Origin of the sequence: Methylobacterium sp. NFXW15 (assembly GCF_049887755.1) — a bacterium.
Taxonomy (GTDB): Bacteria; Pseudomonadota; Alphaproteobacteria; order Rhizobiales; family Beijerinckiaceae; genus Methylobacterium.
This window is the reverse complement of record NZ_JAGEKG010000007.1, coordinates 168,764-223,706: the sequence shown is the minus strand read 5'-3', so window position 1 is coordinate 223,706 and position 54,943 is coordinate 168,764. Positions and strand designations below refer to the sequence as shown.

At 66.8% G+C, this 54,943-nt stretch carries 57 protein-coding genes (2 of these 57 cut by a window edge); 28 read left to right on the top strand and 29 right to left on the bottom strand.

All coding sequences use genetic code 11. The features are described 5' to 3' along the window. The 4 genes from uvrB to J4O73_RS17395 all read left to right on the top strand — a co-directional run. A protein-coding gene (gene uvrB, locus J4O73_RS17410) for an excinuclease ABC subunit UvrB (RefSeq protein WP_426219316.1) crosses the window boundary here: on the top strand, positions 1-2,151 show its 3' portion. 525 nt of this gene lie to the left of the window's left edge; only the last 2,151 of its 2,676 coding nucleotides appear in the window; its start codon lies beyond the left edge, outside the window; its stop codon occupies positions 2,149-2,151. A gap of 67 nt (positions 2,152-2,218) precedes the next feature. Next, complete coding sequence (locus tag J4O73_RS17405; protein WP_426219314.1) at positions 2,219-2,743, top strand: ankyrin repeat domain-containing protein; 525 nt, start codon at positions 2,219-2,221, stop codon at positions 2,741-2,743. Positions 2,744-2,781: 38 nt separating this feature from the next. Beyond that, positions 2,782-4,527 carry a pyrroloquinoline quinone-dependent dehydrogenase gene (locus tag J4O73_RS17400; protein WP_426219312.1) on the top strand — a complete coding sequence of 582 codons (1,746 nt, stop codon included), beginning with the start codon at positions 2,782-2,784 and terminating at the stop codon, positions 4,525-4,527. A gap of 53 nt (positions 4,528-4,580) precedes the next feature. After that, positions 4,581-4,994, top strand: a complete 414-nt coding sequence (locus J4O73_RS17395) for an acyl-CoA thioesterase (RefSeq protein ID WP_426219310.1) — start codon at positions 4,581-4,583, stop codon at positions 4,992-4,994. A 5-nt stretch (positions 4,995-4,999) separates the two neighbouring features. On the opposite strand, the gene J4O73_RS17390 is transcribed toward J4O73_RS17395, so the two are convergent. The 4 genes from J4O73_RS17390 to J4O73_RS17375 form a co-directional block, all read right to left on the bottom strand. Continuing rightward, positions 5,000-6,181 (bottom strand): acyltransferase family protein, encoded by a 1,182-nt coding sequence (locus J4O73_RS17390; RefSeq protein WP_426219308.1) that lies wholly within the window; start codon positions 6,179-6,181, stop codon positions 5,000-5,002. A gap of 158 nt (positions 6,182-6,339) precedes the next feature. Next, positions 6,340-7,665: an O-antigen ligase family protein gene (locus J4O73_RS17385; RefSeq protein ID WP_426219306.1), complete on the bottom strand. Its 1,326-nt coding sequence runs from the start codon at positions 7,663-7,665 to the stop codon at positions 6,340-6,342. Positions 7,666-7,778: 113 nt separating this feature from the next. Then, complete coding sequence (locus tag J4O73_RS17380; RefSeq protein ID WP_426219304.1) at positions 7,779-8,708, bottom strand: alpha/beta hydrolase; 930 nt, start codon at positions 8,706-8,708, stop codon at positions 7,779-7,781. Between the two features lie 85 nt (positions 8,709-8,793). Next, positions 8,794-9,684, bottom strand: coding sequence for a lytic transglycosylase domain-containing protein (locus J4O73_RS17375; protein ID WP_426219302.1), 891 nt, complete (start codon positions 9,682-9,684; stop codon positions 8,794-8,796). A 149-nt stretch (positions 9,685-9,833) separates the two neighbouring features. Here J4O73_RS17375 and J4O73_RS17370 point away from each other — a divergent pair, with 149 nt between their 5' ends. The 5 genes from J4O73_RS17370 to J4O73_RS17350 all read left to right on the top strand — a co-directional run bounded on the left by J4O73_RS17370 (position 9,834) and on the right by J4O73_RS17350 (position 15,065). Then, a complete protein-coding gene (locus tag J4O73_RS17370) occupies positions 9,834-11,468 on the top strand; it encodes an ABC transporter ATP-binding protein (RefSeq protein ID WP_426219300.1) in 1,635 nt (544 codons plus the stop codon). Positions 11,469-11,471: 3 nt separating this feature from the next. Continuing rightward, complete coding sequence (locus J4O73_RS17365) at positions 11,472-12,692, top strand: phosphopentomutase (protein WP_426219298.1); 1,221 nt, start codon at positions 11,472-11,474, stop codon at positions 12,690-12,692. Between the two features lie 10 nt (positions 12,693-12,702). Beyond that, complete coding sequence (locus J4O73_RS17360) at positions 12,703-12,891, top strand: DUF1192 domain-containing protein (protein WP_426219296.1); 189 nt, start codon at positions 12,703-12,705, stop codon at positions 12,889-12,891. Between the two features lies 1 nt (position 12,892). Further along, positions 12,893-14,167 carry a leucine-rich repeat-containing protein kinase family protein gene (locus J4O73_RS17355; protein WP_426219294.1) on the top strand — a complete coding sequence of 425 codons (1,275 nt, stop codon included), beginning with the start codon at positions 12,893-12,895 and terminating at the stop codon, positions 14,165-14,167. A 130-nt stretch (positions 14,168-14,297) separates the two neighbouring features. Then, a complete protein-coding gene (locus J4O73_RS17350; protein WP_426219293.1) occupies positions 14,298-15,065 on the top strand; it encodes an AAA family ATPase in 768 nt (255 codons plus the stop codon). Positions 15,066-15,071: 6 nt separating this feature from the next. Here the strand turns inward: J4O73_RS17350 and J4O73_RS17345 are convergent, their stop codons facing one another. From J4O73_RS17345 to fliL, 4 genes are all read right to left on the bottom strand, one after another. Then, positions 15,072-15,848 (bottom strand): MotE family protein, encoded by a 777-nt coding sequence (locus J4O73_RS17345; protein WP_426219415.1) that lies wholly within the window; start codon positions 15,846-15,848, stop codon positions 15,072-15,074. Positions 15,849-15,970: 122 nt separating this feature from the next. Further along, complete coding sequence (locus J4O73_RS17340) at positions 15,971-16,465, bottom strand: DUF6468 domain-containing protein (protein ID WP_426219291.1); 495 nt, start codon at positions 16,463-16,465, stop codon at positions 15,971-15,973. A 6-nt stretch (positions 16,466-16,471) separates the two neighbouring features. Further along, on the bottom strand, positions 16,472-17,686 hold the full coding sequence (gene fliM, locus J4O73_RS17335) for a flagellar motor switch protein FliM (protein WP_426219289.1): 1,215 nt from the start codon (positions 17,684-17,686) through the stop codon (positions 16,472-16,474). A gap of 7 nt (positions 17,687-17,693) precedes the next feature. Then, positions 17,694-18,251, bottom strand: coding sequence for a flagellar basal body-associated protein FliL (gene fliL, locus J4O73_RS17330; protein ID WP_426219287.1), 558 nt, complete (start codon positions 18,249-18,251; stop codon positions 17,694-17,696). 250 nt (positions 18,252-18,501) lie between these two features. On the opposite strand from fliL, the gene flgF reads away from it, so the two are divergent. The 4 genes from flgF to flgH are packed head-to-tail and all read left to right on the top strand — an operon-like array spanning position 18,502 to position 21,949. Beyond that, on the top strand, positions 18,502-19,248 hold the full coding sequence (gene flgF, locus J4O73_RS17325) for a flagellar basal-body rod protein FlgF (protein ID WP_426219285.1): 747 nt from the start codon (positions 18,502-18,504) through the stop codon (positions 19,246-19,248). A gap of 11 nt (positions 19,249-19,259) precedes the next feature. Beyond that, positions 19,260-20,051, top strand: a complete 792-nt coding sequence (gene flgG / locus J4O73_RS17320) for a flagellar basal-body rod protein FlgG (RefSeq protein ID WP_378974675.1) — start codon at positions 19,260-19,262, stop codon at positions 20,049-20,051. Positions 20,052-20,074: 23 nt separating this feature from the next. Next, positions 20,075-21,178, top strand: a complete 1,104-nt coding sequence (flgA, locus tag J4O73_RS17315) for a flagellar basal body P-ring formation chaperone FlgA (RefSeq protein ID WP_426219283.1) — start codon at positions 20,075-20,077, stop codon at positions 21,176-21,178. A gap of 30 nt (positions 21,179-21,208) precedes the next feature. Beyond that, positions 21,209-21,949: a flagellar basal body L-ring protein FlgH gene (gene flgH / locus J4O73_RS17310; protein ID WP_426219281.1), complete on the top strand. Its 741-nt coding sequence runs from the start codon at positions 21,209-21,211 to the stop codon at positions 21,947-21,949. Between the two features lie 9 nt (positions 21,950-21,958). Here the strand turns inward: flgH and J4O73_RS17305 are convergent, their stop codons facing one another. The 5 genes from J4O73_RS17305 to J4O73_RS17285 form a co-directional block, all read right to left on the bottom strand. Further along, positions 21,959-22,402 (bottom strand): DMT family transporter, encoded by a 444-nt coding sequence (locus J4O73_RS17305; protein ID WP_426219279.1) that lies wholly within the window; start codon positions 22,400-22,402, stop codon positions 21,959-21,961. Positions 22,403-22,688: 286 nt separating this feature from the next. Further along, positions 22,689-23,993, bottom strand: coding sequence for a Gfo/Idh/MocA family protein (locus J4O73_RS17300; protein WP_426219277.1), 1,305 nt, complete (start codon positions 23,991-23,993; stop codon positions 22,689-22,691). 75 nt (positions 23,994-24,068) lie between these two features. Beyond that, complete coding sequence (locus tag J4O73_RS17295; RefSeq protein WP_426219275.1) at positions 24,069-24,407, bottom strand: PilZ domain-containing protein; 339 nt, start codon at positions 24,405-24,407, stop codon at positions 24,069-24,071. Positions 24,408-24,492: 85 nt separating this feature from the next. Next, positions 24,493-25,260: a phosphatase PAP2 family protein gene (locus tag J4O73_RS17290; RefSeq protein ID WP_426219274.1), complete on the bottom strand. Its 768-nt coding sequence runs from the start codon at positions 25,258-25,260 to the stop codon at positions 24,493-24,495. A 22-nt stretch (positions 25,261-25,282) separates the two neighbouring features. Then, positions 25,283-25,801: a 2'-5' RNA ligase family protein gene (locus J4O73_RS17285; protein ID WP_426219272.1), complete on the bottom strand. Its 519-nt coding sequence runs from the start codon at positions 25,799-25,801 to the stop codon at positions 25,283-25,285. A gap of 74 nt (positions 25,802-25,875) precedes the next feature. Here J4O73_RS17285 and J4O73_RS17280 point away from each other — a divergent pair, with 74 nt between their 5' ends. Beyond that, positions 25,876-26,790: an alginate O-acetyltransferase AlgX-related protein gene (locus tag J4O73_RS17280; protein WP_426219270.1), complete on the top strand. Its 915-nt coding sequence runs from the start codon at positions 25,876-25,878 to the stop codon at positions 26,788-26,790. Here the strand turns inward: J4O73_RS17280 and J4O73_RS17275 are convergent. Further along, on the bottom strand, positions 26,784-27,002 hold the full coding sequence (locus J4O73_RS17275; protein WP_426219268.1) for a hypothetical protein: 219 nt from the start codon (positions 27,000-27,002) through the stop codon (positions 26,784-26,786). The two genes, J4O73_RS17280 and J4O73_RS17275, sit on opposite strands and share 7 nt — an antisense overlap. A gap of 214 nt (positions 27,003-27,216) precedes the next feature. Here J4O73_RS17275 and J4O73_RS17270 point away from each other — a divergent pair, with 214 nt between their 5' ends. The 5 genes from J4O73_RS17270 (at position 27,217) to J4O73_RS17250 (ending at position 30,239) form a co-directional block, all read left to right on the top strand. Continuing rightward, positions 27,217-27,690 (top strand): hypothetical protein, encoded by a 474-nt coding sequence (locus J4O73_RS17270; RefSeq protein WP_426219266.1) that lies wholly within the window; start codon positions 27,217-27,219, stop codon positions 27,688-27,690. 114 nt (positions 27,691-27,804) lie between these two features. After that, positions 27,805-28,707 carry a thioredoxin gene (gene trxA / locus J4O73_RS17265; RefSeq protein WP_426219264.1) on the top strand — a complete coding sequence of 301 codons (903 nt, stop codon included), beginning with the start codon at positions 27,805-27,807 and terminating at the stop codon, positions 28,705-28,707. Positions 28,708-28,780: 73 nt separating this feature from the next. Further along, a complete protein-coding gene (locus J4O73_RS17260; protein WP_426219262.1) occupies positions 28,781-29,446 on the top strand; it encodes an LON peptidase substrate-binding domain-containing protein in 666 nt (221 codons plus the stop codon). 13 nt (positions 29,447-29,459) lie between these two features. Then, positions 29,460-29,666 carry a Trm112 family protein gene (locus J4O73_RS17255; protein ID WP_243953994.1) on the top strand — a complete coding sequence of 69 codons (207 nt, stop codon included), beginning with the start codon at positions 29,460-29,462 and terminating at the stop codon, positions 29,664-29,666. A gap of 186 nt (positions 29,667-29,852) precedes the next feature. After that, the gene (locus J4O73_RS17250; RefSeq protein WP_426219260.1) at positions 29,853-30,239 is read left to right on the top strand and encodes a hypothetical protein; all 387 of its coding nucleotides are present in this window, start codon (positions 29,853-29,855) and stop codon (positions 30,237-30,239) included. Positions 30,240-30,245: 6 nt separating this feature from the next. On the opposite strand, the gene J4O73_RS17245 is transcribed toward J4O73_RS17250, so the two are convergent. The 5 genes from J4O73_RS17245 to J4O73_RS17225 all read right to left on the bottom strand — a co-directional run bounded on the left by J4O73_RS17245 (position 30,246) and on the right by J4O73_RS17225 (position 35,005). After that, the gene (locus J4O73_RS17245; RefSeq protein ID WP_378974652.1) at positions 30,246-30,608 is read right to left on the bottom strand and encodes an STAS/SEC14 domain-containing protein; all 363 of its coding nucleotides are present in this window, start codon (positions 30,606-30,608) and stop codon (positions 30,246-30,248) included. A gap of 45 nt (positions 30,609-30,653) precedes the next feature. Further along, positions 30,654-32,831 carry a primosomal protein N' gene (locus tag J4O73_RS17240; protein WP_426219258.1) on the bottom strand — a complete coding sequence of 726 codons (2,178 nt, stop codon included), beginning with the start codon at positions 32,829-32,831 and terminating at the stop codon, positions 30,654-30,656. Positions 32,832-32,895: 64 nt separating this feature from the next. Continuing rightward, positions 32,896-33,153 carry a hypothetical protein gene (locus J4O73_RS17235; protein WP_378974646.1) on the bottom strand — a complete coding sequence of 86 codons (258 nt, stop codon included), beginning with the start codon at positions 33,151-33,153 and terminating at the stop codon, positions 32,896-32,898. Between the two features lie 177 nt (positions 33,154-33,330). Next, entirely contained in the window at positions 33,331-34,215 is an 885-nt protein-coding gene (locus J4O73_RS17230) for an App1 family protein (protein WP_426219414.1), read from the bottom strand. Between the two features lie 391 nt (positions 34,216-34,606). After that, positions 34,607-35,005 (bottom strand): DUF3775 domain-containing protein, encoded by a 399-nt coding sequence (locus J4O73_RS17225; RefSeq protein ID WP_426219256.1) that lies wholly within the window; start codon positions 35,003-35,005, stop codon positions 34,607-34,609. Positions 35,006-35,172: 167 nt separating this feature from the next. Here J4O73_RS17225 and J4O73_RS17220 point away from each other — a divergent pair, with 167 nt between their 5' ends. Next, on the top strand, positions 35,173-36,732 hold the full coding sequence (locus tag J4O73_RS17220; RefSeq protein ID WP_426219255.1) for a hypothetical protein: 1,560 nt from the start codon (positions 35,173-35,175) through the stop codon (positions 36,730-36,732). Between the two features lie 105 nt (positions 36,733-36,837). Further along, positions 36,838-38,157: an HlyC/CorC family transporter gene (locus J4O73_RS17215; RefSeq protein ID WP_426219253.1), complete on the top strand. Its 1,320-nt coding sequence runs from the start codon at positions 36,838-36,840 to the stop codon at positions 38,155-38,157. 38 nt (positions 38,158-38,195) lie between these two features. Here J4O73_RS17215 and J4O73_RS17210 read toward each other — a convergent pair whose 3' ends face one another. The 3 genes from J4O73_RS17210 to groES all read right to left on the bottom strand — a co-directional run bounded on the left by J4O73_RS17210 (position 38,196) and on the right by groES (position 40,631). Continuing rightward, complete coding sequence (locus tag J4O73_RS17210; RefSeq protein WP_426219251.1) at positions 38,196-38,369, bottom strand: hypothetical protein; 174 nt, start codon at positions 38,367-38,369, stop codon at positions 38,196-38,198. A gap of 242 nt (positions 38,370-38,611) precedes the next feature. After that, positions 38,612-40,252, bottom strand: coding sequence for a chaperonin GroEL (gene groL / locus J4O73_RS17205; RefSeq protein ID WP_426219249.1), 1,641 nt, complete (start codon positions 40,250-40,252; stop codon positions 38,612-38,614). A gap of 88 nt (positions 40,253-40,340) precedes the next feature. Further along, the gene (groES, locus tag J4O73_RS17200) at positions 40,341-40,631 is read right to left on the bottom strand and encodes a co-chaperone GroES (protein ID WP_426219247.1); all 291 of its coding nucleotides are present in this window, start codon (positions 40,629-40,631) and stop codon (positions 40,341-40,343) included. Positions 40,632-40,837: 206 nt separating this feature from the next. Between groES and J4O73_RS17195 the strand changes: the two genes are divergently transcribed. Continuing rightward, positions 40,838-41,776: a magnesium transporter CorA family protein gene (locus tag J4O73_RS17195; RefSeq protein ID WP_426219245.1), complete on the top strand. Its 939-nt coding sequence runs from the start codon at positions 40,838-40,840 to the stop codon at positions 41,774-41,776. On the opposite strand, the gene J4O73_RS17190 is transcribed toward J4O73_RS17195, so the two are convergent. The 4 genes from J4O73_RS17190 to J4O73_RS17175 form a co-directional block, all read right to left on the bottom strand. Further along, positions 41,760-42,953: a sensor domain-containing phosphodiesterase gene (locus J4O73_RS17190; protein WP_426219412.1), complete on the bottom strand. Its 1,194-nt coding sequence runs from the start codon at positions 42,951-42,953 to the stop codon at positions 41,760-41,762. The two genes, J4O73_RS17195 and J4O73_RS17190, sit on opposite strands and share 17 nt — an antisense overlap. Before the next feature lie 269 nt (positions 42,954-43,222). After that, complete coding sequence (gene pdeM / locus J4O73_RS17185) at positions 43,223-43,936, bottom strand: ligase-associated DNA damage response endonuclease PdeM (protein WP_426219243.1); 714 nt, start codon at positions 43,934-43,936, stop codon at positions 43,223-43,225. 53 nt (positions 43,937-43,989) lie between these two features. After that, positions 43,990-46,575 (bottom strand): ligase-associated DNA damage response DEXH box helicase, encoded by a 2,586-nt coding sequence (locus J4O73_RS17180; RefSeq protein ID WP_426219241.1) that lies wholly within the window; start codon positions 46,573-46,575, stop codon positions 43,990-43,992. Then, on the bottom strand, positions 46,491-47,447 hold the full coding sequence (locus tag J4O73_RS17175; protein WP_378974621.1) for an alpha/beta hydrolase: 957 nt from the start codon (positions 47,445-47,447) through the stop codon (positions 46,491-46,493). The genes J4O73_RS17180 and J4O73_RS17175 overlap by 85 nt, the downstream gene beginning before the upstream one ends. Positions 47,448-47,645: 198 nt before the next feature. On the opposite strand from J4O73_RS17175, the gene J4O73_RS17170 reads away from it, so the two are divergent. Both J4O73_RS17170 and J4O73_RS17165 read left to right on the top strand, forming a co-directional pair. Further along, entirely contained in the window at positions 47,646-47,990 is a 345-nt protein-coding gene (locus J4O73_RS17170) for a DUF6460 domain-containing protein (protein ID WP_426219239.1), read from the top strand. Positions 47,991-48,138: 148 nt separating this feature from the next. Next, the gene (locus J4O73_RS17165; RefSeq protein WP_426219410.1) at positions 48,139-49,410 is read left to right on the top strand and encodes an MATE family efflux transporter; all 1,272 of its coding nucleotides are present in this window, start codon (positions 48,139-48,141) and stop codon (positions 49,408-49,410) included. A 7-nt stretch (positions 49,411-49,417) separates the two neighbouring features. Here J4O73_RS17165 and J4O73_RS17160 read toward each other — a convergent pair whose 3' ends face one another. Continuing rightward, a complete protein-coding gene (locus J4O73_RS17160) occupies positions 49,418-49,741 on the bottom strand; it encodes a hypothetical protein (RefSeq protein WP_378974616.1) in 324 nt (107 codons plus the stop codon). Between the two features lie 260 nt (positions 49,742-50,001). Here J4O73_RS17160 and J4O73_RS17155 point away from each other — a divergent pair, with 260 nt between their 5' ends. Beyond that, positions 50,002-50,895 carry an HpcH/HpaI aldolase/citrate lyase family protein gene (locus J4O73_RS17155; RefSeq protein ID WP_426219236.1) on the top strand — a complete coding sequence of 298 codons (894 nt, stop codon included), beginning with the start codon at positions 50,002-50,004 and terminating at the stop codon, positions 50,893-50,895. On the opposite strand, the gene J4O73_RS17150 is transcribed toward J4O73_RS17155, so the two are convergent. Continuing rightward, positions 50,892-51,965, bottom strand: a complete 1,074-nt coding sequence (locus tag J4O73_RS17150) for a quinone-dependent dihydroorotate dehydrogenase (protein WP_426219234.1) — start codon at positions 51,963-51,965, stop codon at positions 50,892-50,894. The genes J4O73_RS17155 and J4O73_RS17150 overlap by 4 nt on opposite strands. Continuing rightward, the gene (locus J4O73_RS17145) at positions 51,962-52,312 is read right to left on the bottom strand and encodes a DUF952 domain-containing protein (RefSeq protein ID WP_426219232.1); all 351 of its coding nucleotides are present in this window, start codon (positions 52,310-52,312) and stop codon (positions 51,962-51,964) included. Before J4O73_RS17145 ends, J4O73_RS17150 begins: the two co-directional genes overlap by 4 nt. 238 nt (positions 52,313-52,550) lie before the next feature. On the opposite strand from J4O73_RS17145, the gene J4O73_RS17140 reads away from it, so the two are divergent. From J4O73_RS17140 to J4O73_RS17130, 3 genes are all read left to right on the top strand, one after another. Next, positions 52,551-53,183 carry a S24 family peptidase gene (locus J4O73_RS17140; RefSeq protein ID WP_378974609.1) on the top strand — a complete coding sequence of 211 codons (633 nt, stop codon included), beginning with the start codon at positions 52,551-52,553 and terminating at the stop codon, positions 53,181-53,183. Positions 53,184-53,259: 76 nt separating this feature from the next. Beyond that, complete coding sequence (locus J4O73_RS17135) at positions 53,260-54,333, top strand: two-component system sensor histidine kinase NtrB (protein ID WP_426219229.1); 1,074 nt, start codon at positions 53,260-53,262, stop codon at positions 54,331-54,333. Between the two features lie 107 nt (positions 54,334-54,440). Further along, a protein-coding gene (locus tag J4O73_RS17130; RefSeq protein ID WP_426219227.1) for a TIM44-like domain-containing protein crosses the window boundary here: on the top strand, positions 54,441-54,943 show its 5' portion. It continues 472 nt past the right edge of the window; 503 of the gene's 975 nt are visible here — the first part of the coding sequence; it begins with the start codon at positions 54,441-54,443; the stop codon falls past the right edge of the window.

The window sequence follows — 54,943 nt, the reverse complement described above, 5'->3', positions numbered from 1 at the left end:
GTGAAGGAGCATGAACGTGATCAGGTGCTGCTCGGCGTCACCGGCTCGGGCAAAACCTTCACCATGGCCAAGATCATCGAGGAGACGCAGCGTCCGGCGCTGATCCTCGCGCCTAACAAGACACTCGCGGCGCAGCTCTACGGGGAGTTCAAGGCGTTCTTCCCCGACAACGCGGTCGAGTATTTCGTATCGTACTACGATTACTATCAGCCGGAAGCCTATGTTCCGCGCTCCGACACGTTCATCGAGAAGGAATCCTCGATCAACGAGCAGATCGACCGGATGCGCCACTCGGCGACCCGCGCGCTGCTGGAACGGGACGACGTGATCATCGTCGCATCGGTCTCGTGCATCTACGGTATCGGCTCGGTCGAGACCTACACGGCCATGTCCTTCACCGTCTCGCTCGGCGAGCGGATCGAGCAGCGCCAGCTGGTCGCCGATCTCGTGGCGCTTCAATACAAGCGCATCCAGTCCGATTTCGCCCGCGGCACGTTCCGGGTGCGCGGCGACGTGATTGAACTGTGGCCCGCCCACTTGGAGGATCGTGGGTGGCGGATCGGTCTGTTCGGTGACGAGATCGAATCCATCGTCGAGTTCGACCCGCTGACGGGGAAGAAGATCAGCGACCTCAAGTTCGTGAAGGTCTACGCGAACTCGCACTACGTGACGCCCCGCCCGACACTGCAACAGGCCATCAAGGGCATCAAGAACGAGCTGAATGGCCGGATCGAGGAGCTGACCCGCATGGGGCGGCTGATCGAGGCGCAGCGCATCGACCAGCGTTGTACCTTCGATATCGAGATGATCGAGGCGACCGGCTCCTGCAACGGCATCGAGAACTATTCGCGATACCTCACCGGCCGGAAACCCGGAGAGCCGCCGCCGACCCTGTTCGAGTACCTGCCCGACAATGCCATCGTCTTCACCGACGAGAGCCACGTGACCGTGCCGCAGATCGGCGGCATGTACCGGGGCGACTTCCGGCGAAAGGCGACGCTGGCCGAATACGGATTCCGCCTGCCCTCCTGCCTCGACAACCGCCCGCTACGGTTCGAGGAATGGGATGCGATGCGTCCGCAATCGGTCCACGTGTCGGCGACGCCCGGCAAGTGGGAGATGGAGCAGACCGGCGGCGTCTTCGCCGAGCAGGTCATCCGCCCGACCGGCCTCGTCGATCCGGTGATCGAGATCCGTCCCGCCCGCAGCCAAGTGGACGATCTGCTCGGTGAAGTGAAGGCCGTCGCGCAGGCTGGCTACCGCACCCTGGTCACGACCCTGACCAAGCGCATGGCCGAGGATCTGACCGAGTATCTGCACGAGAACAGCGTGCGGGTCCGCTACATGCATTCGGACATCGACACACTGGAGCGGATCGAGATCATCCGCGACCTGCGCCTTGGCGCCTTCGACGTGCTGATCGGCATCAACCTGCTGCGCGAGGGCCTCGACATCCCGGAATGTGCGCTCGTCGCCATCCTGGATGCGGACAAGGAGGGCTTCCTGCGCTCGGAAACGTCGCTGGTGCAGACCATCGGCCGCGCGGCCCGTAACGCGGATGCCCGCTGTATCCTTTACGCGGACTCGATCACCGGCTCCATGGAACGGGCCATGGCGGAAACCGAGCGCCGCCGCACGAAGCAGCTCGCCTATAACGAAGAGCACGGCATCACGCCGCAGAGCGTGAAGCGCGGCATCGCCGACATCCTCAACAGCGTCTACGAGCGCGACCACGTTCAGGTCGATACCGGTCTCGCCAAGGACGCCGTCACGGTCGGCCACAACCTCAAGGCCGTGCTCGCGGATCTCGAGAAGCGGATGCGCGCGGCGGCGGCGGACCTCGACTTCGAGGAGGCGGCGCGCCTTCGCGACGAACTCAAGCGCCTTCAGGCGACGGAACTGCTCGTGTCCGACGATCCCATGGCCCGCCAGGGCGATGTCGAGCGGGAAGCGGGCCGCTATGGCAGCAAGGGACCACGCGGCGGGAGCCGCATCAGCAAGCCTGACCTCGACAATATGGGACCGGGCACGGACCGGGAATTGCCCGTCGGCGCGCCCGTTTGGCAGGAACGGCCGAAGGCACGCTCCACGCAGGGGCTCGGCGGCCAGCGCCCGAAATACAAGGGCGGTGGCGGACGAAAGCGCGGCTGACGCTTCCCGGCTTCTTTCGCCATCCTATCTCCCGGCCGCAATCCTCTCGCAGGCAATCCTCCAGAGCATGACCGATCCGAAGCCCGAACTCGATTCCGAAACGTTGGCCTTCGCAGGGAGGGTCTTCCAGTTCGCGCGGATGGGGCACGCCGAGGAACTCGCCGAGCTGTTCGCCCAAGGGCTGCCGGCCAACCTGCGCAACGATAAGGGCGATAGCCTTCTGATGCTGGCCGCCTATAACGGACAGGCCGATGCGACGCGGGTGATCCTCAAAGCCGGGGGCGATCCTGAACTCGCCAACGACCGGGGCCAGACGCCGCTGGCCGGAGCGGCGTTCAAGGGCGACACGGAGATCGCGAAGCTGCTCCTGGCCCATGGCGCGCAGGTGAACGGCATCGGCGACGGAACCCGCACCGCGCTGATGACGGCGGCGATGTTCGATCGAACGGAGATGGTCGATCTCCTTCTCGCCCACGGCGCCGACCCGGACTTGCGCGACGCCTCCGGCAAGAGCGCAGCCGACATGGCCCGCGCCATGGGTGCGCAGGCGACGCCGGAGCAATTGGACAAGGCTCCGCGCAAGGGCGTCTGAGCCCGCTTCAACGCAGAAAAGACAGTGAGGGGAACGCCGTGCCTAAGGTGATCAGACTGTCGGGCGTGCTGTTCGCCCTCGCCTTGCCCGCCCAGGCGGGGGAATCGGATTGGCCCGCCTTCGGTCACGATTCGAGCAACCGCAACTATTCGGAACTGACGCAGATTGACCGAGGCAACGTCGCGCGCCTGCGCCCTGCCTGGATGTTCCAAACCGGCGTCACCGGATACTTCCAGGCGCAGCCCGTGGTGGCCGATGGCGTGCTCTATCTCTCGACCACGCAGAACAATGTCGCCGCGCTCGATGCCAAGTCGGGCAAGGTGCTGTGGACCTATCTGCATAAGCCGCGCACCGACAAGATCTTCGGGCCACCCTCGAACCGGGGCGTCGCCGTGTCGGGGGGCCTCGTTTATCAGGCGACCATGGATGGGCGCGTCATCGCTCTCGATGCCAAGACCGGCAAGGTGGTCTGGGACCACGAGGCCGTCCGCCCGGAGGAGGGCGAGACTGAAACAGCCTCGGGCCTCACGGACAAGCTGGGCGGCAAGCCGGTTCAGGGATCGAGCCGCCTCGGCTTCAAGATGCCGCCCTTGGTCGCCGAAGGTCTGGTGATCGTCGGCGTGACAGGGGCGGGCTACGGCTTGCATGTCGAGGATGCGTCCGGCGGGCTCGATGGCGGCGCGGTCGTCGGCATCGAAGGTGGATATGGCCGCCGGGGCTGGCTCGCCGCTTACGATGCCAAGACCGGCGAGGAGCGCTGGCGTTGGTACGTCACGCCGTCGGAGGGTTGGGAAGGCGGTTTCGTCGACAAGACCGCCGATGGCGTTCCCCTCCACCGGGACATCGCCGCTGAAAAAGCGGCTGCCGCGGCGAACCGCGATGCGTGGCGTGTCGGCGGCGGCTCCCTCTGGATGACGCCCGCCTACGATCCGGCCCTCGGCCTGCTGTTCCTCGGCACGGGCAATCCGGCTCCGCAGAATTTCGGCCTGACCCGGCCCGGCGACAATCTCTACACGATGTGCCTCGTCGCCCTCGACGTCCACACGGGCCAGTTGCGCTGGTATTTCCAGCAAGTGCCGCACGACGAATGGGGCTACGACGTCGCGGCGCCGCCCTTCCTGCTCGACGGCCCGAACGGGACCAAGGCCGTGGCGTCCGCGAGCAAGACGGGCTGGATCTACGTTCACGACCGCCAGAGTGGGGCGCTGCTTTCACGGTCTGAACCGCTCATCAAACAGAAGAACCTGTTCGTCCCGCCGAGCCCCGAAGGCACGGTCGTGTCGCCGGGGCCGCTCGGAGCGGTTTCATGGCCGCCCACGGCCTATGATGGGCATCTTGCCTTCGTGCAGGTTCGCCATGCCGCGACCACCTATACGGTGAATGCCGTGCCCGCCGGGCCGGGCCGCCCCGAGATTCGCTACACGGAGACCGGCGTCGCAAAGGGCGAGCCCTCCTTCAGCACGTTGACCGCCGTCGACCTGAACGGCGGCGGCAAGATCGCATGGTCCGCGCGCTCCGAGAGCCGCCTCTCGGGCGGAACGCTCGCCACGGCGGGCGGCCTCGTCTTCTCCGGCGAGGAGGACGGGCATCTCGACGCGCACGACGCTGCGACGGGCAAGATCCTGTGGCGCTTCCAATGCGGCGCGGGCATCAGCGGCCCGGCCATGACCTACGCGATCGACGGACGACAATACGTGGCGGTTGCAGCAGGCGGCTCGTCCTTCACACAATCCTCCGGCTTCGGCACCGGAGATTCCCTCGTCGTCTTCGCCGTCCCGGATTGACGGCCTCTTGCTGCATCGCAAAAGCTCGGCCTTTCAGCCGAGCGGAGCGGGACATGGACGAGGTCGTGAACGAGGAGAGCCCGCATCAACCGACGGATCGCGGGCCGCCGGTCATCCGCACCATCGCCATGCCCGGCGACACCAACCCGGCCGGAGATATCTTCGGCGGCTGGCTGATGGCGCAGATGGATCTCGCGGCGGGCAACGTCGCTGCACGCCGCTCCCGCGGTCGATGCGCCACGATCGCGGTCGATGCGATCACGTTCCATCACCCCGTCTTCGTGGGCGACGAAGTGAGCATCTACGCGTGGCTGCTGAAGGTCGGCCGGTCTTCCCTGCGGATCCAGGTGGAGGTCTGGCGCCGGGAGCGGGCGAGCGAGGCGACCATGAAGGTCACCGAGGCAACCTTCACCTTCGTGGCGATCGGCGACGACCGCCGCCCGCGCCCGGTGCCTCATCCGACCTGAGCCGCTCAGGCCCCAACCCGTGAGACGGGCATCGGCCGACCGGCGACCGGACGCGCCCCACGCATGATCCGGCGGCGCATCGGCTCTTCCACCAACAGATGGACCAGGGTCGCGGCCACAAGGCTCGCGGCGCTGTTCACGGCAATGCCGATCCAGGGATGAGCCGCGAGCGTGCCATGCAGCACGACCTTATCGGCGGTGTTGAGGAAGGCGAAGACCGGGATGTGCAGCAGGTAGAGCGCGAAGGAGATCTTACCGAGGAAGATCAACGGCGCCGAGCAGAGCGGCCCCCGCCGGAAAGCGGCGCAGGCGAGGATGAGTGGCGCCCAGGCGAGCATGGTGAGCCCGTTGTGCATAACCGGCTCGGGCACGAAGCGGGCGAAAGTCACGATCAATGCACCGAAGCCGATGGCGGCGACGATCAGGAGCGGCGTGGAGAGCGGCGCGCTCCGCCATGCCACGAAGAGCAGCAGTCCCGCCAGGAATTCCGGGAGGTGCAGCAGCGGGAAGTACTTGACGAATTCGGCGATCAGGACAGGCCGGATCCCGCCTTCCTCCGGCGAGATCAGCGAGACGCCGCCACTCGATGCTTGCCAGACCAGCGTCGCCAGAGCGACGACCGCCGCCCAGAAGGCGAATGTGACGAGGGCGATCTGCTTCGGGTTTCGTAGCACCAGCGGCAGGAGGATCGGGAACAGCGCGTAGAAGAACAGTTCGACCGAGACCGACCAGCTCGGGCAATCGAGCGAGCAGGCCGCGCCCGGCACCCAGGCATGAATTCCGAGAGGTGCCAGGATCGCGCCTGAGGCCATCAGGGCTTTGAGCGGCATGGGCTGCTTCGTGACCCAGGCGAGGAACCACGGGACGTGGATCATCAGGGCCAGCAGGAAGACCGGGTATACCCGCGCGAAACGGGCGCGATAGAACAGCGACCGCGCCGAGGGCTGCGAGAGGTCCGCATCCCGGTAATTATAGGCGAGGATGAAGCCCGACAGCAGAAAGAAGAAGGTGACGCCCGAATAGCCGAGCGAGACGAAACTCGTCTCACCTACCTGCGGAAAATAATAGGGCGTATAGTGGAACGCCACGACATAAGCCGCCGCGAAGAAACGCAGAGAGGTGAGCGCGGGAAGCGCCTCAACTTTGGGATGAGCGTTGACGGCGGGCGTCGAGCGCGTATCGAGCATGACGAAATCGTCCGAATGGCGTTCGGGAGTGAACCAAATCGCTCACTTCTCCCGGCACTTGGCGGACCCTACCAAGCCATCCCTGCTATTTTATCGAAAAAGAACGAGTCGATGCACTCGGCAACAGTTATCGACAATTAGGGCTACCGGATCGTCGCTCAGGCGATGACCGGGCGGACCGTGAGCATTCGCAGCCCCGCGATGGACATGACGATCATGCCGAAGGCTGGCGTATTGGGATTGAAGAGGATCGTCTCCAGCGAGGCCGACAGAAGCACCAATTGCCACAGGCGCAGGAACAGCTCGGCCGAAGGATCGGGCGCACCCTGTGGCAGGCGGTAGAGGAAGTCCCGCGTCGGCATGACGATGAAGACGAGCAACGTCAGCACGAAGCCTGGAAGGCCCATGGCGACGGCCGCGTCGAGGAAGGAATTATGCGCCTGGGTCGCCATCTGCACCCAATTCGAATCGGGGTTCACGACCGAGGCGTAGACCGTCCGCTCCGTCATCCAGAACGCGCCGAACCCGAAGCCGGTCAATGGCTTCTGGACGATGTTGTCGATGGCGAAGGCCCAGATCTCGTTGCGCGCCGTGAAGGTCGCATCGGGCAGCACCACGTCGAGCACCGCGCGCACGGGCGGCAGCACGATGGAGCCGATGGTGATCGTCATCAGCAGCAGAACCGGCCCGACCAGCAACATCAGGCGCAGGAAGCGCGAGCGGAGAACGCCGCAGAGCCAGGAGATGCCGAGCACCATCACGAGCGTGATCATCGGCGTCTTCGAGCCGCTGCCGATCAGGAAGATTCCCGCGCCGACCACCATGATCCAACCGAGCAGGGCGCTGCGCACCGAGGCGATGAACAGGCCGAGGATGACGAGGATCGTCATCGCCATGCCCGCCTCGTTCTTGTGCGAGAAGATCCCCCGCCAGAGGCCGTCATGGCCGATCTCACCGGTGAGATCAAAATGCGAATGGATGGTCAGGCCCGGCACGAGGAGCAGGCCGAGATAGCTCGACGCCAAGACAGTGAGCCCCGCCATGGCGAAGGCGTCGGCCAGTTGCCGCGCCGAGCGCGCCACCACCAGCAGGCTCACCGAGAGGAAGCCCGCGATGACGTAGAGGGCGAGGCGGCGCAGGGAGAGGGCCGGGTCGCCGGAAATGAGCGACGTCACCAGCAACCACCCGCCAAAGGCCAGGACGGATTTCGTCGCCAGCGGGCGTAGCCGTTCCACGCCCAAATGCCAGACCAGGGGGATGCCGACGAGGATCATCGACAGGAACAGGAGCTGCGTGGCGAGACTGCCGCCTTCCACCTCACCGATCGGAGTGGGTGTCGCGAGGTCCGTGAACCACGTGTGGTTGAGGAGCGCGACGACCACGAAGGTCATGTAAGCGAGGCGGACGACATCCGGCAGATCGCGAGCCGGGCGTTTTACGGCCGACTCGCTGTTCGGAAAGACGGTCTCGGTCACCGTGCGCACAGGTCAGACTCGCCACTGTCGGCCCGAACCCGTTCAGCTGGACCCACGCGATCTTATCGCACGGGCTAATAGGCAAATGCTAACGGCACCGCGAAGATGCCGATAAACTCTCGTTAGGGTTGAAGCTTTGCCGGTGTGACCGGCCCCGTCATCGTATACTGCGTCCGGCCCGCTGCCTGACGCATCAGGAACGATGACATCTCGGCCAATTCCGGAGCCTTCGAACGGAAGGTCACGGACAGGGCGAGCAGCGTGTCCTTGTGATCGAGGCCGCGATAGACTTTCTCCTGCACCGGGACGTTGGCGGCGCGCAGGCGCGCGGCCAGGGCGGCCGTGTGGCGGGGGCGAACGGTCGTGTCTTTATCGCCTGTGGCGAGGAAGGTCGGCGGCGAAAGGGGGCCGGCGAGGTTGACCGGCTGCGTACCCGGCAAGTCCTTTGTCTGACCGAAGACGTTGACGGTCGTATCGGTGTCGAGCGGCAGGAAGTCGTAGGGACCGGACAGACCCGCGACGGCACGGATCACCTTGGGATCGACGCCGACCGCTTCGAGATAGCGCGTATCAAAGCCGAGCATCACCGCGTTGTAGGCGCCCGCCGAGTGCCCGGCGAGGACGATACGGCGTGGATCGCCGCCGAACTCGGCGATGTTGTCGCGCACCCAGGCGATGGCGGCGGCCCCATCCTTCAGGAATTCGGGGAAGCGCACCTGCGGATAGAGCCGATAATCCGGCAGCACCGTCACGAAGCCCTGGGCAGCGAGGGCGTGACCGACAAAGGCGTAATCGTCCTTCGAGCCGCTATCCCAGGACCCGCCATAGAAGAAGACGAGAACCGGCGCGTTTTCCGCAGCGGTCGCCGGAACGTAGACATCGAGCTTGTTGCGGTTGTTCTGGCCGAACACCCGGTCCCGCGCCGCGAGCCGCCCGCCGGAGTCGCGGGGCCCGAGCGCGTCGAACAGAGAAAGGGGCGAGGCATTGGAGATGCCGAGGGCGGCGAGCCCGAGGCAGATGAGACTGGCGAAGGCGGTGAAGAGGCGTGTCATATCCCGTCCGGTCGTGCCGCGCCCCGCCATCAGTCCCCCGCCTCGGGGCGGATTGATGACGCAGACGTGGCGTTAAAAGAAAATTTCAGGTTCTGAGAACGATGCAGGCCCCGCCCGCCTGCCGGATCTTGCCGCACAGGCCATCGGCGGCTTGGCGCGTCTCAGCTGGAATGCGGATGCGATAGAAGGCGCGCGTGCCCCGGTTGCGCAGGCGTGTGCCGATGATCATGGGTCGCACCTCACCGATGACCTTCGCATAAGTCGTGCGAGTCCGGGCGAAACTCTGGAGCGCCAGCGCCTTCGAGAAATTGCCCGCAAGCTGGATGCCCCAGGGCGCGGCCGGGCCCTCCGAGCCGCCGAGCGCGAAGCGATCGCCTCGGTTCGGCAACCGCAGCGCGGCGGTGACCTGGAGGCAGGTCTGTGGCTTCTCCGGCTCGGCCTTCCCCTCCGGCGCGCCACCCTCGGGATACTCGACGCCCTTCGCGGGCGCCTGCCAGTCCTCCGGCGCGCGGCCGGTGATGGCCAGAACGTAAGCGCGAGTCTCGGCGGGCAAGCCGCCGCTGCCGGCAAGCCAGTTCGATACCCGCGTCGGCCCGCCATTATAGGCGGCCGCAGCGAGCCCGAGATTGCCGAACTGTCGCTTCAGGTCGGAAAGCAGATGCGCCGCGTGAGGAATGGCCTGTTCGGGGTCGAACGGATCGAGAAGCCCGCGCTCCTTGGCCGTACCCGGCATGAACTGCGCCACGCCCTGCGCCCCCGCCGGGCTCACGACCCCGACGCGAAAGCTCGACTCCCGCCAAATCAGGCGGGTCAGGAAGGCAACCGGGAGATTCCTGGACTTGGCCGAGTCGTCGATCAGGCGGCACAAAGCCTGTTCGACCGTCTCCGTCGCGCCATCGGAAGGTGCAGCGAGGGCGCGTCCCGCGAGGCCGGTGAGGATGACGAGCGCCAGGATCAGGCGAAGGGACGGCGACACGAGGCGGGGCAGGGGAATCGGGCTCTCCGATGGCGCCCCGTATCGATCCAATCGTGGGCGGGATCGCAAGTAGCGCCTGCCACGCCTGCTTCAATGCAGTTCGGGCCGCTGCCCCTGTGACGCGGGGGCTTCCGCGCTATAAGGCCAGCATGCCGGATCCGCAGTCCACGCTCCTGTCCGTCGAGAACCTGTCCGTCACCTTCCGCTCGCGGGACGGGGATACGGTCGCCGTCGATGACGTCTCCTTCGCCATTGCCCGTGGTGAAACACTGGCGCTCGTGGGGGAGTCCGGCTCCGGCAAATCGGTCTCGGCCTTGGCGATCCTTCGCCTCCTCGACAGCGCCGCGGCGCAAAAGGGGCGCATCCTGTTCAACGGGCGCGACCTCGCGAGCCTGCCCGAGCGGGACATGCGCGAGGTGCGCGGCGCCGACATCACCATGGTCTTCCAAGAGCCCATGACATCGCTGAACCCGCTCCATACGATCGAGCGGCAGATCGGAGAGGTGCTGGCGCTTCACCGGAACCTCTCGCGAAAGGCAGCGCGGGCGCGGATTCTCGAGTTGCTCGAACTCGTCGGCCTGCGCGATGCCGAGCGGCGGATGGGCGCCTATCCGCACGAGCTTTCCGGCGGACAGCGCCAGCGTGTGATGATTGCCATGGCGCTCGCCTGCGAGCCCGAATTGCTCGTCGCGGACGAGCCGACCACCGCCCTCGACGTCACCGTCCAAGCGCAGATCCTCGCGCTGCTGGCTGATCTTCAGAAGCGGCTCGGCATGGCGATGCTATTCATCACCCACGATCTCGGCATCGTGCAGCGGATCGCCGACCGGGTCTGCGTGATGCTGAAAGGCCGCATCGTCGAAGCGGGCGAGACGGCCTCGGTCTTCCGCGACCCGCAACACGACTATACGCGGCGCCTCATCGCCTCGGAGCCGAAGGGTCGGGCGAACCCTGTGCCCCCCGCCGCGCCGACGCTGGTGGAGGCCGGGCCTCTCAAGGTGTGGTTCCCGATCAAGACCGGACTGTTCCGGCAAGCCGGGGGCTACGTGAAGGCCGTCGATGGCGTCTCGGTGAAGGTCAGGGCCGGCGAGACAGTCGGCGTCGTCGGCGAATCCGGGTCGGGCAAGACGACCCTCGGCCTCGCCATCCTACGGCTCACCGCCTCCGACGGGCCGATCGTCTTCATGGGCCAGCGGATCGACGGATACTCGATCAGCCAGATGCGGCCCCTCCGCCGGGACATGCAGGTGGTCTTCCAAGATCCTTACGGGTCGCTCTCGCCGCGCATGTCGGTGGCCGACATCGTGTCGGAAGGGCTCGTGGTGCAGGGCGCCGTACGCAACCGGGCCGAGCGGCGCTCGGTCGTGGCGAAGGCGCTCCACGATGTCGGGCTCGATCCCGCGACGATGGACCGTTACCCGCACGAATTCTCCGGTGGCCAGCGTCAGCGCATCGCCATTGCCCGCGCCATCGTGCTGGGCCCGAAATTCATCGTGCTCGATGAACCGACCTCCGCCCTCGACCGCTCGGTACAGGCGCAAATCGTGACGCTGCTGCGCGATCTGCAACGCGAACGCGGCCTCGCCTACCTCTTCATCAGCCATGATCTGAAGGTGGTGCGCGCCTTGGCGAACCATGTCGTTGTCATGCAGAACGGGCACGTGGTCGAGGAGGGCGCGGCCGAGACGATCTTCGCCAACCCGCGCACCGAATACACGCAGACGCTGTTCAAGGCGGCCTTCGCCCTCGACAGCGACGAGCCGACCGAGCTGGAGCCCGCCTGAGCCGTGGCCCGCGCGCTTCTCATCGTGCTGGATTCGGTCGGAATCGGCGGCGCCCCGGATGCCGCCGCCTATGGCGATTCCGGATCTGACACGCTCGGCCATATCGCCGTCGCCTGCGCCGAGGGGCGAGGCGACCGGGCGGGCCTGCGCGCGGGCCCGCTGCGGCTCCCGAACCTCACGGCCCTCGGGATCGGTCTCGCGGCGCAAGGCGCGACAGGCACGGTACCCCCGGGACTCGTACCGGCAGGCGAACTCAGCGCTCTCTACGGCCATGCCATCGAGACGGCAGCGGGCAAGGATACGCCCTCCGGTCATTGGGAGATCGCGGGGCTGGCCCTGCCGGAGCCCTGGGGGACCTTTCCCGATACGCGCCCTGCATTCCCGCCGGAACTGATCGAAGCGTTGATCGCGCAGGGCGGCCTGCCCGGCATCCTGGGTGATCGCCATGCCAACGGCGTCGGCATCATCGACGACCTCGGACTTGAGCATATGCGGACCGGCAAGCCGATCTGCTACACCTCGGCTGACAGCGTGTTCCAGATCGCCGCGCATGAGGAGAGCTTCGGCCTCGACCGGCTCTACGAGCTCTGCCGCACGGCGCGGACGCTGTGCGATCCGTACCGGATCTGCCGCGTCATTGCGCGACCCTTCACCGGCTCGCCCGAGGGCGGCTTCCGCCGCACCGCGAACCGCAAGGACTACGCCGTGACGCCCCCCGGGCCGACCCTGCTCGACCGGGCCGAGGCGGCAGGCCGCGCCGTGGTGAGTGTGGGCAAGATCGGAGATATCTTCGCCCACCGGGCCACCGGCCACGAGGTCAAACCCGGCGGCAATGCCGCCTGCCTCGATGCCGGGCTGACCGCCCTGCGCGATCTACCCGATGGCGGGCTGGTCTTCGTCAACCTCGTGGATTTCGACACCGAGCACGGTCACCGCCGGGACGTGCCGGGCTACGCCGCCGAACTCGAAGCCTTCGACGCGCGGGTGCCCGCGATCCATGCCGCCCTGCAGCCGGGCGACATGACGATCATCACCGCCGACCACGGCAATGATCCGACGTGGACGGGCACGGACCACACCCGTGAGCAGGTTCCGGTCCTCGCCTTCGGGCCCAGCCTCGCCACCGGCCCGATCGGACGACGTGATAGCTTCTCGGACATTGCCGCGTCCCTCGCGCGGCATCTCGGCCTGCCGGGCATCGGCATGGGCACGCCCTTCCTCTAGGAGCCTTTGCATGTGGGACGACGACAAGCCGCGCAAAACGCCGTCGCACGAGATCGGCCAGCCGCTCGACACCCTGTCGCTGTCCGACCTCGACGAGCGGATTGCCCTGTTGCGCGCGGAAATTGCGCGGATCGAGGCCGCCCGTGCCGCCAAGGAGGCGGCCCAATCCTCCGCCGATGCCTTCTTCAAGCGCGGCTAAGATGGATCGCGACACGACCCTCGCGGCCCTGCGCCGGGGCCAACTCGCGGGGGCGAGGGCCATCCGCCTACCGGATGGCCTGACCGAGTTCCCCCCTGAACTCTTCGGCCTCGCCGATACGCTGGAACTGCTCGACCTCGGGCGCGGCACCTACGCCCTGCCCGACGATATCGGCCGCTTCCACGCGCTGACAGTGCTGTTCTGCTCGGGGACACCCTTCGCCCGGCTACCGCCCGCGTTGGGGGATTGCCCGAGCTTGAGCCAAGTTGGCTTTCGGGGCTGCGGCATCAGCGAGGTGCCTGCGGAATCGCTGCCGCCGAGGCTGCGTTGGCTGACCCTCACGGACAACCGCATCGCGCATCTGCCGGATGCGCTCGGGCATCGGCCGCTCCTTCAGAAGCTGATGCTGTCCGGCAATGAACTGACGCGACTTCCTGAGGCCTTGGGGGAAGCTGGCAAACTCGAGCTCATTCGCTTCGCCAGCAACCGCATCGAGCTCCTGCCGTCCTGGCTCGGCGAGATGCCCTCGCTGGCCTGGATCTCCTATTCCGGCAATCCGGCAGAACCCGAGGGGCCATCCAAAGCTGCGCCGCTTGTACCGTGGTCGGACCTCACCCCCGGGCCGCTCTTGGGAGAGGGCAGTTCCGGCCTTGTCTATCGGGCCGGTTGGCATCGTGGCGGCGATGTCGCCCTCAAGCTGTTCAAGGGCGCCATAGGCAGTGACGGTCTTCCCGAACGTGAGATGGCGGCCTGCCTCGCTGCGGGCGATCACCCCGCCCTGATCGGGGCACTCGGCCGCCTTACGAACCACCCGGACGGCACGCCCGGCCTCGTCCTGCGTCTTGTTCCGGCGGACTGGCCGGTGCTGGCAGGGCCACCGAGCCTGGCGACTTGCAGCCGCGACGTCTACGAGCCCGACCTGCGCCTCTCGTCAGACGCCGCGCGGCGCCTTGCCCGCGACATTGCCTCGGCCCTGGCGCATCTGCACGAGCGGCGGCTGATGCATGGCGACCTTTACGGCCACAACATCCTGTGGGACGGACGAAGCGGCGCGGCCGCTCTCGGAGACTTCGGCGCGGCCTCACTCCTGCCGGAAGGTGCGGTGGGGCGTACCTTGGCTCGAGTCGAGACCCGGGCGTTCGGTATCCTGCTCGGTGAACTTCTGGATCTCGCCTTGGACGCTTCCGAAGATCTGCGTGATCTGGCGCGACACTGTACAGATCCCGATCTGCCTTCTCGCCCGGGCATGAGGGACGTCGCCGCCGCCTTGCGTTGAAGTATCGAAACGATGATACGCAGAGTTGCAAAAGCAATCGACTGCAATCTCTGCCGCCATGGCATCGCGCAGGCGAGAAAATCTGCTAACAGCAGATCGTCTTCGCAATTGTCATGCTGGATTCGATGAGATGGCCAGGGTCAAACCAAGCTCGCGACTTGACCCTCCCTATCTTCGGCGTGTGTGGCTCGACCGGAATCGCGTTTTGGCGACCGAGGAATATCCGTTCTGTCTGCCACTGTTCCGAGATCCCGAGTTCGAATTGACCTTCGAACGACCGTTGGCAATTTTCACCGGTGAGAACGGTGTCGGTAAATCGACTTTGCTCGAAGGGATTGCCGGGCTCGCTGGCTTCGACGAGGCAGGTGGTGGCAAGGGCTACCGCGCCGTCGATCACAGCCGGGCAATCGAAGCCATGGGGTCCCGCTTGAGCGATGGGCTCAGGGCGAGTTGGCTTCCCAAGATCACGGACGGATGGTTCTTTCGATCCGAGAGCTTCTTTTCGGTCGCCCGCTATCTCGACGCGGCCGCAACGGAGGTGGGAGCGGCTCCTCCGGATTTCTTGTCCCATTCACATGGAGAGGGGTTTTTGCGCTTCTTCGAGGAGCGCTGCCAGCGGCGTGGCCTCTTCATATTCGATGAGCCCGAAGCCGCGCTGTCGCCTTCCCGCCAGATCGACTTTCTCAAGATCGTCCTGCGGATGATCGAGCAGGGCAAGGCTCAGGTCATCATGGCGACCCACTCACCGCTCTTGATGGCCTGTCCAGGGGCTCAGCTCATGGCAGTCGGAAAATACAGCGTGTCGCCGACAAGCCTCGGCGAGATCGGGCATTTCCGACTTCTGCGGGAGTTCTACAGCGACCCGGACTGTTTCATGCAGGCGATGCTGTCGGAATAGCGAGCCTTATCGTGCCGCGCCGGGATCGATGGCTGGAAGCTCGCCCGGCGGAAGAGCGGGCGCACCCACCTGTGCTTGGGCAGAACCGCCGTTTCCACGAGCGCGGTTGGCCAGAGCCACCGTCAGACGCTCAGCCGCCTCGGGCGACATCACGGCCAGGATCTCCGCCATCTTACGCGGGTTCATCGCCACCACGAGGGGCACGAGCACGTCGTGGCCGAGGCGATCGAAGACCCGCGCGGCGTCCTTCGGCTTCATCGTCTCGTACATGGTCACGATGCTCTTGAGGCCCTGCTTCTCGGCATCCTCCTTCGCCTTCGCGGCAGCATCGACCTTATCCTCGGCCTTCTTCAAGTCGCCGATGCCGGTCTCGATCTTCTTCTCCGCGTCATCGAGCATCTTCTCTCGCAGGTCGAGTTCATCGCTGCGCTGCTTGAGAACGTTGCTCCGGGCGCCGAGCTTTTCCAGAAGAGCCTTCTCGCTCGGAGACATCGGCTCCTGGGCCGCAGGCTGCGCATTGGGCGGATCCGCCGGAGGGGCGGACTTCTTGTCCTCTTTTTTCGGTTCGACAGAACCCGTCGTCTCGGGGTCCGGGATCTCGTAGCCGGTGCGCGCCTTGGCGATGGCGCGGGCGAAACCCGGCAGGCTCGTCTCGGGGACACTGGCCTGCGACAGCGTCAGCATCTTCAGCACCAGCAGCGCCGCCGCCGACAGGGCCACGGCGTCGATCAGGCGCAGCTTGAACGGGCGCGCGACCTTCTCGCGCGAGCGGTTCAGGGCCATCTGCGCCTGCTGCTTCAAGGTCGCGGCAGGCTTCGCCGCCGCCTTTGTGGCAGGCGTGGCAGCCTTGAGCGGCGCCTTGACGGCGGGCGCCGCGTCCTTGGTCGGCACGCTGCGGCGAGACATCAGGCGGCCCGGGCGCGAACGCGGGCCAGGGCCCGCTCGGTCATGGCGAGCGCAGCGGCGGCGGCGGCGCCCAGGCGCTCGCCATTCGGTCCTTCGGTGACGGCGGGAGCGGGCTTCGACGTCGGCTCGGGCCGCGGCTCGACGGGGCGTGGTGCGGCGGGGGCCGTGCGTGCGCCCGTGACGATCGCCGCGATGCGCGAGAGCACGGCTTCGCCCGCCTCGACACCACCTGCGAGGGTCGTGCTGCAGGTTTGAGCTGACTGGATCCGGTCCGCGAGGGTACGGTCGCACTCATCGAGGGCGCTGCGCAGGCCCGTGATGGCGCGCTCGGCATTATGGGTCGCCACCATGAGGTCGCCGATGGTGGAACGGAGCGCGGCCTCGTCGCCCTTGAGTTGGCCGATGCGCTTCGACAGGCGCAGCGAGGTGATGATCGTCGCCGTCAGCAGGACGGCGACGAGCAGGTCGGCGAAGAGGGTGACGAAGAGACTCATGTCGGCCTACCCGTCCGTGCGGCTGTTCATAGAGGCCTCGTAGGCCTGGAGCGTAGTGCGCGAGCGCCGCAGCGGGCGCGTCACCTGCACCGCGATGTTGCCGTCGACCTTGCCGATCCGCCCCTGCGTCAAGGCCCAGTCGCCGCAGCGCACGGTCACGAGATCGGACGGCTTGGCATCGAACATCAGCGTGTCGCCGACCCGCAGCCGCATCACGCGCTTCAGCGGCAGCATCATCTCGTGCAGCACCGCTTCCATGGTGACGTCCGCCTGCCAGATCTCGGTGGCGAGGTGGCCCTCCCACACCTGATCGCGGCCGAGCTTCTCACCCATGAAGCTCTGCGTGAGCAGTTCACGGATCGGCTCGATCGTGGCGTAAGGAAACAGGATCTGCATCCGGCCGCCGCGCCCGTCGACGTCGAGGCGCAGGCCGATGAGGATCGCCGCGTTGCCGGGCCGGGTGATGGTGGCGAAGCGCGGGTTGGTCTCGATCCGGTCGATCTGGAAGTTCACCGGCGAGAGCGGCTGGAAGGACAGTTGCAGGTCCGCGAGGATGATCTCCACGAGCCGCCGCACCAACGTCATCTCGATGGCCGTGAAGGGCCGTCCGTCGAGTCGGCTCGACGAGCCACCGCGCTTGCCGCCGAGCAGCAGATCGAAGGTTGCGTAAGCAAGGTTCGTATCGACCGTGACGAGGCCGGAATTCTCCCACGGATCGGCCTTGAACACCCCGAGCAGGGTCGGCAGCGGAATGGCATTCACGTAATCGCCGAACCGCACTGAGGTGATGTTGTCGAGGGTGACTTCGACGTTATCCTGGAACAGGTTGCGCAGGGACGTCGACAGCAACCGGATCATCCGGTCGAAGACGATTTCCAGCATCGGCAGACGTTCGTACTGAACGACGCCCGAATCGACGATGGCGCGCACGCCCCCGGCCCCGGAGGCCGAGAGTTCGCGCATGGAGAAGCCCAGGACGCCGTCGATCTCGTCCTGATTGAGGATGCGGTCGTTGCCGGCGAGTTCGGGGAGGTTGTCGCTCTCCCCGTCCTCGATCATCGTCGCCCATTCGGCGGCGACGTCGCTGGCGTTGCGGGTGGTGCCCTGTTCGGCGAGGGCCGCGCCCCATTCCTCGGCGAGCGACGCGTCGCCGCCCTCGGAGCTCTGCTCGAGCAGGGCCGCCGACCAATCGTCCTCCTCGACCTGATCCTCCGGTTCCATCAGCGCCTCACTGGATGATCAGATCCTTGAACAGCACCGCATCGACCTTGGCCGGGTAGACGGCGACGTTCACGCGCTTCAGCAATTCCTCGCGCAGCCGGTACAAACCGGCAGAGCCCGACAGATCGGTGGGGCGGACTTCGCGCATGTAGACCTGCAACGTGTCCTCGATGCGCGGAGCGAGGAGCTTCACGTCCTCTTCCAGCTTCGAATCCTTCACCTCCAAGGACACACGGAACTTGGCGAATTTGCCCTTGTCCTGACCGGCATCGGGACTGAGGTTGATGATCATCTCGCGCAGATCGACGAAGGCGATCGCCTTCTTCGGGGCCGCTGCGTTGCCATGGCCACCGCCGCCATGGGCCGATGCAGCGGCCTCGCTGCCCTCGGCCTTGGCTTCGTCGCCTTGGCCGCGCTTCATCATGAAGAAGGCCCCGCCGCCCCCGCCCAGCAGGAGGACGGCCGCGGCAGCGCCGATGATGATGAGCTTCTTCTTGCTCTTCGGGGCGGCGTCGGCGCCGCCTTCGCCCTGGTCGGCGCCCGCCTTTTTGGGCTTCTTGGCCATGGGGCCGTCACTCGCGGAGCTGGTGAATTGAACTTCCCAAAAGGTATCGGCAGATGCGGTTAACGCTCCGTTAAGGAGGCAAATTCTGCCGGGTCGGGTTTGCCGCCAGCACTGATGATCAGGGGCGGCTGACACAGCACATGCTGAACAAGTGCTTGGCGACAATTATCAAATTGTTCTGGCCCGAACTGGCACGCGGGATGCTGACTGTCCTGGCAACCCCGGCCGTTCGTGGGCCCCAGAGTTCCCCATGCAGAATGCCCTCTTCGTCGGCGTGTCGAGTCAGGTCGCTCTCCAGCGCGAACTCGACGTGATCGCCAACAACATGGCGAACGTCTCGACCAACGGCTTCAAGAGCCGCAACAGCCGTTTCCAGGAATACCTGATGCCGGTGGCGCAGGCGGACAGCTTCACCCCGCCCGACCGGCGCATTTCCTACGTGATCGACCAGGGCACGACATTGAACCTCGACCAGGGCCCGGTCGAGCAGACCGGCAACCCCCTCGACATCGCGGTGAAGGGCAATGCCTTCATCGCCGTGCAGGCGCCCAATGGCGGCGGCGAGCGCTACACCCGTAACGGCGCTCTCACGGTCAATGCCCAGGGCCAGTTGGTGACGAGCGACGGCTACCCCGTTGCGGGCGATGGCGGGCCCATCGCCGTCAATCCGCAGGAGACCGGTCTCTCGATCGGCCCGGACGGCACGGTCTCGACCAATCTCGGCATCCGCGGCCGGATCAAGCTCGTGACCTTCGCTAATCCCGGTGCCCTCGTGAACGAAGGGGCGAACCTCTATTCCTCGCCGAGCCCGGCCCGGCCCGCAGGCATCGAGGGCCGCGTCGAATCCGGTGCGCTCGAACGTTCGAATGTGCGCCCCGTCCTCGAGATGACCCGGCTGATGGACGTGAATCGCTCCTACGCGATGGTCACGAGCATGATCTCGCGCATGGATGAGCTTCGCGGCTCGGCCATCTCCAAACTCGCCAACGTGGCCTGAGGTAGCATCCGATGCGCGCGCTCTACTCTGCCGCCACCGGCATGGCGGCCCAGGAACTGAACGTCCAGGTCATCTCGAACAACATCGCGAACCTTCGCACCACCGGCTACAAGCGCCAGCAGGTTCACTTCCAGGATCTGCTCTACCAAAACCTGCGCCGGGCCGGTTCCTCCACCTCGGAGCAGAACACGCAGCTTCCGGCGGGCCTCGCCCTCGGTTCGGGCGTGAAGACGACCTCGACCGCCCGCGTCATGTCGCAGGGTACGCTGACCTCGACGGAGAAGGATTACGACGTCGCCATTCGTGGCGAGGGCTTCTTCCGCGTCACGCTGCCGGACGGGCGCACCGCCTACAGCCGGGATGGCTCATTCGACCTCTCGGCCTCCGGCCAGCTGGTCACCCGCGACGGCTACCTCGTCGACCCGGCGATCACGGTGCCGAACACGGCGACGTCGGTGACGATCAGCGCCACGGGCGCCGTGCAGGCGACCCTGCCGGGCCAGACTGCGCCACAGGCCCTGGGCCAGTTCCAGCTCTCGCGCTTCGTCAACAAGGTCGGCCTGGAATCCATCGGCGACAACTTGTTCGTCGAGACTGCCGCCTCCGGCCCGGCCATCAGCGGCCTGCCCGGCGCCGAGGGCTTCGGCAACCTTCAACAGAGCTATCTCGAAGAGGCGAACGTCAACGCCGTCACCGAGATCTCGTCCCTGATCGCCGCTCAGCGCGCCTACGAGATGAACTCGAAGGTCGTGACCGCCGCCGATCAGATGCTCTCCACCACGTCCCAGATGTTCCGCGGCTGATGGCCGGCACGGGATCGATCGCCATGACCACAACAACCGACTTCGCCCCTTACGCCAGCGACGAGAGCCTGTCGGAACTCGTCCTCAACCCGATCATGCAGCCGCGCCGCCCGCGCGTCGCGCGGCCCTGCCGGGGCATGATCCTGCGCGCTGCCCTGGCGCTCGTCGTCTTCGTGATCCTCGGCGCGGTCGCAATGCCCGCCATGGCCGAAACCGCGACGCCCCGCCTGCGCGGCGACGTGACGGCCCGGCACGACATCCTGACGCTCGGCGATCTCGTGGAGAACGTGCCGCCGACGCTCGCCGCCCGACCGCTCTTTCGCGCGCCCAACCTCGGCTCGACGGGCACCATCCAGTCCCGCCGCATCGCGGAGGCCGCCGCCGCCCTCGGTCTCGGCCCGGTCGAGACCGGCGGCCGTATCCAGATCGCCGTGCAGCGCGCCGCCCGCCGGATCGGCCCCGCCGAGATCGAGGTGGCGCTCAAGCGCGGCCTGGAGACGACCTACGGCCTCGACACCGACATGACCACGATCCGCCTCGACGGCGAGGCGCCGACGATGCTCGCTCCGGTCGATCTGGCGGGCCAGGTGAGCGCCATCGACCTCGTCTACGACGCTCGCACCCACCGGGTCTCGGCGCTGGTGAGCCTCGGTGACCGTCAAGCGTCGCTGCGTGTGTCGGGCGTCGTGGTCGAGATGCGGGATGTGGCCGTGCTGACCCGCGCGCTCTCGCGCGGCGAGCCGGTCCGCGAAGGCGACCTCGCCCTGGAGAAGCGTCCGCGCGACAGCATCAGCCAGGATACCCAATCGTCCCTCACCGCGGCGATCGGCGAGGTCGCCCAGCGCGGTCTGCCCGCTGGCTACGTCCTGCGGGAAGGCGATACCGCCAAGCCCGACCTCGTGGCGCGGGGAGAGACGGTGACCATCGTCTATTCCACCCCCGGCATCAGCCTTTCGATGCGCGGCGTCGCGAACGACAGCGGCCGGATGGGCGCCGTCGTGAACGTGGTTAACGTTGCGTCAAAGAAGGTGCTGCAAGCTACGGTCATCGGCCCCGGCCGCGTCTCTGTCGGACCCGGCGGCGGCCCGCAGCTTCAGGCCAGTGCCGCCACGACAGCCCTGCGCTGATTGCCCGTTTCGCGTCGAGGAGTTCCGCCGATGCGCCTGATCGTCCGTCTCACCACCGTGGCGCTGCCGCTGGCGCTCGGCGCCTGCAACACGGCCGACCGCCTCTCCAACATCGGCGCCACTCCGGCCCTTTCGGCCATCCAGGATCCGACGGCTCAGCCCGGCTACAAACCGGTGCGGATGCCGATGCCTGACGTGCAGCCCGTCTCCTACGCCCCGAACTCCCTGTGGCGCACGGGCTCCCGGGCCTTTTTCAAGGATCAGCGCGCGGCCAAGGTCGGCGACGTCCTGACCGTCAACGTCATCGTGACGGACAAGGCCAACATCAGCAACGAGACCAAGCGGTCCCGCGCCAACACGGAGAGCTTCGGCCTGCCGAATGCCGTCGGGCTGGAAAACACCACGGCCGGCAAGGCGGCGGGCGTCGGCGGCAGCGCGCTCCTCAGCGCGACCTCCGCCACCGCCAACGACGGCGCGGGCTCAGTCCAGCGTGCGGAGCAGGTCACCACCAACGTGGCGGCGGTCGTCACCCAGGTGCTGCCGAACGGCAACCTGGTGGTCGAGGGCAAGCAGGAGATCCGCATCAACTTCGAGGTGCGCGAGCTGATCGTGGCGGGCGTGGTGCGGCCGGAGGACATTGCGGCCGACAACACCATCGATTCCACCAAGATCGCCGAGGCCCGCATCGCATATGGCGGACGTGGCCAGATCACCGACGTGCAGCAACCGCGCTACGGACAGCAACTCGTCGACATCCTTCTGCCGTTCTAGGACTGAGCCTCAGAACAGGGCGACCAGCGCGACCCCCGCGATCATCAGGACGGCGCCCGCCATCCGCCAAATGCTCGCCGGGTGGACGGGAAACCCGACCCATCCAAAGTGATCGAGGGCAATGGAGCAGACCACGCCCACGGTCACGATGATGCCGAGGAAGGACGCCGCCCCGATGGAGGCGGATGCGTAGAGCTGGGCGAGGATCAGCAGCACGCTGAAGAACCCGCCGAACCACGCCCACCAAGGTACGGCGGACAGCTGTTGGCCAGTCGGCACTTCGAGCTTTCCGAGGGCCAAGCCCCCGACGAGCAACAGGCTGCTACTGATGAGCAGCGTAATGAGACCTGCCGTGATCGGCAGGCCGAGCGACTTCGAGAGAGTCGCGTTCTGTCCGGGCTGGATCGCGTTCGCGATGCCGGCCAGGATCGTCAGGCCATAGAGGAAGATCATGTCCAGCAAGCGCGGCGGCGAGCCGCCAAGCTCCGGACGGATATCGATGCGCGGGGTTCTGCCGCACCCGGTGCCGTAGCTTTGACGTAAGGCCGAAGAGGACTCGGCATTCCGTCCTCCAACGCTCTCTCACCGTCGCCGTCCTCGTGAGGCGCCCGCCTCAGCGGACCTCGAAGGAGACCTCCAGAGGACGCTACGATCCCTGGAACCTTCCTTCGAGGCTGCTCCGCAGCACCTCAGGATGAGGGGGGGGGATGACGGGAGAAATGGTTCTGTGGCCAGCCGCTCAGGCCGGGTCTTCCGGCTCCGGCCCGCGTGTAGCGTCGAGACCGCTGCCGGTGCCGGGGAGGGGACCTGTCTTCACCGGGGCTCCGGTGCGAGCCGATTCATAGATCGCCTCCATCAGAATCTGGTCCTGCAGCCCCTCCTCACCGGGCGTCCGGGGCCGGACGTTCTCCTGGATGCAGCGGGAGAAATGATCGATCTCCAGAGCAAACTGGTTCTTGTGCGAGAGGATTTTCTCGTCGCGCGCCTCGCTCTTTCCTTCGGCGCGGCCGACGAACAGCCTCTGTCCGCGATAGGCGAAGGCGTTCTGCAGATCGAAGGCGCCCGCCGAGGTGTGGATACTCAACGCCCGCGACTCGTGCACGCCGTAGCTCGTCATGCATTGCGCAATGACGCCGGAGGGGAAGCGGAGGGTGAAGCTCACCGTCTCCTCGACCTCCTTGAATTTCGGATCGTCGGGCGGTGAATGCACGGTGGCCTGAACCGAATCCGGCTCCTCACCGAGCAGCGCCCGCGTCCCGTTGAGACAATAAAGCCCGATATCGGGGAGGGCGCCGCCGCCAGCCAGCGCCTTCTTGAGCCGCCATTGTTCGGGCAGACCCGTGGTTTGCCCATTGAACGCCTGGATCAGACGCGCCTTGCCGAGGCTCCCGCCGCGAACGGCCTTCACCAATGCACGGTTGTACGGCTCGTATTGGCAGCGATAGGCGATCATCAGCTTCACGCCCGCCTTGGCGCAGGCGTCGATCATGTCCCGGCATTCCTGCGAGGCGACCGCCATCGGCTTCTCGCACAGCACGTTCTTGCCGACGCCCGCCGCCGCCAGGACGTTCTCCCGGTGAACCGCGTTCGGCGTCACGATGTAGACCGCCTGCACCTCGGAATTCTGCTTGAGCCTGTCCCAATCGCCGTAGCCGTAGACGGCCTCGTCGGCCACTCCGTACTGGCGAGCGACGAGGCGAGCCTTGTCGGGGCTTCCCGACATCAGCGCGACGAGGCGCGAACGTTTGGTCTCGCCGAAGGCCGGAAGGATCTCGTCGAGGCTGAGGCGACCCAGGCCGACGATGCAATAGCCGACACGCTGGGACGGGGGCTGGGGCGCCGGACTGGGTGCGGGGGCCGGATCACCGGCTCCGCGCCAATTCGGAAACAGCACGCGATTGCCCTGCACGGCACCGGTATCGGCTGGCACGGCCGGGCCGGGTGTAGCCGCATCGGCGCTGCGAGCGCCGCCGAAGGCCGCGCCGGCAAGCGCACCTCCCACGGCAAGAAGGCTACGCCGGGAAAAGCGATCGTCGTCTGCCATGGGGCTCCGCTCGTCGAATTCGGGCTTGAGGAACCCCGCCCCCAAAGTGGGGGTTCCGAACCGCCACGGATGCCCTCAGTGCAGCGAGCCCTTCGGCGGCGTCAAAGACGCCTTCTCGGGCTCCCCATCCACCGTCTTTCGCTGGGACAGGGTGGGGACGGCTTCGATCGCTTCGAAATGCAGTCCTACCGCGTCACCGTCGCGCCAGACGATCCGGGCCTCACGGCATTCGCCACGGATCGGCACGCGAAGGATCACTCGCTCGGGCAGGATCGATCCCTCCGCGATCCTGATCCGCGCGCCGGTCAACGACACGTTGCGAATCGTGCAGGCGATTTCCGGCAGGAAGGCTGCCGTCTCGAGGAGGCCACCGAGGAGAACCCGGCGGCGTTCGACATCTCTGCGCTCTTTCAAAGCCGATCCTCACAACTCCGTGAGCATCGGTAACGTATCATTCACTATTTTGCTGCCGTCCCATTTGACCGTTCTCAGGTCATGCTTAATGCGAGGGCGGCCCAGTCGGCGGATCATTAACCTCGACCTCGCCGCGTTGCTGCAATTGCAGGGCAACGAACCAGCAGAGCGACGCCCAGGCCGCGCCGACGCACCATCCGGCGACGACGTCACTCGGCCAGTGAACGCCGAGATAGATCCGGCTGATCCCGACCAGCAGCGTGATCCCGACGCCAAGCACGAGCACCAGGGCTTTCACCCTACGATTGCGATCGACGCGAGCCAGCAGGATCGCGAGTGTCAGATATGCGATGGCCGACATCATCGCGTGGCCGCTGGGGAAGCTCGCGGTGAAGACCTCCATGCCGTGCGGCACCAGATCCGGCCGTGGCCGGTGGTAGAAAAGCTTGAGCACCGTCGAGACCAACTCGCCGCTGCCGACTGCGGCGAGGACGTAGAGGCCGATCCGGCGCCGGTTCGTCAGGACGAGATAGGCGGACACGGCACAGGTGACGAACACCACCGTGAATATGCTGCCGAGGCCGGTGATGTCCCGCATGGTCTCTTCGAGCCAGGGGGGCCCGATCGGGTCCGACAGATCGGCGGGATTGCGCAAGGCGAGCAGAATGCGCCGATCGAGCGCCTCGGTGGAGCCCTCGCCGACCTCATGCGCCAGGGCGAAGAAGCCATAGCCGAGTGTGCTCAGGCAGAGCAGGGCGACGAGCGGTCCCACCTCGTTGAGGCGAAGCCAGAACCAGACGGCCGTCGCCCGTCCGGTGATCGGATTATGCGTCACCGCTCTCGGGACTCTCATGGCACCCATCTCCCACCGAGCATCAGGCATGATCCCCGAACGGGATACGCGCCACCCGGCCCCAAGGGCCGCCGAGATAGCGCCACAGCAATAGCGCCGGGGTAGTGAAGCGGAACGGTTCGAAGCCCGCCTGAAGGCTCTCGTGCAACGCACGGGCGACCTGCGGCGCGACCTTGTTCTGCACGGTCACGTGGGGACGCCAGCCCTGCCGGTCCTGCGCGGTCAGATCGGCGATGAATTCTTTCGCGAGCCTTCCACGAAACATCGCCAACGGCTCCGACTCGAGCACGTAGGCGACGCCGCGGCCAATAAACCGAAGGCCCGTCACCGCCACGTCCGGCGGCGGCAGGGTACGGGCGAGGGCGGTGATCGTCTCCAGCACCGCGCGCTCCCTGTCGCCGGGGAGATGGTGGAACAGCGTGGCATGGGCCGGGATGTGGTTCAGCGCCTCCGGGAAATGACGGCGGCGCTCGCCATCGAATCGGGCAAAGGTCACCTCATCGAAGGCGAGGGTCAGGATCAGGGGGGGCGGCTCTTGCATCAGTGGCGAGATGGCGCCGTCCGGGCCAAGGTCCAGCCTAGGCGTTCCGCGCGAGGGCGGCTAAGGCTCCCGCGATGGCCGAAACGGACAAGTCCCCTGTGCATCAAGGCCGCGACGGCTGGCTCTTCCTCATCGGCGGCAGCAACCGCGTCATGGATCGCTATCGCGGACCGCTGGCGCAATGGTGGCTCCTCCGGCGCTGGGCGCGCCTGATCGCCGCCCGCGCGTCGCGCGCCGAGCGGCTCGGCATCCGGTACCTGCACGTGATCGTGCCGGAAAAGCTGTCGGTCTACGATCATCTCACCGACGGGCTGCGCTACGTGCCCGGCCATTCGTCGGCCCGGCAGCTGGCGAAGCGTCTCGGGCGCAGCGCGGCCTATCTCGACCTGCTCGCACCCCTTCGCGCGGAACGCGATGGGGCCTCACCGCTCTATCTACGCACCGATTCCCATTGGTCCCTCGAAGGGTGCCTCGTCGCCTACCGCGCCATCATGCGGGCGTTGAGCGCGACGCCGCCCGCCGACATCGCCACCCGCCCGAGGGTGCGCGAGCCGGTGGTGATGGATCTCGGCGAGAAGCTGCCTGACCCGCCGCTCGAGGATGTCGAGCGTATGGCGATCCTGCGGGAGGCGAAACGGGTCAAAACCGGCGCGCTGCTCGCCGCCTATGAGGCGAGAGGACGTGCGGCCGAGCTGCATACCGGCGCGCATGTCGTCTATCGCAACGAGGCGGAAACGGCAGATCCGCGATGCCTCGTCCTCTTCGGCGACAGCTCGGCACATTTCGCGCCGTTCCTGCTCACGGGCTTCCTCGCCGAGAGCTTTCGCGAGGTCCACTTCGTGTGGTCCTCAAGCCTCGATTGGTCCTACATCGAGGCGGTGAAGCCTGACATCCTGCTCTATGAACTCGCGGAGCGGTTTCTCGCTCGCGTCCCGGACGATCGGTACGACATCGACACCGCCGCCCGCCGGGCCATGCCGGATCAGTAAAGCGAGGGATCGATCATCGCGAAGTCGCTCGATTGGTGATCGAGGAGCATCGAGGCCGGGGCCAGGGACGCGCCGATCAAGAGGAAGAGGATCGTTGCGAAGCAGGCCAGCGTGGCGGTGACGACGTCCGCATGCCGCCGCAGCGCATGGATCGCGATGCAGCCGAACGTGAAGACTGCTGCTTCCGCCACGGGTACAAGCGCGAGGGTCATCGCGGTTCTCCTCTTCCATCATCGTTTGACGCGAAGCCGATGCCGCATCCGCCTCTCAAACCCTGTCTGCCGCGCTTTGTTGCACTGCAACAGAGGCTGACGTGCAGGCCAGACCTGCGCCGGGCGGATCGTGCGCCCGTGTCTCGACGGAACTGTCGCCAAGCCTAGATCAAGGGAAAGAATTCGAATCCCCACGGGAGGTTCACGCAACACCATGAAGGCTTCATCTCGCATCGCTTGCATCTGCTCGGCCGTCGCCGCCCTCGGCGTCCAGGGCGCTTCAGCACAGACTGCACTCAAGCTCGAAGGAGCTTGCGAGTCGCTGGTGGTGGCCGGCAAGGATGTGAGCGCGCAATGCGGTCCCGTCCTGACCAACGGCGTGGCGCGCAATCGAACGACCTTCGACTTCGCGACCAAGGACGGGCAGGTCATTAGCTTTTCCGGGAACGGTGCTCAGCAGGAAGCGACGGAGGAGACCGACCCGCTCCAGCCGATCAACGTGGTGTCGGAGAGCAAGGCCGGGAGCGATGTCGGCGCGCCGGTTCTCGCCATCGGCGCCTGCCGTTTCTCGACGCCGGAGCCTGGTCGCACCTCGATCGCGTGCGAGGCCAAGACTGCCGATGGAAAGATCTATTCGGGCACCTTCGTCACCGCCGCGAAAGCAGCCCACGCGGCGCCTACCCGCTGATTTTGGGGGCAACCGGGCGTGGACAACCGCGAAGCATCCGCGCAGCGGGCTGGTCATGTCCCCCTTCGAGCCCCATCTAGCAGGCTTCACGGGAAAAGTTCCGAAGCCAGATCGATGCTCAACGACACCAGCGCCGGGGGCGCTTCCGGCGACCTCGTCAGGGATACAACGACGGCCTCCTTCCGGCAGGACGTCATCGCCGAATCCATGAACCGCCCGGTCCTCGTGGACTTCTGGGCGCCGTGGTGCGGGCCGTGCAAGCAACTGACCCCCGTGCTGGAAAAGGCCGTCAACGCCGCCGCCGGTAAGGTCGTGCTGGCGAAGATGAACATCGACGAGCATCCCTCCATCGCGGGTCAGCTCGGCATCCAGTCGATCCCGGCGGTCATCGCCTTCGACAAGGGTCGCCCCGTCGATGGCTTCATGGGCGCGGTGCCCGAGAGCCAAATCAAGGAATTCATCGAGCGGCTCGCGGGTCCGGGCGGCCCGTCGCCGATCGAGGCGGCGTTGGAAGAGGCGGCCTCTCTCGTCGAGGCCGGAGAGCTGGCGGGTGCCTCCGAGATCTATGCGGCCGTGCTGGAGCAGGAGCCCGACAACGTCACTGCGCTGGCAGGCTTCGCCAAGCTGCAGCTGGACGCGGGCGAGATCGAGAACGCCAAGCGTGTCCTCGCCATGGTGCCGGAAGAGAAGGCGAACGATCCCGCCCTGGCCGGCATTCGCGCCGCGCTGGAACTTGCGGAACAGGCTGCCTCGCTCGGTGATCTCGCTGGACTACAGAAGGCGATCGACGCCAATCCCGACGCTCATCAGGCCCGCTTCGATCTGGCTCTCGGCCTCGCGGCCCGTAATCAGCGCGAGCAGGCGGTCGATCACCTGATCGAACTCCACAAACGCGACAAGACGTGGAACGAGGACGCCGCGCGCAAGCAGCTTCTTCAGTTCTTCGAGGCTTGGGGCGTCATGGATCCCGACACGATCCGCGGCCGACGCAAGCTTTCGGCCCTGCTGTTTTCGTAGCGCATCGGCCCCATCCCGGACCACAGAGGCGCGTCCGGGAGCCGGGGTGGGTGATCGCGCCAGAGGAGGTGCGATGAGCACGCATTCCGGCTTCCATCGTCCGGCGGATTGCCCCGCCGTGATCCCGATCTTTCCCTTGCCCGGCGCGCTACTGCTGCCGAGGGGACAGATGCCGCTCAACATCTTCGAGCCGCGCTATCTCAAGATGGTGGACGACGCCCTGCGCGGTGATCGTCTGATCGGCATGATCCAACCAGACCCGGATGGCGCTGCTTCGGCGCATCCGAAGCTGTTCCGTGTCGGTTGCGCCGGGCGCATCACCCAATATGCCGAAACGGGCGACGGACGGTATCTGATCTCGCTCACCGGCCTCAGCCGGTTCCGGGTCGAGAGCGAAGTCGCCTCGCCCGAAGTCTATCGCCAGTGCCAAGTGAGCTACGACGAGTTCGCGGTGGACTTCCAGGCCCGCGCGGGTGAGGAACAGGTCGACCGGGCGGGCGTCCTCAAGGCCCTGCGCGACTTCGTCGAGTCGAACGAACTGAAGGTCGACTGGGCGGGGATCGACGAGGCTCCGAACGAAGCCCTCGTGAACGCGCTGTGCATGATGAGCCCGTTCGGGATCCGCGAGAAGCAGGCGATGCTCGAAGCGGCGGACCTCAAGACCCGTGCCGAGATCCTGATCGCGGTCACGCAGATGGAACTGTTGCGGGGCTCAGGCCCCGAACCGACGATGCAATAGGACGAAGCCCGTCATGGCCAACGATCTCACCGCCCCCGTCGAGGCGACCCGCGTGGACCCCAAGCTCTTGGAGATCCTCGTCTGCCCGCTGACCAAGGGCACCCTGGAATACGATTCCGCCAAGCAGGAATTGATCAGCCGCTCGGCCAAGCTCGCCTATCCGATCCGCGACGGCATTCCGATCATGCTGCCGGAAGAGGCGCGCCCTCTGCACGATTGATCATCGGAGAAGCTCGGCTTTATTGCCGAGCTTTCGCGCGGTTACGAAATAATACATATTTGTCAGCGCGCAGCCATATTGTTGCCGCGCACGATGGTTTATGGTGGCTCATCCCGCAACGAAGCTGACGACTGGGCGCTGAACCGCGCCAAGGCGTCGCTGTATTTGCCGAGAGCCACTGAGTCGATGAGCTTTACCGTCCCAACCCTTTTCGCCGTCGCCGCCATCACCGCCGGTGCCGTTGCTGCACCCGCAGTGGCAGGTCCGGAGCGGCACAACGGCACATGGGCGGTCGAGCTCGTAACCGAGAGCGGTCTCTGCAACGCGCGCTACAGTTACAGCGTCGCCATCCGCGACGGTGAGGTTCGGCCCCTTTCGGGCGGTGCCCGGGTCAGCGGTAAGGTTTCCCCGGACGGCACGGTGGGGATCACCGTTGCCGGAGCGGGCGGCTCGGGCACCGGAACCGGGCGCCTCAGCGGCACGCAGGGATCGGGCACCTGGGCCGTATCCTCCCTCTGCTCCGGCCATTGGACGGCCCGGCGCGGTGACACGCGCACCGCCCAGGCCGAGTAAGCCGGTTCAGGCCGCAGCGGCGAGCCAGGAACGGGCCTCGGACAGCCGCTCACGCTCGAACACCTTGATCTTGTAGGGCGAGACGAAGGCGAAGGTCTCGGCCATCATCTTGAGCCAAGGCGCATCCGTCACCAGGGCGACGTGGCTGACGCCCTTCATCATCGAAATGCCGAAGCGCGGGTCCTTGAAGAACGCCGCCGGCTCCATGCCCTGGAAGCTGCGGATATCCTCCAGAAGCTTGAGGCGGTCGCCCTTGTCGAGGTCGGCCTTCATCGCGGCGATGGCCGCGTTCATCTCCTCGTCGGAGATCTTTCCGTCGACCACGATCTCGGCCACGTTCGAGTCCGGCGTCTTGGTGTAGGTCAGCACTGCTCGCTCCTCGTGCACGGCCTCGCAGCCGGAGCGCCCTGTCTCCTACAAAAAGCTCTGCGGGTCGACATCGATCGTAACCTTAACGTTGCCGCGCGGCTTCGGGGCGCGGGCGAGCCATTCGCGCAGGTAGGCCTGCATGTCGATGTTGCGCTCGGTCTTCACGAGCAGCCGGAACCGGTGCCGCCCCCTGATCAGCGCCAGCGGCGCCTCGGCGGGGCCGAGCACCATGATGCCCGGGGGCGGGTCCGCCTCACGGGCCAGCGCCTGCCCATGCGCTTCCGCCGCCGCCTTGTCCGTCCCCGAGACGATCAGCGCCGCCAGACGACCGAAGGGCGGCAGGCCCGCTGCCTCGCGGGCAGCAATCTCCTCCGCATAGAACCGTTCGGCATCGCCCGAGAGCAGAGCGGCGATCACCGGATGCTCGGGCTGGTAGGTCTGGACCAGGGCCCGGCCCGGCTTCTCCCCGCGTCCCGCGCGGCCCGTGACCTGCTGGAGCAATTGGAACGTACGCTCGGCAGCGCGCGGATCGCCGGATGTCAGTCCGATATCGGCATCGAGGACGCCGACCAGCGTCAGGCCGGGGAAGTTGTGCCCCTTGGCTACGAGTTGCGTGCCGACGACGAGGTCGCATTCTCCCGCCGCCACGGCATCGAGTTCCTGCCGTAGCCGCTCGGCCCCGCCGGGGAAGTCGCTCGACAGCACGATGATGCGCTTGTCCGGGAATAGCGCGGTCGCCTCCTCGGCGATCCGCTCGACGCCGGGCCCACAGGGGGTCAAATGGTCGAAGGCACCGCAATTCGTGCAGGCCTCGGGCCGCCGCTCGGTGTAGCCACATTGGTGGCAGACCAACGCCCGGCGAAACCGGTGCTCCACCAGCCAAGTCGAGCAGTTGCGGCACTGGTAGCGATGGCCGCAGGCGCGGCAGAGGGTCAGCGGCGCATATCCCCGCCGGTTGAGGAAGAGCAGAGCCTGTTCGCCGCGTTCCAGCGTGTGCTTCACCGCGTTCACCAGGGGCGGGCTGATGAAGCTGCCCTTTTCAGGCGGGTCGCGCCTCATATCGATGGCGGCGATATCGGGCAGGCGCCGCCCGCCAAAGCGTTCCGGCAGGATGAGGTGGTCGTAGCGTCCCCGCGCCGCGTTCACGCGGCTCTCGATGGAAGGCGTCGCGGAGGCGAGCAGAACGGGACAGCCTTCGAGACGTCCGCGGACCACCGCCATGTCGCGTGCATGATAATGAACGCCGTCTTCCTGCTTGTAGGCGGTCTCGTGCTCTTCATCGACCACGATGAGGCCAAGCTGCGCGAAGGGCAGGAACAGGGCTGAGCGCGCGCCGACCACCACCTTCGCTTCGCCTGATGCGACCGCCGCGCGCAACCGCTCCCGCCGTCGTCCGCCGATACCGGAATGCCATGCCGCCGGGCGAACGCCGAAACGCTCGGCGAACCGGTCGAGAAATTGCGCGGTCAGCGCGATCTCCGGCATCAGGATCAGAGCCTGCTTGCCCCCTCGGACGCAGGCCGCCACAGCCTCGAAATAGACCTCGGTCTTGCCTGAACCGGTCACGCCTTCGAGCAGGACGGGCTTCACCGCACCAGCCCGCGCACTCTCGTCGAAGGCCGCTTCCAAGGCCGCCACGGCGTCCGCCTGCGCCTCGGAGAGTGGCGTCCGGGGATGGTCCGGATCAGGAACCGGTGCCACCGGCTCGGGGGCGATCGCAATGGCGTCGAGGGCCCCGTCGTCGATCAAACCGTCGACCACGGAGAGCGAGACGCCCGCTTCCTTGGCCAGGGCGCTTTTGCCGCGCGATTCACCGTCGGCGGCAATGGCGAGCACCTTACTCCGCGCCGCCGTCGCGCGGGTCGGGGGCTTGCCGGAGATCTTCACGGCGACGCGGGCGATCTCGGCACCCGCCGCCTCATCGGGCAGGCGCAACACCATGGCCAGTGCCGAGCCCTTGGGCGCGAGGGTATAGCGGGCGATCCAATCGACGAGGCCGCGCAGTGTCCCGCCGAGGCGAGGCACATCGATCACACCCGTCACCGGCCGCAGGTTCGAGCCGCCGACACTCTCGGCCACGCTCCAGACGACGCCGACCGTTTCGCGCGGCCCCAGCGGGATCTGCACCACGTCCCCCGCCTCGACAGAGAGGCCGTGCGGGACGACGTAGCTGTAAGGCGTGTCGATCGCGAGGGGGATCAGAATTTCGGCGACGGTCGGCATGTTCTATCTTTGTACCAGAACACACCGGAAAAAGCGCTACGTGCCGCGCCTACCGCCCGGCCGATCAGGAATGGCGGCGTACGGCGTACCGGTAACGCCGACCATCCTCGTCAAGCAATTCGCTGTCCGAGCTCTCCCGCCAGACGATCTCATCTCCGGGACCGGCCGCATCGGTGAGCACGGTACCGCGGACGATATCGAGAGACAGCCCGGCGCCGTAGCTCACTGCGGTCGCGTCATCAATGGCGGCGGCGATGTCGCCGCCATCGGGAAGGCAAGCGAAAAGGACGCCGTCGGCGATGGCAAGGGTGTAGGTCTGCATGCAGCGTCTCCACCAGGTGGGCAGGCGGCTCGGAAGGGAGCGAACCTAAGATTCGAAGCTGTCCAGAGAAGTGCGTTCTCGGAAATGCTGCGTTGCAGCAATCAGCTCAATCTTCACAAACATCTTCCGGCCCGCTTCGCACGAGCGGAATGACACCTGACACGCGCGATGGTGCCTTCACACTCCCGTGAGCGGAGCCGTCCCTCGTACGTCTGGCGGGGAAACGACCACCGTCGCGGGCACCTCCGCTTCGTCGGCGAAAGCGGCGATCACGTCCGGGGCCAGCGCCGTGCCGTCGCCATTCGGGGCTGGAACGAGGCGCACCGTTTCGGCGCGGGGAGGCGGCGCTTGGCTCACCGAATGCTCCTCGGCCACGGCTCGTGCAGCCTGTTGCGTGATAAGCCCCAAACCGGCCGCGTGCTGGGCGATGGCAATGCTGTCGGCGGCAAGGACGAGGCTCGATCCCGTCGCCGCCACGGCTCCCGCCAGGCGCACCACCTCTTCGGTCCTCGCGGCATCGCGCGAGACGTTGCGGATATAGACCGCCTTCACCCGCCCCGGATGGTCGGCCACGATCTGCGCGTACACTTCCGGGTCGTGCTGCCCGCTATCGCCGATCAGGATGAAGGGACGGTCCCGGTAGAGGTCAAGCATGTGGCGAATGAGGGCTTGCTTGTGGTCCTCGGCCTTCCGGGGGAGGGGATGAGTCCACGACAGCCCCCATTCCCGCAGGAACAGAACCGGCCCGGCCGGGATGTCGTGACTACGGAAGAACTCCGTGAGCATGTCGTAGAGGCCCCAGGGCGCCCGCGAGACATACAGCATCGGGTTGCCATCGCTCCCGCTCGCGCCGCCGTGCAGGCCCCGGTAGAGCGAGGCCACCCCAGGAAAGGCGACGCGGCTTTCGGCGTCCTCCACGAACAGTCGCCACAGCATCTTCAGCTTGTTGGCGACGCCCGTGCGCATCACCGTGTCGTCGATGTCGCTGACGACGACGAAACCGCATCCCACGGTCGGGATGTACACCTCCGCCTTGGCCGGAATCGGCGGATCGGCCTCCATCAGCAGATCCACCTCATGCCAAGCGCCATCGATGGCCGGCAGGTATTGCGGGCGCAAGTGCAAGCGAAAATAGCCGTCGCGGTCCGTCACGGCCTCGCACTCGGTGCCGCCGAAGCGGGCAAGGATCCTGGCTCCCGCCACTGTGCGGCGGGAGATGCGGCGCCGCACGTCCCGCCATTGGGCGCGCCAGGATTCCGGATCCTCGCCCGGAATGCCGGGCGATTGCCGGAAGACGCGGCCGATCAGGAAGATCTCGTCCGCCGAGCCGTAGCCACGATAGGGCTCGACCACGAGGCCGCCACGCCCCTGCGCCCGCCGCACCGGGCGGGCGACGACGCGCAAAGCCTTCCGCGCGGCCCGGCGGGTGCGGCTTTCCATGGTTCTCAGGCCGTCATGCTTGGGGGAGTTCGGGGGTGAGGCCGAGCGCGTCGAGCCCTTCTTCCAGCAGGTCGCCAGCATCGGGCGTGCCGAGCAATTCCTTGATCGCTCCCTCGCCGACGGCTTCGCGCTCGCGGGCGAACTTCACGGCGGCGTCCCATTCCTCGGGCTCCATGTCACCGCGGCCGACATAGAGAAGGGCCAGAAGCTCGGCGCGGGAATCGTCATCGAGGCCCGCGATCATGCTCCGCACCTCGGATTCGGTGGCATCGTCCGTGCCGGACACGAGGACGTCGGTCGAGCCGTCATCAATGGGGTTCGAGCCGGAATCCGGATCGGTGGCGCCCTCCTTCACCTCGATCGCACGCAGGCGGATGACGATGTCGGCGACGGTATCGGCGGCGATATCCATGAGGGTCTCCCGAAGACGCATGTGAACCGGGCCGATCACGGCCCCATGAGCCGCACAACGGGCGAGGCGCGCGGCGGTTCGCTCGGACACGTCCGGCGTGATCGGGAGGAGGCAAAGTGCGGGGTCCACAACCGTGAGCGGAACGAAGCCGCGCCTCTGGAGCTTGCATGTCGCCGATGACGACCGCAGCTTCCGCCCGACCCGTGACCCGCCACCGCTGGACGCCCGTCTGGGCGCTGGGATCGGCCGTGATTCTATCGGGGTGGCTCGCCGCTCCGGCGCAGGCGCGGCCGACCTATGACGGCAGCGCGCCGACCTGCTTTCTCACCGGCGGTGGCAGCCTGGAAATCTGCCGCGACGGCAGCGAGGCCGAAGGCGTCCTCGCCGCGCCGCCCGCCTGCTCCTTCGTAAGCGGCGTGCAATTGCTTCGGCTTCAGAAGACACCCGTAGACGGGCCGATCGAGTTCGTCTTTCAGGGCGAGAGCCCGCTTGGCAAGACACGGCGGGGCGAGGAATGCCCCGAACGGATGGCCACGGACGACCGCGATGGCGGCGCGCTGCACACCGGCCGCAGCCCGGAGCAACTCGCGACCATCCTGCCGCCCTCGCAGAGTCGCTTCGGCGTGACGCTGCCGGAAAAGGACAAGCAGACGAAGCGTCGCCGACGCGGGCGTGATCGTGACGGCGATGAGCCGCCAGTGCAGGCTCGCGAGGGTATCGGCCCGCGCGACCCGATTGCGGTAGCGGGACGGGATTGGGCGGGAGAGGAATACTCTTACGTCTTCCTGCTGGGTCAGGAGGCCCCCGTCACCGAGGCCGCGGCCGAGACGAGTGAGGACAGGCCCCGACGCAGGCGCGGGCGCCGTCCGCGTGATTGGTCCGAGCCCGCGACCCCGGTTTCCCTCCGCCGTGTCCAGATCGAAGCGCGCACCCTCGATTTCGCAAATTTCGAGATCCGTACTCGCGACGAGAGTGGGAACCTCGCCTGGGTGCCTGTGAACCAGGAGAAGGACAGGAAGCGCCGTTCGGCCCTGGAGCCGGCCGTCGTGCTGGATGAAGAGGGCAAGCCCGTCCGCTCGGCCTGCGCGGCCATGCCGTTCGAGACCCAGGGTCTCGTGGGCTCGATCAGCATCGTCGAAAAAACCTATCACTACTTCTACACGGATGTGCTGCCGGAAGATTGCAACCTGCCACCCGAAAAGCGCCGGATGGGTCTGTTCCTGCGCACGGCCACCGACCTTGCCGTTGACAAGGTGTGGTCGCGCCCGCGCCGTCTCGGCGATGCTCTTCCACCGAACAGCCTCGTGCGTGTCGCGCGCGCCAAGAGCGCTTCGCGTTGGGCCGTCTCCTACACCTGCAACCGACCCGCCAACGCGCCGGGCGGCCCGGTGGCCGATATTTGCCTGCAATACACGGCCGATCTCGACCCGGCCGGGATCGGTGCATTGATGCTCTATTCGGATCCCGTCGAGGCCGGGCGTTCCACCGCTTATCTCGGCCTCCGCTCCGGCGGAAACGGGGCAGGGCGCTTCGATCGCTCCGCGCATTTCTGGATGACCGACGCCCACGGCAATCTCGATCTGCCCGCGACCTATGCGGGCAAGTCCGGCCTCGTGACCTGGGTCGATCGCCTCGCCCCCGGCGCGGGTGGCTCGACGGGATCGAAGGTCTACGGGCGGCCGGTCTACTGGGCGACGTGGACGGTGCGGCGCACGGCGGACCGCTGATCGCGCGGGGAAAGTTTTACGCGAGCAGCACCCCGCATGCATCCGGCATCGCGGGGGCGTATATGGCTCCCGCAGCGCCGAGGGGCGGCGCGTCAGATCGGCCCGATGGACACTGGTACAGACCTCTGGTTCGCCGCGAGCATCGTGGTGATCTCGCTCGTCCTCTCAGCGTTCTTCGCGGGAGCGGAGACCGCCTTCACCGCTGCCTCCCGGGCGCGAATGCATGCTCTGGAACAGGGCGGCGATCCCCGTGCCAGCATCGTGAACCGCATCATCGCGATCCGCGAGCGGTTCATCGGTGCGATGCTGATCGGCTACAACATCGTGGCCATCGGCGCCTCGGCCTTCACGACGAGCGTGCTGACTGCGATCTTCGGCAAAAGCGGCGTGATCTACGCCACGGTCGGGATGTCGGTGCTCGTCATCGTTTTCGCCGAGGTACTGCCGAAGACCCTCGCCATCTCGAACCCCGATAAGATCGCGTTGCTGATCGCGAGGCCGGTGGCCTTCGCGGTGGCGCTGATGGGGCCGCCCGCGCTCGCCATCGAGCAGCTCGTCCGCCTGATGCTCAAGCCGTTCGGCGTCACCATCGGCGAGCACCAATCGATCCTGACGGCGGCTGAGGAGATCCGCGGGCAGGTGGCGCTGCTTCACCGCGAGGGCGGTGTCGAGCGCGCCGAGCGCGACATGCTCGGCGGCCTGCTCGACCTGTCGAACCTTTCCGTCTCGGACGTGATGGTCCACCGCACCAAAATGCGCGCCATCGATGCCGACATGCCCTCAGAGGACATCGTCCGGGCGGTTCTGGCCTCTCCCTATACCCGCATGCCCCTGTGGCGCGGCACGCCGGAGAACATCGTCGGCGTGCTTCATGCCAAGGACCTGCTCCGCGCGCTCGACGCAGCGGGCGGCGACGCCTCCGGCTTGAAGGTCGAGGAGCTGGCCTTGGAAACGTGGTTCGTGCCCGGCACAACGACCTTGCGCGCGCAACTCAAGGCGTTCCTCTCGAAGAAGACCCACTTCGCTCTCGTCGTCGACGAGTACGGCGAGGTGATGGGCCTGGTGACCCTCGAAGACATCCTGGAGGAGATCGTCGGCGATATCGCGGACGAGCACGACGTGACCGTCTCCGGAGTTCGCCTTCAGGTCGATGGCTCGGTGAACGTCGATGGCGGGGTGCCGATCCGCGATCTCAACCGCGCCATGGACTGGCACCTGCCCGACGACGAGGCCACGACCATCGCGGGCCTCGTCATCCACGAGGCGCGGACGATCCCCGACCAGGGCACCGCCTTCAATTTCCATGGTTTCCGGTTTCAGGTGCTTCGCAAGGCGAAGAACCGGATCACGACATTGAAGATCACGCCCCTTACCGGGGCTAATCCTACCATCCCGCAACTCGAGCACCGCGAAGCCGATCTCTGATATCGGAGCTTGGCTGCCGTCTCATCGCCGCGTGGCAACTACCAGCGCGGACGGTGCCCGTGATCGATCCGCTGCATCGCTGCGTTCCGGTAGCTTTCCGGGCTCAAAGGCTTTCCCGTCGGGTCGATCACCGTGACCTCGGTATGCCCGGATTCAAGCCACGACAGCGCAAGTACGATGGCGCTGGCAGCGACCTTGCGCGTCTGCTGCACGTAACCTTCCCCGCTCTTCGCGGAGACGACGAAATGGCCGGGGTGGGAATCAGAGTGAGCCATAGCCTGAGTTGATAACGCTCGCCGGCAGCGCGCATTGATCTATATTGGCTTAACCTGTGTAATTCGTACACCTTCACGCACATTGTCAGGCTGAGCCGTAAGGACCGCAGCCTTACGGCAAAAGAAAAGGGGCCGCCTTTCGGCGACCCCCTTCCTCATCCGATCGAAGGGTGCAGGACTTAGAAGTCCATGCCGCCCATGCCGCCGCCCGGCATCGCCGGAGCAGGGCTGTCCTTCTTCGGCGCGTCGGCGACCATGGCCTCCGTCGTCACCAGCAGGCCGGCCACCGAGGCGGCGTCCTGAAGGGCGGTGCGGACGACCTTGGCCGGGTCCACGATACCGGCCTGGATCATGTCGACGTACTCTTCGGTCTGGGCGTTGAAGCCGAAGGTCTCGGAGTCCGTCTTGTCGGAGATCTTGCCGACCACGATCGAGCCCTCGACGCCCGCGTTCTGGGCGATCTGGCGGATCGGGGCCTCAAGGGCCTTGAGGACGATCTTGATGCCGGCCTGGACGTCCGGGATGTCGGACTTCAGCTCGGAAACCGCCTTCTTGGCGCGGAGCAGGGCGGTGCCGCCGCCGGGAACGATGCCCTCTTCCACCGCAGCGCGGGTGGCGTTGAGCGCGTCGTCGACGCGGTCCTTCTTCTCCTTCACCTCGACCTCGGTCGCGCCGCCGACGCGGATCACCGCGACGCCGCCCGCGAGCTTGGCCAGCCGCTCCTGGAGCTTCTCACGGTCGTAATCCGAGGTGGTCTCCTCGATCTGCGCCTTGATCTGCGAGATACGGCCCTCGATGTCCGACTTCTCGCCGATACCGTCGATGATCGTGGTGTTCTCCTTCTCGATGCGGACGCGCTTGGCGCGGCCGAGCATCGGGAGCGACACGTTCTCGAGCTTGATGCCGAGGTCCTCGGCGATCATCTGGCCCTTGGTCAGGATCGCGATATCCTCGAGCATCGCCTTGCGGCGATCGCCGAAACCCGGAGCCTTGACGGCAGCGACCTTCAGGCCGCCGCGGAGCTTGTTCACGACGAGCGTGGCGAGCGCCTCACCCTCGATGTCCTCGGCGATGATCAGGAGCGGCTTGCCGGTCTGAACGACGGCCTCGAGCACCGGCAGCATGGCCTGGAGCGACGAGAGCTTCTTCTCGTGGATCAGGATGTAGGGATCCTCGAGCTCGGCAACCATCTTCTCCGCGTTCGTGATGAAGTACGGGGAGAGGTAGCCGCGGTCGAACTGCATGCCCTCGACGACGTCCAGCTCGGTCTCGGCGGTCTTGGCCTCCTCGACGGTGATGACGCCCTCGTTGCCCACCTTCTGCATGGCGTGGGCGATCATCTCGCCGATCTCCTTGTCGCCATTGGCGGAGATCGTGCCCACCTGGGCGACCTCATCGGAGGTCGAGACCTTCTTGGCGCGGGCGGTGATGTCCTTCACCGCGGCGGCGGTGGCGAGGTCGATGCCGCGCTTCAGGTCCATCGGGTTGATGCCGGCGGCCACGTACTTGGCGCCTTCGCGAACGATGGCCTGGGCCAGCACGGTCGCGGTGGTGGTGCCGTCACCGGCGATGTCGTTGGTCTTCGAGGCCACTTCGCGCACCATCTGGGCGCCCATGTTCTCGAAACGGTCGGCGAGCTCGATCTCCTTGGCGACCGTCACACCGTCCTTGGTGATGCGCGGGGCGCCGAAGCTCTTCTCGATCACGACGTTGCGGCCCTTCGGGCCGAGCGTCACCTTGACGGCATCCGCGAGGATGTCGACGCCGCGAAGCATCTTGTCGCGGGCGTCGGCGGAGAAACGAACGTCTTTCGCTGCCATGTCCTAGCTCTTTCGGTTCGAGGATGGCCCCGAGGCCTGAAGCGGCCTCAAAGGGGCTTAAAAAGCCTGTGCGGTCGAAGGCCGACGATCAGAGGGCGACGACGCCCATGATGTCCGACTCCTTCATGATGAGGAGATCCTCACCGTCGATCTTGACCTCGGTGCCGGACCACTTGCCGAACAGCACGCGGTCGCCGGCCTTCACGTCGAGGGGGTTGACCCGGCCGTTCTCGTCGCGGGCACCCGCGCCGACGGCGATCACCTCGCCCTCCTGGGGCTTCTCCTTGGCGGAGTCGGGGATGATGATCCCGCCCTTGGTCTTCTCTTCGCTCTCGATGCGGCGGACGACCACACGGTCGTGCAGCGGACGGAACTTCATGAGCTGCCCTCTTGCTTCAGGTCTGGAGATGGCGTTGATGCGGCCCGGCGGGTCGCCTCGACCCCATAGTTAGCACCTTTGTTAGCACTCTCATTCGACGAGTGCCAACGCGACGGCGAGATAGCCATCGCCTTGTTCCAAGTCAAGATGGTCGCACCCGGCTGCGCCGCGAGGCGGCTTCCGCCTGCCAGGATATCAAGCCCGACATGCTGAACTATCACGGGCCGGTCTGGATCGATCTGGTCGATCCCACGGCGGAGGAGGTGGCACGCGTCGAGGAGGCGACCGGCCTTCGAATCCCGACCCGCGAGGCGCTGTCCGAGGTCGAATCGTCGAGCCGCCTCCGGCGGCTCAAGGGCGGATTGTCGCTGTCGACGCCGATGATCACGTTCGAGCAGGCGGATTCCCAATTGAAGCCTCTCGGCTTCCTGCTCACGAGCAATCACCTCGTCACCGTCCGCTTCCACGATCTACGGGCCTACAGCTCTGCAGCCGAGCGCCTGAAGGAGGACGGCGAGGGCGGCGATCCGGCGGAGACTTTCGTGGTCCTGCTGGAGGAATTGGTCGACAGTCTTGCGGACGCCTTGGAGGAGATGGCCGCCGATCTCGATGCCCTGTCGAGCCGCATCTTCGATTTCGACGTCCGCGCCCGCTCGTCGCGACGTCAGGACGAGCCGCCGCCGCGTCGCCGCGACCTTGCGCTGCGGCGGATCCTGAGGGCCATCAGCCGTCGGGGAAAGGTGCTGGGCAAGGTGCGCGCGAGTCTGCTCGGCCTCGAACGGATCGTACCGTTCGTCGCGAGCGCCTGCGATGGCCTCGAATTATCCGATGACGGGCGGTTCGACACGATCCGCAAGGATATCGAGTCCCTGGACGAGTTCGAGACGCGGCTTGCGGAGAACGTTCAGTTCCTGCTCGACGCGGCGCTCGGCCTCATCAACATCGAGCAGAACAACGTCTTCCGGGTTCTGACGGTCGTGTCGGTTGTGGGCGTGCCCCCGACGCTGATCGCGTCCATGTACGGCATGAACTTCAAGCACATGCCTGAACTCGAATGGACTTACGGGTATCCCTACGCGCTCGGGCTGATCGTGCTGAGCGCGCTGATCCCGATCGTCTATTTTCGCATCAAGGGCTGGTTCTGACCCGGGGCAGGGCGACCGCCCGCTCGATGGGCATCGGCCTTCCCAACAGGTAGCCCTGCACGCGTGTGATCCCGATAGCGCCGATCACCGCCAGTTCCTCCTCGGTCTCGACACCCTCGGCCACCACTTCGCATCCGATGCGGCGACCGTAGAGGGTCAGCGCTTCGGCGAGCGCCCGGCGGGCGGTATCCTCGTTCAAGCCCCGGATCAGCGATCGGTCGAGCTTGATGAATTCCGGGTTGAGGTCGAGGATGTGCCGGAAGGTCGAATGGCCCGCGCCGACGTCGTCGATGGCGAGTCGAAGGCCCCGTGCGCGAAGGGGCGCGAGCGCCTGCCGCAGGGTCTCGTAGTGATCCACCACCGCATGTTCCGTCAGTTCGACCACCACCCGGTGAACGGGAACGCCCTCCAAGGTGCGGGCGAAATGCTCGCTCAGGATCGCCTCATACGACAGGTTGATCGTGAGCTTGAGTGCCTCGTCGAGCTGGCACAGTGCCGAAAGAGCCTTTCGTGCGGCAAGGAATTCGAGTTCGAGACCAAGACCAACCTCGGCCGCCTCGACGAACCACGCATCGACCTGCCGCTGCGGATTCTTCGGAAAGCGCGAAAGGGATTCGAACCCCGTCAGGTGCCCATCTGCCACGCGATAGAGAGGCTGGAACACCATCTCGATCGCCTCGTCCTCGATGATGCGAGCAATTTCGATTCGACGGGAGGCGACCGCGTGGGCCGCACTCCGCTCCTTTTCGAGGACGGCTTCAACGACCTCCGCACACATCTTCAGGACATTGAGGTCGCGAGCGCCGAGGCGCCTATTGGGAGCGGCGCTGAAGCAACAGATCGTGCCGTAGGGTGTCCCATCCGGATGACGAAGGGGCACGCTGAGATGTGCCCCAACAGGAAATGCCTTCGTCGCCGAGAGCGCCGCTGCCGTCCGATTGGTTTGGGCATTCGACAGTAAGCCGGGCAAAGTTCCTTCCGCCACGTGGTGACAGAAGGTCGTCTCCAGGGGGTCGGAGTTGCCTACGACAATTCCACTTTGTCCCGCCGCACTGTCCGTGAAGCGAAAGACACGATTGCCGCGAGTGAACTCGGATATGAAACCGACATCCATCGCGAGATAGCGGCGCACCGCACCCAGAATACTCTGGATCTGCTCTGCGCCCGCACCTGCCACGGTGTCGACAAAGGTCGGCAGCACGCTCAAGTCCCAGCGATCCCCCGACGAGCTTGGTTCCCTACGCGCCCAACAACTATCCCATGACCGTCAATATAGTCATAACAGCTGTCAGCCGCTCTACTGTATGCTTTTATGCAAAGCCGCGAGAAACGTAATCAAAGCTGCTTCTCACTGCTCGACGTTAAAGATCGGGGCAGGGCCACGCCCAGCCCCGGATACATCGCCTCTGCACAGAATTGCAAAGAAGAAAAACTCTTGCGCGCGGTTTAATCTCGGGCGAGCTGCGCCCGGCCGATGGCAAAGACGCGGCCGTCCCCGAGGAGATAGGCGGTGAAGCCCTTCGGGAAGGCGGTGTCGAACGCCTTGTCACGAACATTGAGGCCGCCCGCGAAGGCGCCGAGGGCGGGCATGATCAGGCGGCTGCCATCGGTGACGAAGCATCGCCGCCGGACGGCGCGCCCACGCATCGCAACCTTGCCGCAGGGATGGAGGTGCCCCGCGATCTCGCCCGGCGCGGCGGTCTCGCTGGGTTCGTGACGCAGGACGAGGTTGCCGAGGGTCAACGCCTCGGCATAGCGCCCGCCGACGCCCTCCTGAACCGCCGCATCGTGGTTGCCCGCGATCCACACCCAGTCGCGACCCTCCTGAAGGGCAGCGATCATCGCCCGGTCGCCGGGCTCCATCCTTTCGGGTCCACGGGCGTCGTGGAAGGAATCGCCGAGTGCTACGACGCGCGCCGGATCATGCCGGGCGATGGCCTCGTGGAGGCACGCGAGAGTCTCGCGTGTGTCGTAGGGCGGCAGGAACTGGCCTGATCGGGATGCGAAGGACGAACCCTTCTCCAGGTGAAGATCGGAGACGATCAGCGTCCGGTGGGCTTCGAGCCACAGGCCTCCGCACAAATCCAGCGTGAGCACTTCTCCGGCGAGGGTGATCGTCGGGTGTTTCTGGGTCTTCTCGAGTCGGAGTCCGGCCGCCACCAGGGCATCCTCTAACGCATCGGGGGAGGGCGAACCGTCGTGCGGGCCTCGGCTCAAGCCAGGGCCTCCTGAAGAAGCTCTGCCTCCGCTTCGGCCAGAATCTCGTCCGCCCCCTCGCCGTAGACCCGCTCGCGTCCGATCTCCAGCATCACGGAGACGGATAACGGCGACACCCGGTCGAGGGCGCGATGGATGATTCGCCCCTGGATGCGCTCTAGCATCATGCCGAGGCGTCGAACGTCGAGGAGTCCGGTTGCCGCATCCTGCCGCGCGGCGGCGAGCAACAGGTGGTCGGGCTCGTGCTTCCGCAGCACGTCGAAGATCAGGTCGGTCGAAATCGTCACCTGCCGCCCGGTCTTCTTCTGCCCCGGATGGTGGCGCTCGATCAGCCCGGCGATCACCGCACACTGGCGGAAGGTCCGCTTCATCATGGCCGATTCATCGAGCCACGCTTCGAGGTCGTCGCCGAGCATGTCCTCTCCGAACAATTCGGCGATGAAGTCGGGGTCGAAGGCCGCGCGCTCGGACACGTCGCGGGTCGTCCAGATGGCGATACCGTAATCGTTGGCCGCGAAGCCCAGGGGCCGCAGACCCGCCCGCTCCAGACGTCGCGTGAGAAGCATCCCCAGCGTCTGGTGCGCGAGCCGTCCCTCGAATGGAAAGGCGGTGAGGTAGTGTCGCTTGCCGCGCGGGAAGGTTTCGACGAGCAGGTCGCGCTCTCCCGGCAGGACAGAGCGGCGGCGCTGCTGGAGCAGGTAATCACCGATCTGCTTGGGCAGCCGGTCCCATTCGAACGGGTCGGCGATCAGCGCCCGCACCCGCGCCGCAAGAAAGGTCGAGAGCGGGAATTTCGAACCGGCATAGGACGGGATCGCCGGATCGGTGCCCGGCGGCGCGCGCGTGACGAGGGCTTCATCCTCGGCCAGCCCCTCGAAGCGCAGGGTCTCACCCGCGAACAGGAAGGTGTCGCCCACGGTCAGCGTATCCGCGAATTCGTCCTCGATCTCACCGAGCACCCGCCCGGTCTTCGGCAGCACCGTGCCGGGCTTGTTCCGCAGGCTGCGGCCGAGGCGGACCTTCACGCGGGCCGCCTCGACGATGGTGCCGACATTCATGCGGTAGGCTTGAGCGGTCCGTGCATCCCGCACCCGCCACAGCCCGTCCGGCCCGCGCAGGATCTTGGCGAACCGCTCGTAGGCGCGCAGCGCGTAGCCGCCGGTCGCCACGTAGTCGATGACCTGCTCGAATCGCTCCCAGGGGAGCCAGGAATAGGGGGCCGCGGAGACGATCTCGTCATAGAGGTCGTTCGGATCGAAGGCGTCGGCGCAGGCCATGCCGAGGACGTGCTGGGCCAGAACGTCGAGGGCCCCCTCTCGGGCATCGGGCGTGTCCTGTGCCGCCTCCTCGACCGCGTCGAGGGCCGCTTGGCATTCCAGCATCTCGAAGCGGTTGCCGGGCACGAGATAGGCCTTGGACGGCTCGTCCATCCGGTGGTTGGCTCGGCCGATCCGCTGCATGATCCGGCTCGCTCCCTTCGGCGCGCCGACATTCACGACGAGATCGACATCGCCCCAGTCGATGCCGAGATCGAGGGTCGCGGTGCAGACGATGGCCCGCAGCCCCCCCGATGCCATGGCCGCTTCGACCCGCCGCCTCTGCGCGGCATCGAGGGAGCCGTGATGGATGGCGATGGGCAGCGTGTCCTCGTTGAGGCGCCACAGTTCCTGGAACGTGTATTCGGCTTGGAGCCGCGTGTTGACGAAGACCAGCGTCGTCCGGTGCTCCTTGATGAGGTCGTAGATCGCCTCCATCGAGTGCCATGCGGTGTGGCCGGAGATCGGCAGCGACCGGCCGAGGTCGAGCATGTGCAGATCGGCCCGCGCTCCGCCCGCCACGACCACGAGGTCGGCCATCGCCGGAGCATCGGCCTTTTGGGGCACGAGGTAACGGCGCAACTCGTCCGGCTCGCGAACCGTCGCGGACAAACCGATCGAGACGAGATCGGGACTGAGCTTGTGCAGCCGGGCCAGGGCCAGAGACAGGAGGTCGCCGCGCTTCGACGTGACGAGGGCGTGCAACTCATCGAGCACCACGCAGCGGAGGTTGGCGAAAAGGTCGGCTGCCTCGCGGTGAGCGATCAGCAGCGACAACTGTTCCGGCGTGGTCAGAAGGATGTCGGGTGGTCGGCTGATCTGCCGGGTCCGCTTGTGGGAGGGGGTGTCGCCCGTGCGGGTCTCGACGCGGATCGGCAGATCCATCCCGGCAATGGGCGATTCGAGGTTGCGGGCGATGTCGACGGCGAGCGCCTTGAGGGGCGACACGTAAAGCGTGTGCAGGCCGGCTTTCTTGCCCTTCGCGGTATCACGCCCGGCGAGCGAGACGAGGCTCGGGAGGAAACCCGCCAGGGTCTTCCCGGCTCCGGTTGGGGCGACGAGCAAGGCCGAGCGCCCGCCCCGCACGAGGCGGAGAAGGTCGAGCTGGTGGCTGCGGGGCTCCCAGCCCCGCGCGGCGAACCACGCCCGGAAGACGGGAGGTAGGTCGTCCGCCGCGCCGCTCAGGCGAGGGCCATGAGGAAGCGGTCGATCAATTCCAGGGCGCGCTCGCTCATGGCGCCCGGATAGCGCACGAAGACGTGGCATCCGCCCGGATAGACTGCCGTGTGCCCCCCATTTCCGGCTGCCGCCCAGCGCGACGACATGTAGAGCGTGTCGTCGAGCAGCGGATCGCAGGTGCCGACCGTGAACAGTGCGGGCGGCAGGCCCTTTAGGTCTGCGTAGATCGGCGACACGTCGGGACGGCGACGGTCGATGCCCTCCCGCACATAGCCGTCGGCGAAACGCGTCAGATCCTCGGTGTTCACCACGAGCCGTTCCGCACCCCAGTTGCGCACAGAGGGGGTAAGGCCGAGATCGAAGAAGCCCGCATTCAGGTTCGCACCCCGGAAGGCGCGGCCGAGCCCGTGCCGATCGCGCAAGCGGAGCATCACCATCACGGCGAGATGAGCGCCGACCGATTCGCCACCGATGGTCAGAGCGTTGACGCCGAGTTCGGCCCGGCCCTTCCCCGCGAGCCAGAGGGCGGCGGCCTCGCAATCGACGAGGGCGGCGGGGTAGGGGTGCTCGGGGGCCAGCCGGTATTCCACCGACAGGGTGATGAAGCCACAGGTATCGGCCACCCGTTCGAGCCACGGATCCTGCTCGTCGGCCGAGCCCCAGATCCAGCCGCCGCGGTGAATGTGAAGATAGGCACCTCGCAGCTTCGTGCCCGGCTTCGGGCGGATGCAGCGGAGACGCAGCGGGCCTTCGGGTCCGTCGATCGTCAGCCATTCGGCACGTGCACTGCGCGGCATGGCCGGGGAGGCCTGGGTCCCGGCCCTGCGGCGGGCCCGTACCTCTTCGATCGGCAGCGTCCAGGGGTCGGGCTGCGCGGCATGGGCCGCGACGATCTCGGCATTGAGCCGTTTCGTCTCGGGATCGATCGTCGCCGGGTCGAACAGGGCGTGGTCGATCATTCTCTCGTCTCTGTCGGGCGGCGAGGTCCGGGCAGCCTGCCCTGCATCTTGGCGCGCGCCCTTCTGCTTGCCATCTGGGGCGTTGCGGGGAAATCCGCCATGGACGCGGATGTCGCCGCCTTTCGCGCCACTGTGGTGCAGCGGCCACGGTTATGCCCGCTTCAGCGGTGATGCAAAGGCGCCAGAGCGAGAGAGACGATGTTGCTCGACCAAGACCGCCGCAATCCGGGCGCCCGGCCCGGTGAGCCGCCCCATGCTGCCTACCGAACCGGAATGGCCCCCTCCGCCATACGGCGCTTCCTGGGCGGCTCGCCCATGGGCGTGTTCCTGCGCCTCCTGTTCCTGTCGGTGCTCGTCGGCGCCTTCATGTCGATGCTCGGCGTCACGCCCGGCCTGCTGTTCTGGCGGGTGGTCGATTCGGTGCAGGACCTGATCTACCTCGCCCGGACACAGCTGAATGACGTGGCGGGATGGGTGATCGCGGGCGCAATCATCGTCGTGCCGCTCTGGCTGCTCTCACGGCTCTTCGCGGTTTCCCGCTGAAGACGCCGGGTAGCCGTGCGTTAGCGCACGGACGAAGCATCACGCGTGGCGGGAGGGCTGAGGCTCGATCCGCCCGCGGGATCACATCGTGACCATCTCAGCCGCCGCCCCCATCAGCCATCGCCGCGTGCTGACGCTCGCGTTGCCGATGACGCTGGCCAACGTGACGACACCGTTGCTCGGTTTCGTCGGAGCGGCGGTGATCGGGCGCCTGGGCGATGCCGCCCTGCTCGGCGCCATTTCACTCGGTGCCGTCATCTTCGATGCGATCTTCTGGTCGTTCGGCTCCCTGCGGATGGCGACGGCGGGCCTGACAGCGCAGGCGGTGGGCGCGGGCGACCGCGCCGAGATCGACCGCAGCCTCGCGCGTGCCCTCACGGCCGGGGCATTGGCGGGCGTCGCCATCGCCCTGCTGCAATGGCCCATCGGGCTGGCGGCCTTCGCGGTCAGCGGGGCGAGCCCGGCGGTGGTCGCGGCCCTCTCGAGCTACTTCCACATCCGAATCCTTTCCGCACCCTTCGTGCTCGCGAATTACGCGTTGCTCGGCTCGGTGCTCGGCCGGGGTCGGACGGATCTCGGCCTCGTGCTTCAGGTCGCGATCAACCTCATCAACATCGCGCTCACGCTGGCTCTGGTCCTCGTGGCCGATCTCGGCATCGCGGGCGCCGCCTTAGCGGCCCTGGGCGCGGAGGCAGCGGGCCTCGTGCTTGGGCTTTTCGTCGTCACGCGGCTCGGTTCACATCCGTTCCGGGTGCCTCTTGCAGAAATTCGCGACGCGGCGGCCCTACGCAGAACGCTCAGCGTCAATGTCGACGTCATCCTACGGACGCTCGCGATCATCGCCGCCATCGTCGCGTTCTCGGCCCTCGGCGCCCGTCAGGGCGACGTGATCCTGGCGGCCAATGCCGTCCTGTGGAATCTCTTCATGATCGCCGGGTTCTTCCTCGACGGCTTCGCCACGGCGGCAGAGACCCTCTGCGGTCAGGCCGTTGGCGCGCGGGACGAGGCCCGTTTCCGGGCGGCGGCCTCGCTCAGCCTGCGCTGGTGCCTCGGCTTCGGTCTGGCCGTAAGCCTTCTGGCCCTGGCGGGCGGGCCAGCCTTCATCGATTTCGTGACGACGAACGGGACCGTGCGAGACGCGGCGCGGGCCTTCCTGCCGCTCGCAGCCCTCGCGCCCGTCGCGGCGGCCGCAGCCTTCGCCTATGACGGCATCTATATCGGCGCGACCTGGACGCGGGCGATGCGCAACCTGATGCTGATCGCGCTGGCAGCGTTCGGCTTGGCCATCGCCGCGACGCAAAGCGTCGGGCTCGGCAATCCGGGTCTCTGGATTTCGTTCGTGATCTTCCTCGCCGCGCGGGGCGTCGGACAGGCAATCGCCTATCCGAATCTCGCCCGCCGGACCTTCCGCACGGCCTGAGTCCGCTTCAGCGCGGATCCTTCCACGAAGTCGCCGATGCCGATGCGACCGGGGCCGCGCGCGGGATCGTCGCCTCGGCCCGGCGCTGCGGCGCCCGCCGCGCGGTGACGACGCGGCGATTGCGGCGGACATGGCGACGACCGCCACGCTCCGTCGAATTTCCGATGACGCCCCCGATCACCGCCCCGGCGACCGCCCCGATGGGCCCGCCGACCAACGCGCCCGCAACGGCGCCTGAGCCGACCCCGAGGGTCGTGCGGCTTTGCGCCGAAGCCGCCTGCGGCAGGGCAAGGGCGGCGGCGAGCGCCAGGATCGGGAGAGTCCGTCTCATCAAAAGGTCCAAGATTGCACTGCGTTCGCCGGGGCTTAGATTCTGCGACCGTGACGAAACCACGGCCGTGAATGGCTCCCGCGCCGGTGTCAAACCTTTCGCGTCCTCAATATCGGATGCGAAACACTGATGGCCTGGTTGGCTCCCTGGTCTAGTGTGCGCCGCAACGCGACCACACCGGCCCGAGTATCACGGGGCCGGGCGATGGAGCGATGAACGGACAAAGGCGGCCGACGGCCGCGAGGGAAGGATCTCGACCGATGGCCACGCTGACCGATCTCCGCCTGCGCCGCAGCGTGCTGTACATGCCGGGCTCGAACCAGCGCGCCCTGGAGAAGGCGAAATCCCTGCCGTGCGACAGCATCATCCTCGACCTGGAGGATGCGGTCGGGCCGGAGGAAAAGGATACCGCCCGCGAGCAGGTCTGCGCAGCGGTGAAGAGCGGTGGCTACGGTGAGCGTGAGCTCGTCATCCGCGTCAATGCGCCCCAGACGCCCTGGGGCGAGGCGGACCTGCATGCCGCCATCGAGGCCAAGCCCGATGCGATCCTGATGCCGAAGGTGTCTTCCCCAGCCGTTCTGGAGAGCATCGCCGACCGCCTCGAATCCCTGGACGCGCCGGAAAGCATCAATGTCTGGGCGATGATCGAGACGCCGGCCTCGATCCTCAACATCTACGAGATCGCCAAGGCCAAGCGCGATCGCCGTAACCGGCTGACGTGCCTTGTCCTGGGCACCAACGACTTGTCCAAGGACACCTGGGCCAAGATCGTCCCCGGCCGCGCTCCCATGTTGCCCTGGATGATGACCGCGCTGGCCGCCGCCCGCTCGGAGGGGCTAACCATCCTCGACGGCGTGTTCAACGACATCTCAGACGTTGAGGGTTGCCGCGAGGAGTGTCGCCAAGCGCGTGACCTCGGCTTCGATGGCAAGACGCTGATCCACCCCAACCAGCTCGAGCCCGCCAACACCTCCTTCGCCCCCACGGAGGAGGAAGTGCGCCGGGCCAAGATGGTGATCGAGGCGTTCGAGAAGCCGGAATACGCCAAGCGCGGTGCCATCAAGCTCGAAGGACGCCTTTACGAGCGCCAGCACCTCGCCATGAACCGCCGCGCCGTAAACTGGTCCGAGGCGATCCAGGCGAAGGGGTACTAGCCCTCCGCCAAGGCTCGCGCGTCGCGGCCGACGTAGGCCGCGACGGAGCTTCCACCCTCGGCGCGAACCCGCTCGGCAAGGCCGCGCTTGATCCGCCCGACAAGGCCCGGTCCCTCGTAGACCAGCGCCGAGTAGAGCTGCACGAGGCTCGCCCCCGCTCGGATCTTGGTCCAGGATGCTTCGGCCGAATCGACGCCGCCGACGCCGACCAGAGGGATCGACGCGCCGACGCGCAGGTAGGTCTGCGCCAGCATCCGTGTGGCGGGGACGAAAAGAGGCTTGCCGGACAGGCCGCCCGTCTCCTTTGCGAGCGACGCCTCCCGCAATGTGGCGGGACGGTCGATCGTGGTGTTCGAGACGACGAGGGCCTGCACGCCCCGGCGCAGGGCGGTCGCGCAGATCGCGTCGAGGGCGTCGAGGGCCATGTCGGGCGCGATCTTCAGGAGGATCGCGGCGTTGCTCCGTGCCTCGTCGCGGGCAGCCACGACGCGGGCCAAAAGCTCATCGAGGAAGGCCTCGCCCTGCAGGTCGCGGAGACCGGGCGTGTTGGGCGAGGACACGTTGACCGTGACGAAGGCCACATGCGGCACCAGGGCCGCCGTGCAGGCGGCATAATCGGCGAGCCGGTCGACCGATTCCTTGTTCGCCCCGATATTCACCCCAACGATGCCCGGCCGGTCGGCCCGTCGCGCCAAGCGAGAGGCCACGACGGAGAGCCCTTCGCTGTTCAAGCCGAAGCGATTGATCACCGCCCGATCGGCGGGGAGCCGGAACACGCGAGGCTTCGGATTGCCCGGCTGCGGCCGGGGCACGACCCCCCCGACCTCCACGAAGCCGAAGCCGAGACCGAGCAAGGCATCGGGCACCCGTGCGCCTTTGTCGAACCCGGCGGCGAGGCCGATCGGATTGGGGAATCGCCGTCCGATCACATCGACGGCGAGGCACGGATCGTCAGCGGGCGGCGTGGCGGCGGGCAGGGCCGCAAGGGCGCGGATCGTCAGGTCGTGGGCACGCTCGGCATCGAGCCGGTGCAGCAGGGGCCGCACCAGGGGAAAGGCCGCATCGATCATGGCGGAAGGATTCCCTCCGGGAAGCTGTGGCGGCCATCGGGGCCGAGGGGCATCTCCTCGACCGACACCACGGCCGAGAGCGGCAAGTCGCCATAAAGATGCGGGAACAGGTCTCCGCCCCGCGAGGCTTCGAAGCGAAGCGAAGAGCCGAGTCGGTCCGCATCGACGGCGACGAGGAGTAAGTCGTCCTGTCCCGCGAAGTGTCGTGCGGCGGTCTCGGCCACCTGGGCGGCGGTGGAGAAGTGGATGAACCCGTCCGCGAGGTCGACGGGCGCCCCCGTGAAGCGGCCCCGGCCCTCGGCTTCGCGCCAAAGCGCGCGCGGGCAAATCTTGTAAATGAGCGACATGCTTATGGTCCCGGCGGGCGTCGGATAGAGGCCGCATCATCCTGCTGCAACAGGTGCGAACGCGGATGCCAGTCTTTCCGAACGGTCACTTGGGTCTCGATTGCAATTGGCGGACGGTAGTTCTAGTTTCCTAGATGTAGGCTGCTCGTCTCAAACCAAGCCGACTCTCGGGTCGTGTCCGGTGCGGATCCCTGCGGCCAGGGTCTCTGGACCGGTCTGACCAGACTCGGCGGGTCGCATGCTGTCGCACGAACAGATTTGGAACGCCATCGATCGCCTCGCCGAGCGGCATGGCTATTCGGCCTCGGGGCTTGCGCGCAAGGCCGGGCTCGATGCCACGAGTTTCAACCGCTCCAAGCGCGTCGGCGCCGATGGGCGCAAGCGGTGGCCCTCCACGGAATCGATCTCGAAGGTGTTGGCCGCGACGGGCGCGAGCCTGGACGAATTTCTGCGCCTGATCGAGGCCCGCGCCGTCCCGGCCCGGACCATGGTCCCGCTGATCGGCCTTACCCAGGCGGGATCGGGCCGCGTCTTCACCGACGACGGCATGCCGACCGGCGGCCCCGGCTGGGAGGAAATCGAGTTTCCCGATCTCGGCGAGGAGCGGGCCTTTGCCCTCGAAGTGCAGGGCGATTCGATGATGCCGCTGTTCCGTGACGGCGACGTGCTCATCGTGTCCCCCACGGCAAGCGTGCGCAAGGGCGATCGCGTGGTCGCCCGTCTTCATGGCGGCGAGGTGCTGGCGAAAGAATTGCGGCGGCGTACGGCGCGGACCGTGGAACTCGCCTCGCTGAACCCCGAGCACGAGGACCGTGTGCTCAACATCGGCGAGATCGCGTGGATGGCCCGCGTCATGTGGGTCCGGCAGTAGGCTCTCGCTCCCTCGACCGGGGCGGCGGCTGCCGCTATCGCTTTCCTCAGACACGGACGGTTTGGCGAAGGCGGGAATGGCGCAGCCCGACACGGATCTCGACGCGGCTGCCCGCGCGGTGCTGAACGCCCTGCCGACCCCGAGCCTTATCCTCGGTGCGGACGGCACGATCCTGTGGACGAACGCGGCCTTCGACGCTCTGACCGGTCATGCCGGAGCTGCGCTGACCGGCAAGGGGCTCGATGCCTTGAGCTGCCCTGGGCTGTCCGGGGCCGATCCGAACCAGGACGCTCCACAGGAATTTCTCGCCCGGCGAGCGGACGGCGCGACCTTCTGGGCCAACCTGACCCTCGCACCGTCCCCTGGGTCTGACTGGCGGATCGGACAGATCCTCGATGTGACGGCCCGGCGCGAGGCGGAATCGGCCCTCGCCCTGTCCCGGCAGCGCGAGGCACTGGGGCTTCTCACCAACAGCGTCGCGCACGAATTCAACAACTTCCTGCAGATCCTGATCGGCTACATCGACGGGCTGAAGCGACGCCTCGGCGACCGGCCCGAGCCGTTCATCCAGCGGGCGATCTCGCGCTCCGCCGACGCGACCGAGCGCGCCGCGATCCTCACCCGGCAGCTTCTGGCCTATTCCCGACGCATCGCACCGGATGTCCGCCCCGTCGATCTCGACGCGCTCATGGCCGATCTCGGCGGGCAGCTATCGGGGGATCTGCCGCCGGGGATCCGGCTGGCGGTGATGCCGACACCGGGCCTACCGCGCGCCATCACCAACCCGACCCAGATCGAGTTCGCCCTTCGCCAACTCGTCGCCAATTCCTGCGAGGCCATGCCGGGCGGCGGGACGCTGACCCTGTCCACCTTCCGCATTGAGCCCGGCGACCGGTCGCTTCAGAACCCCGGCGCGGGTGCGGTGGGGATCGTCGTAGCCGATACCGGGCACGGCATGTCGCCGGAAATGCTGGCGCGAGCGCTCGCACCGTTCCAGACCAGCCGAGAGGCGGGCCGAGGTGCGGGCCTCGCCATCGTCCATGGATTGATGAAGCGCCAGAACGGCACGATGTCCCTCGACAGCGAGCCCGGCGGCGGCACACGCGTCCGTCTGGTGCTGCCCGCAGCGCCCGATCGCGTGCTTCACTGACGCGGCGCACTGCGCAGATGCGGAAGTGGCGGACTAAAATCTTCGCCCAACCGTTACCACCTTATCGTCGGCGGCTTTCGCCGCCGGTTCGTCTTCAGAGGCGTTTCATGTCCGTTACTTCTTCGCGCGGCCGGCGCAGGGCGGCCCTTCTGGCGCTCGCCGCAGCGCTGACCGTCGCGGCCCCGATCGTCGAGGCTCGTCCCGGCGGCGGCGGATCCATGGGTTCGCGCGGCTCTCGCACCTACACCGCTCCCTCGGCCACACCGACCGCACCGGGCGGTGCGACGACAATGCAGCGCAGTCAGACCGCCCCCTCGCCGGGCATGAACAACCCCGGCATGGCCAATCCCGGCATGCAGGCTGCCCGTCCGCGCTTCGGCGGCGGCTTCTTCGCGGGCCTGCTCGGCGCGGGCCTGCTCGGGGCCCTGCTCGGCGGCGGCTTCTTCGGTGGTCTCGGCGGCATCGCCTCTATGCTCGGCCTGCTGCTTCAGGTCGGCCTGCTGATCGGTGTCGTGATGCTGGCGATGCGGTTCTTCCGCCGCCGCAACGAGCCTGCCGCAGCCTCCTACGCCCGCAACGCGTCGGATGGCCCGAATCCTGGCATGGGTGG

Excerpts from the sequence above, each read along its gene's own strand:
- J4O73_RS17405 (WP_426219314.1), top strand. The coding sequence starts at position 2,219 with ATGACCGATCCGAAGCCCGAACTCGATTCCGAAACGTTGGCCTTCGCA.
- J4O73_RS17395 (WP_426219310.1), top strand. The coding sequence starts at position 4,581 with ATGGACGAGGTCGTGAACGAGGAGAGCCCGCATCAACCGACGGATCGC.
- J4O73_RS17390 (WP_426219308.1), bottom strand. The coding sequence starts at position 6,181 with ATGCTCGATACGCGCTCGACGCCCGCCGTCAACGCTCATCCCAAAGTT.
- J4O73_RS17380 (WP_426219304.1), bottom strand. The coding sequence starts at position 8,708 with ATGACACGCCTCTTCACCGCCTTCGCCAGTCTCATCTGCCTCGGGCTC.
- J4O73_RS17370 (WP_426219300.1), top strand. The coding sequence starts at position 9,834 with ATGCCGGATCCGCAGTCCACGCTCCTGTCCGTCGAGAACCTGTCCGTC.
- J4O73_RS17360 (WP_426219296.1), top strand. The coding sequence starts at position 12,703 with ATGTGGGACGACGACAAGCCGCGCAAAACGCCGTCGCACGAGATCGGC.
- J4O73_RS17355 (WP_426219294.1), top strand. The coding sequence starts at position 12,893 with ATGGATCGCGACACGACCCTCGCGGCCCTGCGCCGGGGCCAACTCGCG.
- J4O73_RS17350 (WP_426219293.1), top strand. The coding sequence starts at position 14,298 with ATGGCCAGGGTCAAACCAAGCTCGCGACTTGACCCTCCCTATCTTCGG.
- J4O73_RS17345 (WP_426219415.1), bottom strand. The coding sequence starts at position 15,848 with ATGGCCCTGAACCGCTCGCGCGAGAAGGTCGCGCGCCCGTTCAAGCTG.
- J4O73_RS17340 (WP_426219291.1), bottom strand. The coding sequence starts at position 16,465 with ATGAGTCTCTTCGTCACCCTCTTCGCCGACCTGCTCGTCGCCGTCCTG.
- fliM (WP_426219289.1), bottom strand. The coding sequence starts at position 17,686 with ATGGAACCGGAGGATCAGGTCGAGGAGGACGATTGGTCGGCGGCCCTG.
- fliL (WP_426219287.1), bottom strand. The coding sequence starts at position 18,251 with ATGGCCAAGAAGCCCAAAAAGGCGGGCGCCGACCAGGGCGAAGGCGGC.
- flgF (WP_426219285.1), top strand. The coding sequence starts at position 18,502 with ATGCAGAATGCCCTCTTCGTCGGCGTGTCGAGTCAGGTCGCTCTCCAG.
- flgG (WP_378974675.1), top strand. The coding sequence starts at position 19,260 with ATGCGCGCGCTCTACTCTGCCGCCACCGGCATGGCGGCCCAGGAACTG.
- flgA (WP_426219283.1), top strand. The coding sequence starts at position 20,075 with ATGACCACAACAACCGACTTCGCCCCTTACGCCAGCGACGAGAGCCTG.
- flgH (WP_426219281.1), top strand. The coding sequence starts at position 21,209 with ATGCGCCTGATCGTCCGTCTCACCACCGTGGCGCTGCCGCTGGCGCTC.
- J4O73_RS17305 (WP_426219279.1), bottom strand. The coding sequence starts at position 22,402 with ATGATCTTCCTCTATGGCCTGACGATCCTGGCCGGCATCGCGAACGCG.
- J4O73_RS17300 (WP_426219277.1), bottom strand. The coding sequence starts at position 23,993 with ATGGCAGACGACGATCGCTTTTCCCGGCGTAGCCTTCTTGCCGTGGGA.
- J4O73_RS17290 (WP_426219274.1), bottom strand. The coding sequence starts at position 25,260 with ATGAGAGTCCCGAGAGCGGTGACGCATAATCCGATCACCGGACGGGCG.
- J4O73_RS17285 (WP_426219272.1), bottom strand. The coding sequence starts at position 25,801 with ATGCAAGAGCCGCCCCCCCTGATCCTGACCCTCGCCTTCGATGAGGTG.
- J4O73_RS17280 (WP_426219270.1), top strand. The coding sequence starts at position 25,876 with ATGGCCGAAACGGACAAGTCCCCTGTGCATCAAGGCCGCGACGGCTGG.
- J4O73_RS17275 (WP_426219268.1), bottom strand. The coding sequence starts at position 27,002 with ATGACCCTCGCGCTTGTACCCGTGGCGGAAGCAGCAGTCTTCACGTTC.
- J4O73_RS17270 (WP_426219266.1), top strand. The coding sequence starts at position 27,217 with ATGAAGGCTTCATCTCGCATCGCTTGCATCTGCTCGGCCGTCGCCGCC.
- trxA (WP_426219264.1), top strand. The coding sequence starts at position 27,805 with ATGCTCAACGACACCAGCGCCGGGGGCGCTTCCGGCGACCTCGTCAGG.
- J4O73_RS17260 (WP_426219262.1), top strand. The coding sequence starts at position 28,781 with ATGAGCACGCATTCCGGCTTCCATCGTCCGGCGGATTGCCCCGCCGTG.
- J4O73_RS17255 (WP_243953994.1), top strand. The coding sequence starts at position 29,460 with ATGGCCAACGATCTCACCGCCCCCGTCGAGGCGACCCGCGTGGACCCC.
- J4O73_RS17250 (WP_426219260.1), top strand. The coding sequence starts at position 29,853 with ATGAGCTTTACCGTCCCAACCCTTTTCGCCGTCGCCGCCATCACCGCC.
- J4O73_RS17240 (WP_426219258.1), bottom strand. The coding sequence starts at position 32,831 with ATGCCGACCGTCGCCGAAATTCTGATCCCCCTCGCGATCGACACGCCT.
- J4O73_RS17235 (WP_378974646.1), bottom strand. The coding sequence starts at position 33,153 with ATGCAGACCTACACCCTTGCCATCGCCGACGGCGTCCTTTTCGCTTGC.
- J4O73_RS17230 (WP_426219414.1), bottom strand. The coding sequence starts at position 34,215 with ATGGAGGCCGATCCGCCGATTCCGGCCAAGGCGGAGGTGTACATCCCG.
- J4O73_RS17225 (WP_426219256.1), bottom strand. The coding sequence starts at position 35,005 with ATGGATATCGCCGCCGATACCGTCGCCGACATCGTCATCCGCCTGCGT.
- J4O73_RS17220 (WP_426219255.1), top strand. The coding sequence starts at position 35,173 with ATGTCGCCGATGACGACCGCAGCTTCCGCCCGACCCGTGACCCGCCAC.
- J4O73_RS17215 (WP_426219253.1), top strand. The coding sequence starts at position 36,838 with ATGGACACTGGTACAGACCTCTGGTTCGCCGCGAGCATCGTGGTGATC.
- groL (WP_426219249.1), bottom strand. The coding sequence starts at position 40,252 with ATGGCAGCGAAAGACGTTCGTTTCTCCGCCGACGCCCGCGACAAGATG.
- groES (WP_426219247.1), bottom strand. The coding sequence starts at position 40,631 with ATGAAGTTCCGTCCGCTGCACGACCGTGTGGTCGTCCGCCGCATCGAG.
- J4O73_RS17195 (WP_426219245.1), top strand. The coding sequence starts at position 40,838 with ATGCTGAACTATCACGGGCCGGTCTGGATCGATCTGGTCGATCCCACG.
- J4O73_RS17180 (WP_426219241.1), bottom strand. The coding sequence starts at position 46,575 with ATGCCACGTCTTCGTGCGCTATCCGGGCGCCATGAGCGAGCGCGCCCT.
- J4O73_RS17175 (WP_378974621.1), bottom strand. The coding sequence starts at position 47,447 with ATGATCGACCACGCCCTGTTCGACCCGGCGACGATCGATCCCGAGACG.
- J4O73_RS17170 (WP_426219239.1), top strand. The coding sequence starts at position 47,646 with ATGTTGCTCGACCAAGACCGCCGCAATCCGGGCGCCCGGCCCGGTGAG.
- J4O73_RS17165 (WP_426219410.1), top strand. The coding sequence starts at position 48,139 with ATGACGCTGGCCAACGTGACGACACCGTTGCTCGGTTTCGTCGGAGCG.
- J4O73_RS17160 (WP_378974616.1), bottom strand. The coding sequence starts at position 49,741 with ATGAGACGGACTCTCCCGATCCTGGCGCTCGCCGCCGCCCTTGCCCTG.
- J4O73_RS17155 (WP_426219236.1), top strand. The coding sequence starts at position 50,002 with ATGGCCACGCTGACCGATCTCCGCCTGCGCCGCAGCGTGCTGTACATG.
- J4O73_RS17150 (WP_426219234.1), bottom strand. The coding sequence starts at position 51,965 with ATGATCGATGCGGCCTTTCCCCTGGTGCGGCCCCTGCTGCACCGGCTC.
- J4O73_RS17145 (WP_426219232.1), bottom strand. The coding sequence starts at position 52,312 with ATGTCGCTCATTTACAAGATTTGCCCGCGCGCGCTTTGGCGCGAAGCC.
- J4O73_RS17140 (WP_378974609.1), top strand. The coding sequence starts at position 52,551 with ATGCTGTCGCACGAACAGATTTGGAACGCCATCGATCGCCTCGCCGAG.
- J4O73_RS17135 (WP_426219229.1), top strand. The coding sequence starts at position 53,260 with ATGGCGCAGCCCGACACGGATCTCGACGCGGCTGCCCGCGCGGTGCTG.